A 57671-nucleotide genomic window follows, 5' to 3' on the forward strand; every position below is an offset into this window, starting at 1 on the left:
CTGAACACATTCTCCAAGGGCACCGGCTTAGGGTTGTCCATCTGTCGGAGTATTGTGGAGCACCTTGGTGGCACGATTGGCGCCGAATCGGAAGTAGGAGTCGGGAGTCGTTTCTGGTTTACGCATCCTTGCGCGGAATCGGCCTGATTATGGAGTAGTCTATTATTTATAAACTAAATTTATAAGCTAATGAGAAACAAAACGTGGAAGTATCTGGTTGTTACATCTGCAATATTCGTGTTATCAGCTTGTGGCGGAGGCACAAAAAAGCAAGTAAATGAGGATGTAAGTATGGATAGTGTAAATGGGGTGTGCGATGGCCTGAAGACATTGCAACTGGATGAAGTGAAAGTTACCTGGATACAGGATAATGCGAAAGAGCGCCTGATGGAAAGAATGCTTTTTGCGGATGCTGACGATAGTCTGATAGAGAGTTTGAAACTACAAGGCGGAATACTTTCGTCCATGAGTGCTTTTCTGGTAGAAACGGGTGGAATCCGAATCCTGTTTGATACGGGCATGGGAGCACCGGATAGCCGTTTGCTATCAGGCTTGGCTTCTTTGGGAATTACCCCTTCCGATATTAAATATTTGTATCTTACCCATTTTCATGGCGATCACATCGGTGGAATGATGAAAGGGGATAGTGTTGTGTTTCCTGATGCTGAAGTGTATGCATCAAAAGTGGAATATGATGCCTGGCTCAAGATGCCTGCCGACAGGAATGCGCAAGTGTTGAAAACGATGAATGCTTATAAAGACCGTTTGCATTTGTTTGAGTTCGGAGAAACATTGCCGGGTAATGTCGTTGCGATGAATGCTGAGGGACATACTCCCGGGCATACCGTGTTCCAGGCGAACAAATTGTTGGTGATTGCCGATCTTATCCATGGAGCCGCCCTTCAGTTGGAGCATCCCGAAATATGCGCTACGTATGATATGGATAAGGAGAAAGCGGTGAAATCACGTAAGTATTTCCTTCAATATGCCAAAGACAATGGTTTGACGATGGCAGGCATGCATTTGCCGGCTCCGGCATTCAAATAGTATTTTCCAAATTGGTATTAACAGGGGGGATTTCTTCACCCTCTTTTGATTTTTCCAAAGTTTTCGGACGCTTCATAGGCGAGGGCTTCTTTCCGTATTTACGTTCTTTTTCCCAAGCGGCTTTCCGGGCTTGGTATGCTTCATATTGTTTTTCTAAATAATTGTCGGCCATGGTGTAATCGTTTAAAATAAAAATGTTTATCGTTGGGTAGGCAATGAGAACTCTTGCCAGTCGTACTCCTGTCCGTTTTCATCGGCTACGGCAACGCGTATGATGACTTCTCCCGTCTTTATCCGTTCTCCGGCATTGATGCTGGCGGTATATTTCACACCTTCATGAGGCTTAATCTGCTCTATCATGACCGAGGGTGAAATATAGATACGCTTCATGCCCGTGATTTCGGCCACTACCGGTACTACGTTGAAAGCTGTTCTGTTTCCTTCGTTTATGATTTCGAAGATCACTTTACAATTTTCGCCTGAGTTGATTGTGTGGTCGCGATTGGCGTCAATGAAACGTATATTATGTATTCTCAGATTTTCGATAGCTGATGAATATTGGGGTTGGGGTCTGGAAGGTTGAGTCCTTTCTACCCGGTAACTATATTCTTCTGTCTGCTTGGGGGCGGTAGCGGCATTTGCGATGGCTGCTCCGGCGATAGTTCCGACGATGGTACCAATGGCAGAACCCCGGTAGCCACCTCTCCATCCTCTGTTGCTTTCGCCAATGAGGCCTCCGATGGCGCCTCCCACATTTCCTCCGATGGATGCTCCGGCCAACACCGCGCCCGGGTCACCTGCCGCCATACGATTGGTACTACATCCGCTACATAGCATGGCTAATGCTAATATTCCTATGAAATACGTAGTAATTTGTTTCTTCATATCTGAATCCTTTAACACCTGCTTGATAACCGTTGATTTGCCTATCTGACGAGTACCCATTACGACTTGAATGAACTTTCGCTGTTCTTTAAGCCGATTCATAATTACTTGATATTCTGATCTTTTATACATAGGGTTACATTTTACTCAGTGCACTGAGTATTTTTATTCAATACAAAGATAACAAATATATTAAATTAATAATCATGTGTTTACGAAGAAAATCCGATTTTTGCAATTAGACAAGTGTTCTGTAATACCTATGTGATCAGCACAACTTGTGAGAACCAGATAGTTGGAAAGGTGAGTTTATTGAACAAAAGTTCCTTAGAATATTGTGGGTTTGGAGTATATAGTCTATTTTTACGGGAAATAAAATGTAAGATTGACTATGAGTACTTTTCGTTCCATAGAAGAATTAGTGAAGAGTCTTGAACGCGAGAAAGAACTACTGAAAGAAATGTTTGCCAAACGGAAGTCGCTTTCGTTTCGTTATGATTATGCGCTTGAGATGACAGAGTATAAAGAAGAGCGTGTTCGTTATCTGATTGATTACGGTGTAATACGTGACACGGGTGACTTTCTTGAAATGGAAGATCTTTATCTGAAGTTCTTTGAAGACGTGTTGGAAGTGAATGAGGAAATCAATGTATCTTTTGTACAGGATTATCTTACACGCCTCAATGAAAATATAGATTATTATCTGAAAGAGAATAATGAAAAGCGCAAGTACAATTATCAGCGTGAAGTGAAACGCTGTCTGAAAAACATTGCTCTTACCACTGTCCGTAATGTAATGGACCTGAAAAGGAACATGGATAATACTTACAAGAATGAACCCAACTACCAAATAAAAAAAGCGAAGTTGATGAGATTAAGCGAAAAGCTCAAGAACATCTCTTTGCTAATAACTAAAAGTGAGGAGCTGATTGATAACCAGCAACCGGTCTTTTTCCGCATAGCCATGGATGTGCAAATGCGGAATGTGGTGAGCGATGTCAAACTGCAATTGAACGATTCTTATCATAACCTGCTCGAAATTCACCGGCAGATTGTCCATTACCTGAACTTGATAGACTATCAGAACCGTATCTTTGAGAAAATAAGGAAGCTGAAGTATCTGAAAGACCAGTTCCTATTGGAAGAGAACACGACTATTCGACAAGTGGTTTCGCAACGTCATCCGTTATGGATGGAACCTCAGACAAACTACCGCATAAAGTTATCAATAGATTATCTGCGAACTTCGGATGAGGCTTTCCAAGCCGTCAGGAAGTTGGTGGCACAGCAAAAGAACAGGAAGCACGGTCCGAAAAATCTGGCTGAGGCTATCCCGGAAGGATATCTGGATAATCAGTCGCAACGGATTGACGCGATAAACTTGCGGGAAGTGTACAATGCTTTTACGGCATCCGGGATGCATCTGTTTGGTTTCGTGATGAACTATCGTTTTCGCAAAGAAGTATCCCGGGGAGATAAACTGATTTATTTTTGTCAGTTGGCTTCCCAATATGCTGATGAACTCAATTTTATGGAAAGCTATGAGTGCTCGGGCGATGTGGAATATCCTTTGATTTACGTCAAATAAAACTTTTTGAACATGAAATATACCGAAGAGATTTTCAATATACTTAGTAAAGGAGGGTTTATTTCCTCGAACAGTATTTCCACTCAGGTGAAGCGTTACTATGATGCTATTGAAGAAGAATTGCCCGATTATTATGAATATTATCGGGGAATCGGACTTTATCTGGAAGGGGGAGACGGCTACTATCATTTTACGCGTAAAGAGGCGAAAGTAGATTTGGAGCGTAAATTGGAAGCTACCTTGAAATGGATTGATTATATGAGTTTCTTGAAAACCTATCATTCGGCTTTCGGTCCCGGATTCCTGTTTCGCGCTGCTGATATTGAAATTCAGATCGGTTGTGATATGGAGCTGAAGGAGAAAGCTTCTAAACTGTTCTCCGACAAAAAGAAACATGAGGAAGTAGTGGCTAAATTGATTAATGAACTGGAAAAGATGGGATTCATAGAAAAGGAAAATGAAGTGGACGGGACATATAAAGTGTTGACTGCTTTCCATTATATGGAAGAATTGATTGATTGTATCACTATATCGGAGGAGGTGCAAGATGAGATACCTGAATAAGATTGTTTTTCTGAACAGTGCCCATATTCCTTATGCAGAGGTGAAACTGGATGGCAATGTACATTTCATTGGTACGCAGGGAGTGGGGAAGAGTACATTGCTCCGTGCTTTGCTATTTTTCTACAATGCCGATAAACTTAAGCTCGGCATCCCCAAGGAGAAGAAGAGTTTTGACACGTTCTACTTCCCATATTCTAATTCTTACATCGTCTATGAGGTGATGCGTGAGAATGGAGCCTACTGTGTAGTGGCTGCCAAGTCGCAAGGAAGAGTGGCTTTCCGTTTTGTAGATGCTTCGTTTGAGAGGGATTGGTTTATCAATGAACATAATGAGGTGTATCCGGAGTGGGGGCGTATCCGTGAACGCATCGGTGGAAAACGCCAGATTACCTCGCAAATCACCGTTTACGAAATGTATCGTGATATTATCTTCGGCAACAACCGTAAGCAGGACATGACTCCTTACCGGAAATTCGCCATCGTGGAAAGTGCCAAGTACCAGAATATTCCGCGTACCATACAGAATGTCTTCCTCAACTCTAAGCTGGATGCCGATTTTATAAAAGATACCATTATCCGTTCCATGACTGATGAAGAGGTTTTTGTTGACTTGAGTTTTTATCGAAGCCAGATAAAAGAGTTTGAGCAGGAATATAATGACGTGATGCTCTGGTTTACTAGAAACAAGAATGGTGAGATTCCTGTGCGGAAGATAGCGGATAAGGTGATAAATTCGTATCGTAACTTGATTTATTCCCATAAACAGATAGATGAGGAACGTGCCGAGTTGAACTATGCAGAGAAACGGGCGTTGCAGGAAATCCCTCATATCAGAGAGAAGATAAACAAAACGGAGACTGAACGTGAACGGGCTATTCGGCTGATTGATGAATTGAGAGAGAAATATAATAAGGAAAGAGATACTCTCATTAGTGTTATGGGCGGTATTGAAACGCAGTTGAAACAGGTGCGTGAGAAACGGCTGTATTATGAACAAATCAATATAGAGGAAATCATAAAACGGGTGGCACAGGAGGAATTGCAAAACGGAGAACTGGCACGCATTTCGACTATGAAGGAAGAACTGACACGGGCCTATCAGGATGTGTTGTCTAAATACGGCTCGTTGTTTAAGAATTTGGATGCTGATTTGAGTTTGTTCGAAAACAGCAGACAGGCTCAGATTCTTGAAAAAAGATCATCTGTTGCCGGACGTCAGGAGAAAGCTATGGCGCAGTCTCGTTCCGAAGAGGATAAAGTGCGAACGGCATCTGAGGAAAAGCTGCAAATGGTGGAGCAACGATTGGCACAACTGCGTGGCGAGGAGATGCAGATGAAATTGAGGCAGCAGAAAGCGCTTCATGAAGAACACTATAAGAAAGAAATTTCAGATTGTGAAGCTGGCATTGATGAATTGCGCAGAAGGGATAAGGAACTGGATTTGCAGATACGCCGGCAGCAAATGGATATTGGTCAACAGAGGAATGAATGTGAGCTAAAACGCAAAGAACTGGAGATGGCGGCTCAGAGGAGTATGGATGTAATACGTAGGGAAAAGGCGGATGTTGAAGAACAGTTGCGGGTACTAGATGCATTGATAGAGAAGCGGAAAGGTTCTTTTTGCGATTGGTTGGAACAGCATAATCCCGGCTGGCAAGAAACGATAGGTAAAGTGGCGGATGAGGAGTCAGTGCTATACAATCATGAATTGAATCCCCGTTTGGCGGATGATGCTGGAACTCTGTTCGGTGTTTCATTGAACTTGTCGGCCATTGACCGGAGCATACGTACTCCCGAAGAGATAAAACAGGAACGGGCAGCGAAGCAGGTAGTTTATCAGGATTATTGCAATCAACTGACACGGTTGGCGGAGGAATTGAGTGAAAATATAAGTCGCCTGGAGAAGAAGTATTCCAAACAAATTAGGGAGATGGTAGAGCAACAGCATCTGCTGGAAGCTGAGCGAGGACAAATTCCTTATAAGCTAAAGAATCTGCGAGCGGATCATGCCACTTGGAAAACGAAGGAAGAAGAGTGGAAAAAAGTACGGATGGAAGAATTTCAGGCTGGTCTGAATGAAATAGCCCATCGGTTCTATCTGGTGGATGAAGAGAAAAAGAAATATCTGCTGGAGCGTGAGAAACAGTTGAAGGCTTGTCAGAAGAGCTATAAAGATACCAAAATAGAGCTTCAGCTTGAACTGGACCGTTATGTTGACGAGGTTCAGCGGGAGATTGATCGTCATAAGCAATTGATTGAAGAACAGAAGAGAGAACTCCGGCAGGCACAGGATGCTGAACTGAATGGCAAGGGAGCTGATATGGCAACCATTCGTAAATATGATGAGAGATTGGCGGAGATCAGGGAAGAGCTGAAGTATATCAGCGAGCATCGCAATCAGGTAGCTTATTATGAAAAGGATAAGCAAGAACTCTTTGATAAAGAATCTGCCATGCGTAGTCGAAAGAAAGAATATGAGGCCAAACTTTCGGCTTTGGATGAGCGGTTTGCACTGCGACGGGAGAAACTGCAAAATGGACTGAAAGAAATAAATAGTGCTTTGGAAAAGCTAAGGCTGGAATTGCAGATATTAGAAAGCGGATTAACGGAAGCAGATGCTTTTTTGAATGATGAAACTTTTTGTCCGGCCGGAGCGATGGAAGTAGGAGAGAAATCTACCAGAAAAAACTGTGATACTCTTGTGAAGGAACTTAAGTCGCTCATAGTTTCTTTTATCAGAAAGACGGAAGATTTCAAGAAAGCCGTGATGCAATTCAAAGGTTATTTTTCTGCGAAGAATACATTTCATTTCCGTACAGAACTGATTGGCGAACAGGATTACTATGACTTTGCTTCGAACTTATGCGAGTTTGTAGATAATGATAAAATTTCTGATTATCAGAAGCATATCAGTGGACGATACACTGATATTATCCGGCGTATATCGAAGGAGGTGGGAGACTTGACCCGAAATGAGAGTGAGATTCGTAAAACCATTGGTGATATCAACGATGATTTTATAGAGCGGAACTTTGCCGGGGTGATAAAGGAAATATCCCTCCGTCCCTTGCCGAGCAGTGACAAATTGATGCAGCTGCTATTGGAGATAAAGAAATTCAGCGATGAGAACCAGCATAATATGGGAGAAGCGGATTTATTTTCGCAGGCTTCCCGTGAAGATGTTAATGCGACGGCGGTGCGTTATTTGTTGTCTTTCATGAAGCATTTATTGGACGATCCGGGCAGAAAACAATTAGTTTTGGCGGACACTTTTAAACTGGAGTTTCGGGTTAAGGAGAATGATAATGATACGGGATGGGTGGAAAAGATTGCCAACGTAGGTTCTGATGGGACGGATATTCTGGTGAAGGCTATGGTAAATATTATGCTTATCAATGTGTTCAAAGAAAAGGCATCCCGTAAATTCGGTGACTTCAAGATACACTGCATGATGGATGAGATAGGCAAATTGCATCCCAACAATGTGAAAGGAATTCTGGACTTTGCCAATTGCCGAAATATCCTGTTAGTGAACAGTTCGCCTACTACATATAATGTGGAGGATTATAAATATACTTATTTATTGAATAAAGATGGGCATTCTAATACGCAGGTGGTGCCTTTGCTAAAATATAGTAAGGCATGAGAAATGGAAAAGGATATATTATGACTGTGGCTGCGGCACGTAAAGTTGCACGGATGTTGAACGGTGAATCTGTGGGTTATTCTTCGTTTCCTGTATCATTGGCAGAAGAACTATTGGCAGAAGGTGTTTTGGTGCAAAGTTCTTATGGAAGGCGTGGCAGTTATCGGATATGTGATGTGGAAGGATGTCGCACTTTTTTAGCCCAGCGTTATTCCATAAGCGGGAGTTTGGAGGAGTGGATTGAGATGATGTCTCGTCAGGAAGCAGTGTCGCGTGCGGAGCAGGTGGCTATGGCAGGCAATTCTAAAGTTCGGAAAACTCGTGGGTTTAAGGGGTTTCTTGTTAATAGTTATATCCCGATAGAAGCAACTTTGCATGAAGAGCCTTTTGTGATTTATCCGGCGGAAGGTACTTCTGTATTTATAGAAGATTATGAGCACTTTCGAATTCCCGATGATGTGGTTGTGATAGGAATGGAAAATGGAGAGAATTTTCAACGGATTCGTGGGCAACAATACTTATTTGGGGGCTTGAAAGTTCTTTTTGTATCCCGTTACCCTCAATCAACGGATTTGCGTACTTGGTTGCAGATGATTCCTAATCGTTATATCCATTTTGGTGACTTTGACTTGGCGGGGATTGAGATCTATCAAAGAGAGTTTTACGTTTTTCTGAGAGAACGCTCTGAGTTTTTTATTCCGGCAGATGTAGAGGAACGGCTGAAGAATGGTAACCGTAGGCTTTATGACATGCAGTATGCCCGTTATAAATTTATGGATATTATGGATGAACGCTTGTTGCCTCTTGTTGAGATGATCCATAGATATGGGAAGGGGTATGAACAAGAGGGATATATAATTTAGATTTTAAGAAACGGGCTGAGTTAAATACAATGAATAACGAAAATAAAAACTGTATTTTATGGTAACAATATCTAACTTTGAACGCTATGTTCTTCCTAAGATTCTGGCGCGTGGTGAAGATTATTACGACTCTGGTGCTGTGCTGGAAATTGAAGAAGAGTCTCCGGGGGAATGGTTTGCAACAGTTTGTGGAACGGAGCACTATGAGGTAACCGTATCGCTGGTAGGGGATGAAATTGCTGACTGGGAATGTGATTGTCCTTACGATGGAAATATTTGTAAGCATGTAGTGGCTACGCTTCTGGCAATTCGTGACAATAGAAGCAAAGCCAGCTGTTTTTTGTCTGCTAAAGAAGTGGATGCTCGAATGGATATACCGGGAAAGAGTGTGTCAGAAATTGTGAAGGATAAAGAAGTGGAGCAAGTCCTTCGGTTTGCGGAATCGGATAAGTTATCCGGTTTTGTTCTGAAATATGCTTCTTTACATTCTGATTTTAAGTCAGCTTTGATTGAGGCCTTTTTGCCTAAGAAACCGACGAAAAAGGTGGACTATCGAAGTGAGATAGAGAGTTGCTTTAATTCTTTATATAGAAAAAACTTCAAGAAGGGAAGATATTATGAACCTGAGATTGATTGGGATGAGTTATCTGATAAAATAGAGAAATATTTGACTAAAGCAACTTTGTTGTTTCAACGGCAGGCTTTGGAAGAGGCGGCGACAATTGCTCTTCAGATACTTCATTCTATAGGAGGTCATTATATTGAGGAGGATTTTTTGTATAATGATGGTTATATTGATTTTGGAATTAGTTGTGAAGACGCCGGGGATTTATTGCTTAAGGTAGTTCAACATTCGGATACGTCACAGGCATTGAAGGAGAATATATTGAGTGAAATTATCCAAATAGGCAAAATGGCAACATATCGTGAGTATGATATTTTTGATATGGATGATTTGGTACAACAAATTATGCTTTCAGTGCAATCTAAAGAGGAGGCGTTGGCAACTGTAAACCAGCTTATAATGGAGAAGAAAGAACATTGGGACCTCTATAAGCTGGTGATTCGGAAAATAGAAATATTAAAGGAATTGGGTAAGACTGCCGAAGTTGAAACTACGATATCTGAATTTCTTTATTTGCCTGAAATAAGGCGGCAGGAAATTGCAAAGCTATTGGAAGGGAAATGTTATGAGAAGGCTATCGGTATGCTGAATGAAGGGATAGTGATAGCTGAAAGAGCGGGAGAGCTTGGTATAGTAGGAGAATGGCAGGAACAATTACTTTCCATTTATGAGGAAATGCATGATGTCGCCAAAATTATTGAGATGTGTCGATTGCTATTTATTCATACGGATGGAAGTCTGGGTTATTATCATAAACTAAAATCATTGGTGCCTTCCATGGATTGGAAAGAGTACTTAAACGCATTGATGCAGGAAACCACTTTCTATGATTACTGGGGGACTGGAAATAATAAAGCAGAGATTTATATAGAAGAAAAGGATTATGATAAATTATTTGGTTATCTTTCCGCCTTGGAATACAGGCGTTTGGATGCTCTTCTGCAGTATGCCTCTTATCTGAATGCTACTCATTCCTCCCAAATTCTTCCTTTATTTACAGATGATCTTCGTACGTATGTGGAGAAAAATCTGGGGCGGAACCATTATGAATATATAGCCCGGGTGCTGCGGGGTATGCGGAAATTGAATGGTGGGAAGGAGGTCGTGAAACAATTGGTGGAAGAATTCAGGGTCTTGTATAAACGTCGTCCGGCGATGATGCAGGAATTGGGGGAATTCTAAAGATTATCCAATTCACTAGTGTCTCTTTATTCATGGGACACTAGTGAATCGCTCTATTACAGAAAATAAGACTTTTATAAACTATAGTAGTACGATTTTATCTTTTGAGCCATTAGCCTACGGCGTTCATTCAAAAAGGAATCATAGTCAGTGTGTTCCATCTCAATTATGTTGGCTGGGATGCAATTCTGTTCTATATTCTTATGGAGGATGTCTAAATCGGTTATATTACCATATATTAGTTGCTTCGTTTCACATTGTTTAAGTGCTTTGCTGAAATAGATATAAGGTGCATCATCGGAAACTGCTTTATTTACTTGTGTATCAAGATATGTGTAATTTGCAATTTGATTATATTTGGATTTCTCTGTCCACCCATTTCTAATTAGATATTTTTTGGGAAATATATGATGTACATCTCCAATAACTGTGATCAAGTCACCTATTTTGCTTCCATTAGTAAATAAAGCACTATCACCACTATAAATCTGGGCCGCTAAATAAATATTAAAATACGGGCTATTGATAGCTGAGGTTTCCAGATTTTGAACTAATCCCACATTCCAAAAGGTGTCAGATAAATCGGCTGCTTCAACTTCTTCAAAATATGTAAGAAAACCTCTTTCCTTAATTCTTCGTATATCTGCATCCATAACCGTTTCAGGTGATGTAATATATCTGCTGGTTAAAGTTGTCATTACATACCATTTTGCAACATAATGCTTGATTTTAGCCTTATCAATATTGGGATCAGCATTAAGTATAAGATAAAGGGTGTAGGCAAAATCAAGGGTCATTTGAGAATTGATAAGTTTGTTGGTCACAAATCCGGCAGATTTAATGGTTAATACGAAATTACGGAATGTATATTCATTCATAAATCCCAGAACTCCTTCTGTCAGTTTCTGGAATGATGTTTCTGCTATTTCTTCTTTATATTCGCGGGTCTCAAAATCACGCCCACCCAATAAACTTACCAAATCTCTCATTTTTGCGCGGCCAAACTTATACATAAAAGCTATACGGAGAATGTCGTTATAATCTGGATCAAATATTTCTTCCCGATCATCCTTCAGCCATTTCAGTTTCTCTGCAAAGGGAGTAGCCATGAACTCGGTATCTTTACACATATCTGTATACCAATCTGGTTGTACAGCCAGATGGGAGAAATAATCTATGGCTTTTCTTAGCATATTGCCACCATAGTTTGTATTGGCTGCGATTTTTGACATAGCAAAATCTGCCTGGTTTAGTTTGGCGCCTTGGCTGTTGATGCGGATAAATATTTCAGTAACTTCGTCAATAGTGAGTTCTTTGTCTAATGTAATGACTCCTATCTGTCGGTTCTTAATATCCATGAGTCGCATGAGTATTTTGTTTAATTCGCTACCATTTATTTCACTATTTGCAGTGCAATAGTCATTCACGAATTGCCATAAATCAAAAGTAGGTTTAAACACTTCTGCGATATCTGCAATCCATCGTCTATCTCTTAAAATTGCATTATCTTGTACTTTGAATAACTCTTCATCATTCTCTGGATTAGCTAAAGGGTTGAATGCTATTTTTATTCTTTTTTTCTCGAAATTTGCATTGATAACTTCCAAACCCATGATAGCCGTCATTAATGCTGTTACTCGCTGTTGTCCATCTATCATTATCTTTTTTCCTTCCGAAAGACTTCCATTTTTCAATTTCATGTTAGGGCTTTGCGAAATGATGAGATATCCGGTTGGATATCCGGTATAAAGTGAATCTATCAAGTCGCGTACTTGTTTAGGTTTCCATACGAAAGGGCGTTGTATTTCCGGAATGGCAATTTCTCCGGACTTAATGAAATTTAGTATCTGTTCCAATGCAATATTGGATGCGTTGTATTTTTCGGCCATATATCCATTTATTTTACTAAGTTCAACAATGTATCAAATTAGAAGTTTTGCGTATACTACTATTTCGTTCGCAGTATCAAGGTTTTCTACAAAGATTTTGGTTTCATTGCTTCGGAAGATTTTTGATCATTTTGTCAAAGTCGCTTTCCAACTGTTCCATCTCACGTTTGCGATAAATAGCAAATTCATGTTCTGCTTTCTCTATTGCTTGCTTGTGAGAGATAGAACCTTTTCCTTCCAAAAGTTTCCGTTGTAGATTGATAATCTGTCGAAGTAGCATAAATATCTGTTACTTGTTGATAAAAGTTTCTTTCTGATGCCCGAATGTCACGTATACGTTGAAGTAATTCACGGAAATAGCGGTTCCCACCTTGTTTCAAACGATCATCATCCATCGTAAAACCTTTCTGAATGTATTCGTGCAGACGTTCAGTAGCCCATCTGCGGAAACGAGTAGCTATTTGGCTTTGTACTCGGTAGCCCAAAGCTATGATTACATCGAGGTTGTAATGGTCGATGTTACGTTTTACTTGCCGTGCACCTTCTTGACGAACTAATAAGAATTTCTTATAAGTTCGATTTTCATCCAATTCTTTATCAGCGTAGATGTTTTTGATATGCATAGAGATATTCTCCTGCGTAGTATCATAAATTTCGGCTAACTGATTTTGAGTCAACCAAACATCTTCATTAGAAAAGCGTACATTGACTTTTGTTACGCCGTCTTCATCTTGATAGATGATGATTCCATTATTTTCTTTCATAAGTAGATATTCATAATTATTTCAGTTGCTTTCCTTCTATTCCTCTTCCTACACCATTGGAACCTATCAACACGTTCAGGCTGTTCAGCCTAATCTTTGCGTTGCGGATCGATTTATAGTTTTCTATGAAGATTTGTTCTATCATACTCAATGTTTTTATTTCACAAAGTTAGAAAAAGAAATTGTATAAGTAGTATGAGTGATGATGTTTTCTGCTGTATAAAGAAAATACAATTCTATTTTCTTTCCACCTTCTTCACCCACAAAAAATAACTCTTCAGCAACGTCTCTTCCGGTATAAGTTCCATCATTCCGTGCTTTTCCAGATACAACTCCGTAGCCCTTGTAAACATCATCCCGTTCTTGAACTTGTTCCTGCGCAGGAAGCGGTAATAATCCATTCTCATTTCATAGTTGATTTCCTGTTCCAAGATTTTCACAGCCTCTTCTCCTAAATAATTGTAGGTTCGTGGATCTTTCCCTACACTGGGGCAGGGTAGGGAAAAGGTGATATTTCCCTGATCCCGCCATGACACACCTTTGGGGCGGGGAGTGGTGAGCTGTAGTAGGCAACTGTAAAGATTCTGATTTTTTGTGAAACGGATGGCACCCTCTATGGTACAATGCGCGTATGCGCTTTGCAGGTAAGCCGCGAGATAGGGCTTTACCTGAATGGTAACTGTAATCATTTTGTATATTGTTTTGAAGTGAAAAATATTTCCATACGTTTGTGTTCCTGTGGCGGGGAGCGTTCCTCGGAGCAGTGGAAGAAGGCAGATGTGTTACTCCGGCAAACGATGGAAAATCAAATGATTACGGTATGTCGATGTTGCTCTACGACCAATAGGTCGTTTCTCTACGAGGAAGGGTGCTTTGCCCGTAGAGGAACGCATGGCTCTTCTACGGGACTAAATCACCCGCCTCTGACCTTTGGTGCAAATATCTGTCAAATTAACATCTCTGGCAAAACTTAAAGGCGGTGGTTAAAGATAGTATTGTAATGAAACATTTGTCTTTAATGCCTGTTTGTGACGTAGTATATGCGCGTGCAATAACGTGCGAAAAAATGAATGAATATGAAGATAGTCTATTTAAACAATTTTATGAGTTCGGTGGTCACTGAACTTGAAAGAAACGGGCAGTACAGTACCGCCCATGTATGTGGTAGCGTGTTACGGTCAGTGATGGCCTTTGATGGCGACGGGTTGCTCCTGTCCGGCATTACGCCCCTGTGGTTGAAGGCGTATGAGTATTACCTCCTCCATAAGGGCGAAAAAGGCTTGGAGTGGAATACCATCTCTACCTATATGCGTATGCTTCGGGCAGTTTATAACCGGGCGGTAGTGCGTAAACTGGTGCCTTTCGTTCCTCATTTGTTCAGGGAAGTGTTCACAGGGCGCAAGGCAGACCATCGGAGGGTACTGGAACGGGATGATATGCGGCAATTACTGGCAGAAAAGGATTTGGATATTATCTCTCCCGGTATGGAGTGGGCACGTGCATGCTTGGAGCTTATGTTTCGCTTTCATGGGATGCCTTTTGTTGATCTTGCCCATCTTCGGAAGTCTGATTTGAAGGATGGCTATCTGACCTTGCGCCGCAGAAAGACGGGGATGCCGCTTTCTGCGCGCGTGGATAGTCGAGCTATGCAGTTGTTGGAGCGCTACCGGAACCGGGACGAGACTTCGCCTTATCTACTTTGTTTTTTGGATGGAAGTCTGGAAGGAATGGCTGCTTACAGGGATTACTTGCGGATATTACGCTTGCTTAACAGTAAACTGCGTGCGCTTGCTCTGTGGAGGAAAGTACAGGGTAAAGTGACATCGTACACGGCCAGACATACGTGGGCCACTGTGGGCAAGTACTGTCACATTCCCATTGAAATCATTTCCGAAGGGCTGGGACACGCTTCCGTAACTACTACCGAGGGGTACATGAAGGGGTTTGGAAATAATCGGATGGATCGGGCGAATAAGGTTATAATGAATTACATATTTGAGAGGTAGTCTAATGTGCTGTTTGAAGGTTAAATGTTTGATTTATAGCTTTATGTGAAGGAGTTATCTTGTAGGTAACGTAGATGTTGTTATGGCGCAAAAGTAGATAATATATTTCTAAATCCCAAGAGAAAGACATTTTATTTGCTTGTTTACATGCATTTATCAACCGGTGATTTATATTAGAAAACAAATACTACAGATTTTACAAGTTTCTCTTCCTGTATACAGGTCTGGCGAATGATTATTTTCTCCTGCACTGTGCAAATTTGTATACTATTTCCCTTACCCGTTTCCGGAAGCTGAAGACGGGAAAAGGATTATTGTACACCGTGAACAGTATGTACATATAAATTCTTGTATATATTGGGCTTGTATGAGTCTTGTGTCTTGCTGTATATGTGTGTATCCGTTACCTACAAGGTAATGCCAGTGCATATAATGGATAAAACAGAACAATTATCATGATAACATCCAAAACACAAGCTGCCATCGCAGTACTTAACGACATCTATGCGGGAGGAGACATAATCCGTGCGGATGCTTGCCAGCTTACAGAGCAAGATATGGATATCCTGCTTTCAAAGCTTTTAAGTGCCGGACTCATAAAACTGTCTGACAAGGGAGATTCCCGTGATATACAGGTGTACACCCCTACACGTGACTCTTCTGATGTTTCCCTTCTTGATATCCTTGAAGCTACTGGCGAACATCTGGATTGCAATCACCCCACTACTGAGGAATTCCACATGCGATATGGGAAAGCTGCGCAGAAGCTCGGTATAGTGAACTATATCACAAGGGAATATCTGAAAGAGATAAAGCTGTTTGAGTTGTAAACGTAATCCGCAAAACCTTTTGAAAAGAAATACTTTCATATTGTCCCTGATTATGCTGCTGTTCTGTCTTGCAGACTTGCATTCTCAGATCCTTGCAGTGAAGAGTGATCTGCTGACGGGAGCACTTTCTTCGCCCAATTTTGGGGTGGAAGTGAAGCTTTCCAATCGGCTCACATTAGAAGCTGGTTTTCATTACAATCCTTTTCCGGCAGGCGGAGACAAGCGTTGGAAACATTGGTTTGTGCAGCCTGAACTGCGCTACTGGATGTGCCAGCCCTTTGGCGGTCACTTCTTCGGTGCGCATTTGTTGTACGGAGTATACAATGTGGGAGGAATGAAACTCCCTCTGGGGCTCTTTAAGGGAGTACGTTCTTCAAGATATGAAGGGGACTTTATGGGGCTGGGAGTATCATATGGCTACCACTTTATTCTCGCCCCCCGGTGGAGTATCGAGGCAAGCGTCGGCGTAGGATTTCTGCATACCGGATACGAACGCTACCGTTGTTTGCATTGCGGTGAACAGACCGGCGGCGAACATAAAAACTTTATTGCGCCAACCCGGGTTGCGGTATCACTAGTGTATTTGATAAATTGAGAGTTGTTTATAATTTAGTAATTTGTAATTAAACATAGAGCATGAAAAACTTAATCCGTATTCCTTTGACATTGACACTCCTGTTCGCTACATACTGTCTCTGTCTCGGGCAGGAGTTTTACCGGGGAGAACTATTTGTTACCGGACAACATTTTTCGCTGACGAATGGAGACCTGAATGTGGAGCTGTCTGTTGACTTCGAAGGCCTGAAAATGCCTTCGGATGAGTCGCTGACTGTGACCCCCGTACTTAAAAACGGTGAATACGAGCAGGAGCTTCCTGCCGTACTGATTAACGGGGTGGAGAAACAAAAAGTATATCAGAGGATACAGGCTTTGGCGGCTGGTAAACGCAATAGCGCTAAGGTACGCACTTCGCCAATTCCGGCAGTGGTGATACGCAACGATCATGCGGTCTCCCGCGCGTTTACCTATAAAGTGTTGGTGCCCTATGAGCAGTGGATGGAGCGGGCTATACTCTTGTTGCGTTCGCAGGAATGTGCTTGTCATGGTAAGAAAGGAAATGTTTATGAAGATAAGATAGCGGATGGAATCCGCCTGCCGAAGATGAAGGTATCCCGGTTGGGTGCGGATATCGATGCCGATTTTCTTTCATTGGTGAACTTTATTCAGCCTACACCGGACAAGGACACGTTGCATTGCATAACGGGATCTATCCCATACTTCAAACGGAAGGAAGAACAGAAAGACGGGAAGCAGCTTGGTAAACTCTCCGAGGAAAAGCAGAACTTCGAGATATACTGCCGTCTTCGCGACGTACTGCATGATGTACGTCAGGAGATGGGTACAAAATTGGCGAAAATCAGTGTAACCGGTTACGGTGTCCCTGTGGGAAACCTGAAGAAAAACGAGACAAATGCCCTGATACGTGCTCTTAAGCTAAAGGAGTATTTACGTGAAAACCGCCTGGCGGGAAGAGCCTTGCTGGATGTGAGTTGGATTTCCGAAGATTGGGACTCCATCACCAGCCTGGTGAGAAAAAGTGATATGCTGTTGAAAGAGGCTACTCTCGACCTTATTAATAATATAGAGATTGTTAAAGGTCGCGAACGTATGTTGATGTCGTTTGCAGACGGCAAGCCTTACAAGTATCTTATGGAGAAGATATTTCCTGAAGTAATGCGTGTGGACTATCGGATAGAATACACCCGCAAGCCTCTGGGCGCTGCTGAAAGTCTTGAGTTGCTACGTAGTGGAAAACAGCGCGCTCTTCATCTGAACGAGTTCTTTGCTGTGGCAGGTAGCTATCCGATGGGTTCCACTGAATATAATGATATACTGGACCTTGCTGCAAGGATTTTCCCGGAGAGTCCGGAAGCCAACATCAATGCGGCGGCAGTGGCTTTGAGCAAAAAGGAACTGTCTAAGGCACGTGGGTATCTGGAACCTTTTGCCACCCTTCCGATAGCCTATAATAACATGGGGATTCTCTGTCTGCTTGAAGGTAACCGGGATAAGGCGGAGGTGTATCTTACGATGGCGGCCGCCACTGGAGTGGAACAGGCGATTAAGGCGTTGGAACAATTGAAAATTAAAGATTAAGCAATAAATAATAACCATAAACGGTATAATATATGAAAACGAGTAATTATTTGTGGGCTGTGCTGGCAACAGCAACCCTTTCGCTGTCTGCATGCAGCAGTGATGAAAACGAGAATGGAATGCAGCCGAAAGAAAAGACTGCAAAACTTGAACTTACATTAGTGGGAGCACCAGCGGACAGCCGTGCTACGGGGACTCTACCCACCACCGATGAATCCCAGATCAACCGCCTGACGGTGGCTGTCTTCACCGGAGCAACGGGTAACCCTGTCAATGCCTTGCGGGAATTCACAGGCAAGGATATCAAAGATGCAGAGACTGGCAGTGGAAAGACGATTTCGATATTTTGCGAACCCGGTGACGGGCAAACGATTTATGTGGTAGCCAATGCTTCCCCGGCGCTTTTTGCGGGAGTAACCAACCTTGCCGGGTTCAAAGATAAGCTGATGCTTCTTTCGGAAACGACCAAGGCTGCGGGAGCGGGTGATGCGACGGATGCACAAAAGGCCAGTAACCTCCCGATGTTGGGAATTGTGAACAAACAGAATCTCACGGCGGGCGCAGAAGCCACGGCTACTGCGGCACTGACCCGTCTTGTGGCGAGGACATCCGTCAGCAGCATCAAGACCGCTTTCGACAAGGCGGGACAATTCAAGGATGCGACGTTCAAGGTGACCGGTATCTATCTGAAGAATGCAAATAGTTCCGTCAATGCGGAAAAAACTGGCAGTGTCCCTATTAGTGGGAGTGACAAGGCCAATAAATACCTATATGAAGCGGTGTCTTCACATACAGCCAATACTGAACTCACTACTCCGTATTACTTCTATACATTTCCGAATGCTTCGGCTACGCCGACCAAACTTATAATTAAAGGAACGTTTGATGCGGATGGAACCGGTTCAACCACTGCTCCCGTGACCCGGTATTATCCCATCACTATTAATAAGAAACAGGCGAACACTACTATTACAGAAGGAGAGGGTACGGACAAAGGCAGCATAGCAGCTAACACCCGATACGTGCTTACCGCCGTTATCAAGGGAGAGGGGGTGGATGATGATAGTAAGGAAATAGACCCTGCTACTTTGAAACTGACGGTTACTGTTGCTGATTGGGCGCTTACCATCAATCAGAATGTGACTTTTGAGTGATATTTTTATGAGACAGATATGACATTATAAACCAATCCGTACCAGCTATGCGAGTTTTCGGAACATTCCCCATCTTTCTGCTAATTCTTTTTCTTCTCTGTTGCGTTTCGTGCGTGCGTGAGGATATGGAAGGTTGTGCCCGGTATGAACTGCATGTTCGTGCGGTGGATGCGGACGGGAACGACCTTACCGGAAATGGAGTTTTGCAGAAATCGGATATCTATCTTTTTAATGAACAAGGTTTCGTCAGAATGATTCCCTCTGAGGGCTTCTCGGACTTTTCATTTGGAGAGGACAAGGACGAACGGCTCACGCTCGTAGCTTGGGGTAATCTGAAAGAAGATACTCTGATTACTACGGAGATAGCACCGGGAACATCCCTGAAAGATGCGAAACTCCAGCTTCGGCAATATACCCATGGTACGCACATTCCACTAACAGACCTGTTCTACTGTCGCAGAGAAATAAGGGAGATAAACACGCGGGGCGTGGAAGGAACGGATATTACACTCGTAATGGAACGTATGGTGGCGGGCCTCAGTATACGCACACGTTATCTTGCCGAACGTTATCCTTATAACGGTGAAGCATATCGTTTCATCGTACACTGCATCGGTACGGAAATGGATTTTATGGGTGAGGCTTCGGGGGACGGAGCCGGATACGAACCGGTTTCCGTTACCGATGCCAAGGGGGATGTCTATGCACCGCTTTTCCATATATTCCCTACCGGGGAGGGAAAACCGTTGGAAATAGACGTCTACCGGAAAGATGAGAAATTATTTACTATCACTAAAGATAATGAACTTCGTCCTTTGTATGCCCCTGTGGGGCAACAGACCAACATCGATATAGACTTTCGTTATGCGCAGGTTCAGGTTTTTGTGAGTGTGGTTCCCTGGGGAACGGTCGGTCAGGATGTAGAAATGTAAGTAAAAAGTGTATGATTAGGTTATTTGAATACAGGGTATACCCGAAAACGGAAGAACCTATACCGTTTTGCTGGAAGGTACTTTTTGTGCTGTTCATGCTGGGCACACTGTTAGCAATGGTGGCTGTGTGTAGTTCTTGCCAATCGGAAGAAGAGGATATGGAGGATGTGGAGGATGTGGGCATGGAGGAAGGTCTGCCCGCTACCATTCGGGTGGAAGTACAGGGTGAAGAACAGGTGAATTTCGTTACCCGGACAGTCAATGAGAGTGTGATCAGTGACCTGCACATTTTGGTCTACAACAGTGCGGGTGAGCTGATCGGACAGAAATACCAGATGGGTAGTTCTACGGTTACCATTAATACGCGCAGTGCTACCGGATGTACCATATATGCCGTTGCCAATACGGGTAAAGCTGACTTGTTCAAGGGATATGTCATACATAAAGAATCTTATCTGAAAAGTATGGTATATAGCCTGACCAATTGGGATGACTTGAATAAAGGTATCAACCTGCCAATGACGGGAAGTATGAAAAGTGTGAATATCAAGGCGGGGGCAAACACATTGTCGGGAACACTGGTATTAACCCGTATGGTCGCAAAAGTTGAGTTAAAGATTAAAGTGAAAGAAAGTAGTGGGATTAACATTACTAATTTGAAAATTTACAATCTTCCTAAAAGCTCCTACTATGTATTCGGTACAACAGATGCGGCAAATACCACTTGGCTGAACTGTGGCGATATAAGTCCAAGTAGTGCAACCATTGCCGGTACAATATTCTATATGTTTGAAAACCGTAGAGGAACCAAAACGATTTCTGCTCAAAAGGATAAAACGACTGCAAATGCGCCTGCACATGCTACGTATGTAGAAATTAACGGCACAATAGGCACTGTTACTGCAAAGTGGACAGTGTATCTTGGAGAAAATAATACGAGTGATTTCAATATCAAGCGGAATGGCAATTATACGTATAACATTACTCTGAATGACGTTGCGGCAACAGATACAAGGGTTGTTGTAGATTTTACGGGAACAGAAGATTTGAGTAGTGCAGGTACGGCAAATTGTTATCTTGCCAAGAAGGTAAATACATGGTATAAGTTTAAAGCTACAGTGAGAGGAAATGGAGCTGCCACTGCTGCATTGATTTCTCCGACCGGAAGTGCTTTGACTGCTAACGCTACTATCAATCCTGCAAGTGCAGAACTCGTTTGGGAAACTAATGGTCATGAGCAAATAATACAAGGTGTGATTCTGAAAGATGGATATGTTTATTTCAAGACTGGCCCGGTAGCTGAAGGGAATGCGGTGGTTGCGGTAAAAGACAGAAGTGGTAATGTGTTGTGGAGCTGGCATATTTGGAAAACATCCTTTGATTTAGCAGAGTTTAATTCTAATCATACACAAACGTATAAAACTAATCCGAGAAAAATGAGCACAACTATTTATGCAAACACTCTTTCTTCTCGTGATTTAATAATGATGGACCGTAATTTGGGGGCGGCCGATAATATACCTTCCAATACAGATAACGTAGCTAAGACTTTTGGTTTATATTATCAATTCGGGCGTAAAGATCCATTTCCCAACGCTAAAAAAAGAGAAAGGCGTACTACTGCGGTTGCAGAAGTAATAGATATTGTTGATAAGGATAATAATCCGCTAACCATTAATGAGTTAATGAAATATCCTTATCAAACTCTTAATTCTGATATATCTAAAGATGTGAAGGATCTTATTCTTTATTCTATAAAAAATCCTTTAACCTTTATTCTTCGAGATGATAAAGATGGCCTTACAGATGATACATTTTCGGGAAATTGGATTTATGGAGCATATAAAGGAACATCTGCTTTAGATGCTTCCAATAAATTATGGGGTAGTGATTTTGTGGATAAATCAGGCAATTTAGCTCTTAATGCAACATTTAGTGGAAAAACGATTTATGATCCCTGCCCAGTTGGGTGGTGCATACCTCCTCAGGATACTTGGACTAACTTCACTAAAAATACCCCCGAACAATGGAATAATTATAATATAGCAGGAACTACTGGAAGCGGTACATTTATCAAATATTACAATTGTCCGGTTGAAGACCAAAAGAATTGGACTGACGGGGATGGAATGGGCTTTATGAAAGCTCCTGTTTTTGGACGTCGTTTTTACATCAGAGGAGAGGGAGGTGATGTTGCTTTTTACCCGGCAGAAGGTTGTCGTTTTGGGAAAGATGGAACTACAGGCGCTGTTGGAAATGGTTGTTACTCTTGGTCATCGACACCTACTTATGCAACGTCACCGGATGGTGGATATTTTATTACAAATCTTTCTTGGGTGTATCCGGTGGGATATACAACCCGATCATACGCAATACCTGTCCGTTGTGTTAAAGAAACATCTCTGTAAATAAATATCTAGTTCAAGCAGATGATGATAAGGATATGAATGGAAGGATGGTTTCTGCTCCAATGAAGAAAGTATTCACTGACACTCAATGAAATTAGCAAACAGTGCGGTTTCAAGGAGCTACTCACTTATCATGTAACCCAATATATGAATGTCGCCACTATTACTAAGTAATAATAGGACATTTTCTCCTCTATTAAAAAGTACATAATGCGATTTGAGCAGGTTAAGTCCAAAGGAAAAATTGCGTAATAAAGTACTATAGTCCTTTTTCTTTCATACTAAAATAAACTAACTGATTAGCCAATTATTCAATGGTTTCTGTTTATTCATACACAGAAGCTTCATACTACGGGTATTTTAAGAATAGACGGAAAAATCTTTATTTGAATGAATTGTTCATAAGTATAAGATGCTAAAAAAGAATATGATAACGTTTTGGTGTACTTCCTATGTAGAAAATAGAAAGTATAGTTAAATGATATTGTATAATGTGGCAAAATATCAGCGAATAGATAAAAAGATATGTTTTGTATATATTTTTTTTGTTTTAAATCGTCTATGAAAAAAATGTCTTTTTAAGTCTATCTATGGAACTCTCGGTTTTCAATATAGATAGAAGACATAAAAATAGTCTTTGAATTCTCCGGATATACTACCGCGTTTTCTTCCTTTTTTGGTGCGTAAGTATGTGATATGTATATGGGAGTAAATAATGATTTATTTCTACAAGGCGTGTAGGCTTCTATGTGGGATAGATTTATGGATTGGAAATACCATAGTAAGTGTTCATTTGAGCTTTGTTGAAGTTGCCGCATCTTTGCAACGTTAACGTTAGCGAAGAGATTTTGAACATGATTTATTTAATTTAAAAAGAAAGAACTATGAGTATTTTGTATAAGAAGGTTTGGAGATTATTAAATCCCCTTGATAAGAAATCGGCAAAGAAGGTATATCCGGTTATCACCTATAAGTATGGTGTGGCGATGGATCTGAAGCAGATTGCGAAAAAGATCAGTCGACTTTCCGGTGTGAGTGAAGGTGTGGTGAACTCTGTACTGAAGGATTTCCGTACGGAGTTGAAAGAAGAGTTGCTTTTGGGGCGGTCGGTGAATATTGACGGACTGGGATTTTTTTATCTTGCCGCTCGTAGCAAAGGGGCGGATACGGCAGAGGCGTTTACGGCGAATGATATCACTGGCTTGCGCGTTTGTTTCCGTGCCAACAAGGAAATTCGTATTACGGCTAACGGAAGCACCCGCTCCGAAGGACTTAGCCTCAAAGATGTGGATCGCATCAATGACGAACTTCCTACAGAAGGTGGCGGTTCGTCGTCACCTGACGGAGGAATAGTGGAAAACCCGCTTGGATAAAGTCTAAAGCTGAGGAGCTTAGAAATTAAAAAATGAAGAATTAAAAATTAAACGATTGTATTTATGAAGAAGTCTGTTTTGAAAAAAATACTGAAAGTAGTGATGGCTATTGTTTCGGCTGCGCTGGGAGCACTGGGGAACAATGCAATGAAGTGATGACGAGGAGATATAAGATCTGAGTTAATATAGATAGGGGAGTGTCGGAATTCAGGCACTTCCCTATATTTTTAATGAACCATTCCGTAAAGTAAAGATCGTAAAAAAGCTATTCTGTGGAGTCAGTACTGTGCTTGTTGTATTGATGAGCAAAAGAACTATGTGTAAATAACGAATGAAAATGCGTAAGAAAAAACTCGTTACTTAATTGTGTTTTCGCTTGAATAACTTTACCTTTGTTTTCATAAACCTAAAAACCCGGTAAGTCATGAAATACAAACTATTAGTTCTTGATGTAGACGGAACTCTGCTCGATAGTGAGAAGAAAATCAGCAAGCGCACACTGGCCGCCTTGTTGAAAGTGCAACAGATGGGCGTACGCATCGTATTAGCTTCCGGCAGGCCCACCTATGGCCTTATGCCCATTGCCAAGGCTTTGGAACTGGGCAATTACGGAGGCTTCATTCTCTCCTACAATGGCGGGCAAATTATCAATGCGCAAAGTGGCGAACTACTCTTTGAGCGTAGGATAAACCCCGAAATGCTGCCCTATCTTGAAAAGAAATCCCGTAAGAACGGGTTCGCCATTTTTACGTATCACGAAGATACCATCATCACCGACTCGCCCGAAAACGAGCACATACGCCACGAAGCCGAGCTGAATGGCCTGAAGATAATTGCCGAAACCGAATTCTCGATAGCGGTGGACTTTGCCCCTTGCAAGTGTATGCTGGTAAGCGATGACGAAGAAGCCCTCGTGGGACTGGAAGACCACTGGCGCCGGAGGTTGAACGGAGCGCTGGATGTATTTCGTTCGGAACCCTATTTTCTGGAAGTGGTGCCCTGCTCCATTGATAAATCCAATACGCTGGGCGCCTTGCTTGAGAAGTTGGGCATCAACTCCGAAGAAGTCATCGCCATTGGCGACGGAGTTTGCGATGTCTCCATGATACAATCCGCCGGACTGGGCATCGCCATGGGAAACGCCCAAGACTCGGTGAAGGTCTGTGCCGACCGCATCACCGCCTCCAACGATGAAGACGGCGTGGCCGAAGCCGTGGAGAAGGCGATACTTGCCGAAATCCGCCCCGCCGACGTGCCCCTGGAACAACTCAACCAGCGTGCCCGCCATGCATTGATGGGAAATCTGGGCATACAATACACTTATGCCTCCGAAGATAGGGTAGAGGCCACCATGCCCGTGGACGAACGTACCCGCCAACCTTTCGGCATCCTGCACGGAGGTGCCAGCCTGGCATTGGCCGAAACCGTGGCCGGACTGGGTTCCATGATACTTTGCAAGCCGGACGAAATAGTGGTCGGCATGCAAGTCAGCGGAAACCATATCTCCTCCGCCCATGAGGGGGATACGGTAAGGGCGGTGGCGACCATCGTGCATAAAGGCCGCTCCTCGCATGTGTGGAATGTGGATGTGTTTACTTCCACGGCCAAGCTGGTGTCTTCGGTACGTGTAGTCAATAGCATACTGAAAAAGGGATGATCGAAAATGAATTGGACAACGGGCCACAAGAACCACCCGTTGAATCCGCTAAGAAGAACAATACCCGGACCCTCGTAAAAAGAACACTTGCGATTGCCGGTTTAGCCTTGGTTGTATATTTTTTGTACTCCATCGTTCACCTGTTTGTTTCGCCCGACCGCAACATTCAGCAAATCTACCTGGTGCCCGAAGACGCGGCATTTATCATCCAGTCCTCGGCGCCCATCGACGATTGGGCAAAGTTCAGCGGAAGCGCAACCTGGCAATGCCTGAAGCGGGCGAAAGCCTTCGAGGACGTCACCCGGAATGTGGAAACGCTCGACACCGTGGTTCGAAGCAATAAAATGTTGTTATCGCTTGTTGGCAAACGGGATATGCTCATCTCGATCCATAAAGTCCGTGCTCGCGATTGGGATTTCCTGATTGTGCTGGACATGCAAAAGGCCTCCAAGATGGACTTGTTGAAGGATCAGCTTGAAACGGTGCTCACCATGGCGGGCAGTTCCGTAACCAACCGGATGCACAACGGGATTAACATCCTCGAAATGCGCGATCCGGATACACGCGATATTTTTTATTGCGCCTTCGTGGACAACCATTTTGTAGGTTCCTATACCTCCAAACTTGTAGAATCGGCCATCGACTCACGCAACAAGCCCAAAATCGGTCTCGATCATTCTTTTATCGAAGCCGAAAAACGGGTGTCCGGCAAAGGACTTGTCCGCGTTTTTATCAATTATGCACGCCTGCCTCAATTCCTGAATATTTATCTGGGAACCGGAAACGAGTACATCGATATGTTCAGCAATTCCATGGATTTTGCCGGACTCTATTTCAATACCGACCACAAACGGATGGAGGTGAAAGGATATACCTTGCGTAAAGACACCGCCGATCCGTACATCATGGCCTTGCTGAACTCGGGCAAGCACCGGATGAAAGCCCACGAAATCCTGTCCGGACGGACGGCACTCTATACCAATATCGGTTTTAGCAATCCGGTGACATTTGTAAAGGAACTGGAGAATGCACTCGCGGTCCACGATCCGCAATGGTGCGAATCTTATAGGAGTTCCCGGAAGAAAATTGAAAGCCTGTTCGACATCTCTCTGGAAGAAAACTTCCTGAGCTGGATGTCGGGAGAATTTGCCATCACCCAATCCGAGCCGGGGCTGTTGGGGCACGATCCGGAACTGATTCTGGCCATCGGCGCCAAAAGCATCAAGGACGCCCGTAAGAATATGGAGTTTATAGAAAAGAAGATCAGGCGACGCACCCCGCTCCGGATAAAGACGGTTGATTATAAGGGATTTGAAATCAACTATGTGGAAATGAAAGGCTTCTTCCGTTTGTTCTTCGGAGGGCTGTTCGACAAGTTCGAAAAACCCTATTACACGTACGTGGACGATTATGTGGTGTTTAGTAACAAAGCCTCGTCCCTGCTTTCATTTGTAGAAGATTACGATCAGAAGAACCTGTTGAAGGATAATCCGGGCTTTAAAAATGCCTTCTCGTACCTGAATTCGAGCTCTACCGTTTTCTTATATACGGATGTACATAAGTTTTATTACCAGTTGAAGCCTATGATGAATGCCGTTACGTGGGGAGAGATACAATCGGACAAGGAGATTGTCTACTCATTTCCGTATTGGACCATGCAGATTACGGGAGACGGCCAGTCCGCCTCGTTGCAATGCGTGATGGACTATAAACCTTATCAACCGGAAGAAGCGAGCGTAGCGGTGGTAGTGGACGATGAAGCTGACGAAGTAATGAACGAAGACGCCGAAACGGAGAAGGAGCAAATGAGTGAATTGCAACGTTTCTATGTTGAGAAATTTGAGGGCAACGTCTTGCGGGAGTTTTATCCCGAAGGAGCGCTGAAGAGTGAAGCGGAAGTGAAAGAGGGAAAGCGCCACGGACGCTATCGCGAATATTATGAGAACGGCAAACTGAAACTCCGCGGAAAATACGGAAATAACATACCCAAAGGCACATGGAAGTACTATACGGAGGAGGGAGAGTTTGAACGGAAAGAGAAGTATTAAAAAAGAGAAAAACAATGCTTGCATATACCTATATTGAACACGGAAAATTTGAACTTATAGAAAAACCGAAACCTAGGTTGAAAGACCCCCGCGACGCCATTGTCCGCGTGACGCTCGGTAGCATCTGCACCAGCGATTTGCACATCAAGCACGGTAGCGTGCCGCGTGCCTTGCCCGAAACCACGGTGGGGCACGAAATGGTAGGCATCGTGGAGCAAGTGGGCGCGGACGTCACTTCCATCAGGCCCGGCGACAGGGTTACGGTGAACGTAGAAACCTTTTGTGGCGAATGCTTCTTTTGCCGACACGGATATGTGAACAATTGCACCGATGCCAATGGCGGTTGGGCACTGGGTTGCCGCATTGACGGAGGTCAGGCCGAGTACGTCCGCGTGCCTTATGCCGACCAGGGATTGAACCGCATTCCGGATGCGGTGAGCGACGAACAAGCGCTCTTTGTGGGCGACGTGCTTGCCACGGGCTTTTGGGCGGCTCGCATATCGGAGATTACCGAAAAGGATACGGTGCTCATCATCGGCGCCGGCCCTACCGGAATCTGCACCCTGCTTTGCGTGATGCTCAAGCACCCCCGCCGCATCATTGTTTGCGAGAAATCTCCTGAAAGAATACGCCTTGTGCGTGAACATTATCCGGACGTACAGGTGGTGGAACCGAAGGATTGCCGGGAATTTGTGTTGCGGAGTAGCGATCATGGCGGAGCCGACGTCGTGCTCGAGGTGGCAGGAACCGACGACACCTTCCGTCTGGCGTGGGAGTGTGCACGCCCCAATGCCATCGTCACCGTGGTGGCCCTCTACGACCGCCCCCAGGTGCTTCCCCTGCCCGATATGTACGGAAAAAACCTGACCTTCAAGACCGGTGGCGTGGACGGGTGCGATTGCGCCGAGATACTTCGCCTGATCGAAGAAGGCAAGATAGACACCACGCCACTTATCACACACCGCTTCCCGTTGAATGAGATTGAGGAGGCTTACCGGATTTTTGAAAATAAACTGGACGGGGTGATGAAAGTTGCGGTGTCCGAAAGAGAAAAGAAAGAATTCGGAACGAAAAAGTAATGAGCCAAATGATTAAGTAATACTATCTTAATTCTCCTCCTCCTGGGAGGAGGAGTACCCGTAGGGGGAGGTGGTAGGTGAGAAAAGAATTCCTTATTTATATGATTCATAGGTATTTCTTGCTTTACCTACCACCCTGCCCTCTGGGCACCCCTCCTCCGTTGGAGGAGGGGAATTGAGATACTCTATTTACTCAATATTGAAATACTCATTTACTTCATAACCTTATTAAAAAGAATACAGCCTTATGCCCATTATTGAAATATCCTCCTTGTCGCACCCCGGAATCGAGGTGTTCTCCACCCTCACCGAGGCCCAGTTGCGCAACCGCATTGAGCCCGATAAAGGCCTGTTCATAGCCGAAAGCCCGAAGGTGATCCGTGTAGCATTGGATGCCGGATATGAACCTCTGGCCCTCTTGTGCGAGCAAAAACACATCACCGGTGATGCCGCCGACATCATCAGTCGTTGTGGCGATGTGCCCGTCTATACGGGCGGGCGGGAGTTACTCGCCACACTGACGGGCTATGTCCTGACGCGCGGAGTGTTGTGCGCCATGCGTCGCCCTGCGCCCCGCACGGTGGAAGACACATGTCGGGATGCCCGGCGTATCGTCGTCATCGACGGTGTGGTGGACACCACGAACATTGGTGCCATTTTTCGTTCGGCGGCCGCTCTCGGGATGGATGCCGTGTTGCTGACGCGTAACTCTTGCGATCCGTTGAATCGTCGTGCGGTCAGGGTGTCCATGGGTTCGGTTTTTTTGGTCCCCTGGACGTGGCTGGACGGTACTCTCAGTGATCTGGCTCGCCACGGCTTCCGCACCGCCGCCATGGCACTTACGGACGATTCTATCTCCATTACCGATCCTGTCTTGACGTCCGAACCCCGGCTGGCAATTGTGATGGGAACGGAGGGAGAGGGGCTTCCACCCGATACGATTGCCGCGGCGGACTATGTAGTCCGTATCCCGATGGCGCATGGGGTCGATTCGCTCAATGTGGCGGCGGCGGCCGCCGTGGCGTTTTGGCAACTTCGTATTACGGATTGAAACTACTATTGTTTTAATTTCGATGAGTATCATTAGGTAGCTAATAATTTGCAATCTGAAGATTTTTCGCATGACACTTTCTTTTTTGCTATTTTCGGTAGCTTAAGAGTGAATCAAAGAACGGGTAGTCTGTCACGGAAGTGCGAGAAAGGAATGAGTGTGAGGTGATAAAGTGATAAAACTTCTTTCAACCCATTATATAATAAACAAAAATATATTCTTTTGCATATTATATGATGGGTTGCTACACTACAATTAATATTTTTTCTTTTCGTCTTTATTTAACTCTTCGTGTATATTCATCCTTGATGGCGGTGAAATTTTCTTTTACCTGATTGTACTCGGCTTCTTGCTTCTCTTCCAATTCAAGATCTAATGCATATATTTCGCTCGTTATTTTATTGTCTAATTTTGTCTTTTCAGCTTGGGTCAATATATTGTTGAATCGGGAAAATAATTTCACTTTCAGATCCAATAGTCTTTTTTCGAACCGTTCAAGGTCATATTTCAGGTTGTAATCAAGATAGGTATTGGAAATATGTTTCTTTTCACCTTCTTCATTATACTCAATTACTTTCACCTTTTTCTTCACCGCATTGAAAAGGGATGAAACGGATTCATCAAAATCCTGAAGGATAAAATCTATCCATTTATTATATATATTAATTTTGAAGCGCGAAACATTGACATTCTCGGGCAAAGGATAGAATAATAATATGAAATTCATCTGCGTTTGGGGTAAAAGTTGCTGTCCCTCACCTGTGTAGTTTACGGGTAGATTTTCATAGCACATAAACTCGCCCTCATGGATAAAACCCTCTCCATCCACCAATAAAACTTCATTAGAGGCGAATGTCCAATTCTCATGTCCTCCGATGTTTTTTATGTTTAGGACCAATTTATCAGCAGTAAATTTGGATTTAGTTTTGCCATTTCCCATCGTTAACTGGGCTGGACAATCTTGATAGTATTTTTTATCTTTAATATAACGACAGTTCTTGTTACATTTTATCTCGACGTTTCTCTCGAATGAGAGGATGGTATAGATAAAGCCTTCATTTTCTTTTGGAATATTAATCTCGCTCATAAATAATGTATTTTAGTGTTTTAATTTGTAGATTATTGGTGATTAGCTGGCATGTCTATTTTCCGATGCAGCATATTTACACTCTTGAGTTTTAGCGTTTTCGCCTTTTAAACGGTACAAACCTCATTTTTACAATTACATTGAAAGTACCGGGAAATTCAATGTGTTGGTTTTCAATTGTTTCGATATACGTGTTGTACCGCATTTTTTCAGCCCATTTGCGGAAGTCACAAATCAATTTTAGAAAGTTGATTTGGTGGATCTTACCGCATTGGGGTTACAAATGGTTTGCAGAGGCAAAGATAAAAAATATTCTTTATCACTTCAATACTTATTGAAAATTATCTTTAATATGTATCCTACTTTTAACGTGGTATGGTATATACCTAATAGTTGTTGCATATCATTTTGTTGAATTAAAAATAGTCAATCCCTTTACCGTCAGCAGATACTTTTGTCGAGGATGTTTGGAATTATTAGGGTAGAGAGGAGCAACAAAACCATTTTGAATAGCTGGTGTCAAATAGTTGGTAATAAAAGTGGGGCGATGCTTTAACTCTATTCTCTCCATTATCATTTTCAGTGAACATTGTTCTATCCCAATAGCTTTTACAATTGCTAAAAGTGGGGCGGTGAGTTGTTCGGTTAGCATGTTCGGTACTTGTTCGGTACTTGATCGGTCAGCTTGTTCGGTTGACTGTTGTGGAGTATTGATAATCATATATCTATTCTTTAACTCATGATTTTCTCCCATCATCAGATTTCTGAAAAACAAAATCAAAAAACTCATATCCGGTTCAACTTCTTTTCGCACATTTCTATAATTCGCACGAACCAGCGCATTGCGAAAGTACCAAGAATTGTCGGCAAACAAATCATTGTTCACGTCAAAACCAATGCTGCGTAAATACTTTATAGTAAAGACAGCCGTAGTTCGGGTGTTGCCCTCACCGAATGGGTGAATCTGCCAAATGCCTGATACGAACTTGGCAATATGCGCCACTACATCATCCATAGATAAGCCCTTGTATGAGAAGTTCTTTTCCTGTTCCAAGTCGTATTCTAAAGCCCTACGTAAATCTTCGGAATTTACATAAAGCACGGTATCACCACGAAGTACCCACTCCTTTTTCGTTATATCATAGCTACGAATCTTTCCGGCAAATTTAAAAATTCCTTCAAATAATCTGCGGTGAACGGATGTAAAGCCTGCCACTGAAAAAGCAAATGATTGTTCATTTAAGATTCTGGCAATATTGGCAGACACTTTATCCGCTTCTTCTGTCTCTTCATCTTTCGGTGTTCGTGCAATCTTTGATTGATAATACCCATTGATGAGTTTCTTTACTTCATCAATGCTAATATCACCTTCAATATGCTTTATAGCCGTATCTTTCAGATAATCGGATGTCTGCAAGCCGTCTACTGCTTGTAAGCCGATAGCTGTTTTCCAAGCTGAAGCCTTTTCTTTTTTGTCAGGCTCTCCTTGTCGGATATATTCGTCAAAATTTACCATTCTTTTTGATGCTGATTTAACGGATTCAAGACATTTTGGATTTCTTTACTTATCCCTTTTGACAGTATTCTGCTCAATTTCACTTGTACTTCTATTGAGTTTTTAAAAGCAATTTGATGGGTAATTATAAATGATGCTATTGAAGTTAATGCTTTATATCCCAATGACTCACATGAAATTGTGTTATTATTTACTTCGTTATCAAAAATATCTAATGTGCTACTTAATGATTTGTTCAAGTGATTATCTCGTTCTTCCACAAGATGATTGATGGATGACTCAAGTTTGTTTTTCTTATCAATCAGATTGAATCGTAAATTGTTAATGATATACGTATTCAGTGCATTGTCTATTTTTTGCAATTCATCAGATTCATTTACTATCTGGACTTGAATATTTTGCGCAATTGATAAATCATCAAATGGATGCTTGTATAGTTCATTATTATTCATGTTTCTTATCCTTTCTATTCTAATTGTTTTCTGTAATATTCCACTTCTGGTTCTGCTGCAATAGAGTATGAACTTACTGGTAAGTCATACTTTACTACATTCTCATGCCCTGAAAAAAAATCAGGTTCATTATCAGTCCATTTTTCACATTGGCGAATAACGGTTTCCAATGCATTGGATGCTTCTTCTGGTGGATACTTATATTTCTTTAGGAGGCGTTTAATCATTTTGCGCATACCAGCTCTCGCGGATTCTTTCTTTTGCCAATCGATGGTACGGTTTTTGCGAAGTGCTTCTGTGAGTTCTTTTGTCATAGCCACCAATTGTTCATTTGAGTAAACATCATGAACAGCTTGTGGCTTTGTTAACGCATCATAGAATGACTTTTCTTCCGCAGTAAGGCCCAACTCGTTTATTGCAGATTCTGATGTAGAGATTTCTATTGCTAATTTTAATAATTCTTGAATAACCTCTTCATTGGTAAGAAGCCCTTTCAAATAATTGGAAAGTGAGCGATTTAGTAAATCTGAAAACTTTTCAGCTTGTACTATATTCGTTTTTTGATAAAGCGAAACTCTTTCAGCTAGTAATCTTTTGAGCAATTCTATCGCAATATTCTTTTCTTTCATTTTCGATATTTCCTCCAAGAATGCAGTATCAAATAAAGAAAACTCAGCTTTCACATCAGAAAACAAATTGATAATTCCATCACTTTTCACACTCTGTTTTAACAATTCACTAATACGTATATTAATCTCTCTCTTAGAGACCTTTCCCTTACCAGTCATTCTTGAAAGCAATGTGCGGACTGTTTCAAAGAAAGCAGATTCAAATCTCTGCTGTTCGTTGAGTAAACTGCGACAGAGTGTGATTGAGTTATGAAGTAAAGTTGCCTCTTTCATAAAAAGAGGTTGTATTTCTTGCTTTTCGGGAGACATAATAAAGTTTACGCCTCCTTTAATAATTTGCGCACGTTCTGCATCTGTACTCGTTTGGAATTTACTGTGATCAAAACCATGAAACATATCGCGACAAATCTCCAGTTTCTCTTTAAATTTAAGCAATGCTGTTTCCTTTATATCAGGATTCCCAAACTTTTGCTTATCTCTTCCTGTATAGTCTCGCATCGCTTCTTTCAGAGCTTTGGCAATCCCGATATAATCTACCACCAAGCCTCCTGCTTTGTTATTAAATACGCGATTGACACGAGCTATAGCTTGCATTAAATTATGTCCACTCATAGGTTTATAAACATACATGGTAGCCAATGAAGGAACGTCGAAACCTGTTAACCACATATCCACAACAATAGCAATTTTCATGGAATCGTTATTGTCTTTAAAGCGTTTCGCGAGTTCTTTTTTATGTTGTTTGTTACCAATAATGTCATGCCACTCTTCCGGATCTTTGTTATTGCCGGTCATTACGACTTTTATTTTCTCTTCCCAGTCTGGACGTAACTCCAACAACCTTTGATAAATACGAATAGCAATGGAACGAGAGTAGGCGACAATCATGGCTTTTCCAGTCAACTCATATTGTCTGTTTTCCTCGTAATGTTTAAGTATATCCTGGCAAAGAGAATCAATAGTTTCCGGTGCTCCTAATATTTCTTCTAAGTGCGACATTTCTTTTTTGCTCTTTTCTATCTGTTCATCTGTCGCTCCTTCCGAAGATAATAGATCATATTCATTATCAATAGCTTTTAATGTAGCCTCATCCAAATTAAGATTAATTACCCTTGATTCGTAATATACCGGGCAAGTTGCTCCATCGGCAACTGCCTGGGTCATATCATAAACATCAATGTAATTGCCGAAAACCTCTACTGTATCTCTGTCCTTAGTTGAAATTGGGGTGCCGGTAAATCCAATATATGAAGCATTAGGCAGAGAATTATGTATAATTCTGGCAGTCCCGATAGAAATCTTTCCTGTTTTGACATCAACTTTTTCTTCAAAACCATATTGACCACGATGTGCTTCATCAGTCATTACTATGATATTTTTACGTTCAGATAGTGGTTCGTCTGATTCCTCAAACTTTTGCATAGTTGTAAAGATGATACCATTTGCTTCTCTTCCTGCCAATAGCTTTTTTAAATCCTCACGACTTTTTGCTTGTACAGGGACTTGTCGTAAAAACTGTTTACATTTAGAAAATTGAGTATAAAGTTGGTCATCCAAGTCATTACGGTCGGTAATCACAATTATGGTTGGTTGTGAAAGTTCGTCTTGCAAAAGATGGGCATAGAATACCATTGATAATGACTTTCCACTACCTTGTGTATGCCAGAAAACACCAATTTTACCGTCTCCTAATGTAGAAACTTTAGTCCTTTCTACCGCCTTTTTAACGGCAAAATATTGATGATAACCTGCAAGGATTTTAGCTGCTCCCGTTTCATCTTTAGAAAAGCAAGTAAAGTTCTTTATAATATCTAGTAGACGTTCTTTTATGAAAATTCCTTCAAAAAACACATCGTAGTTCACGTATTCATTATCTTCATACTGACCGTCTTTTGTCTTCCATTGCATATAACGGTCTTCTTTGCTTGTGATGGTTCCTGCTTTTGAACAGCCCATATCACTCATCACACAAAATACATTATAGATGAAAAGCGATGGAATTTCTCTCATATAGTTGCGTAGTTGAAGATAAGCTTCTGAAGCATCGGTTTCTTCACGTGAAGGAGATTTTAGTTCTATAACCACAAGTGGTAATCCATTTATAAAGATGATAATGTCTGCCCTTTTTTCTGAGTGTTCAACAAATGTCCATTGATTGATAACTTGGAAATTATTACGGTTAATGTGTGTGTAGTCTATTAAATAAATGATTTCATGTCGTTGCTCTTTTCCGTTATGATAAGACACTTCAATACCGTGTTGCAAATAGTCCATGAAAAGTTCATTCTTCTGTATAAGACTGCCTGTGTCGATATCTTTCAGTTTCGTAACGGCTTCATTGATAGCAATTTCTGGTTTATTGGAATTAATAGTATGCAAACTGTCTACTAACTGTTCCCTATAAAATGGAGTATAATAATCTCTTTCTACGTTGGGACCATATAGATACTGATAGCCTAAATTATCAAAGAGGGCAATCAGAGCTTTTTCGTAACTATCTTCAGTAAATGACATGATTATTGTATTTTATTTATCAATTCATTAACAACAGCATTAGCAACATTCTTTGCATTAGTACATCCAGAAGATTTGAGTTGTCTTTTTATCTTCATAACTAAAATGTTGCGAATATTCTCTTTTGTATCCCAGTCCGGAAACGTTATAATATCTAATATGATATTCTTAATTTCGGGCTTTGCTTTTTTTACTACAATATTTTTGTTTAATATGGTTTGAATCATTTCCTCTGAAACTTCTTTCTTGGGATTCACTTTAGAAATATCGTCAACTTTTGATTGATGTTCATACTTAACAAAAAAATCACTATCAGATGTAACCCATTTGGAACCAACTCTTTTTATGTGGGACATCTGATGCTCTAACTCTGGGAATAATGTGCTTTCGTTTATGTTGACAAAGTCAAGTTCGTCTAATATGCTATATTTTGCATCTCCAGAAATTAAGATATGATTTTTATCAATTTCATCATTTAAATTCCGTATGCTTTTTGATACTTTACTATTCCAAATATCATTTTCATCAATAATAATCTTGATTGCTCCAGTAATTAGAAATGCACCACTTTGACGTATTAAACGGGTATTACTATAACTAGGCATTACAAAGATTGAATCTTGAATTAAATCAATAAAAGATTCAGGGGCATAGTTTTCTTTTATGTCCAGCCTATCTTTCAAATTTCTTAATGTAGTACCACTTGTTATGTTCATTTTTGCTAGAGATGATAGAATTTTTGCTTTGAGAGATTTCTCATGTTCTTCATAACCTTGGCATATATATACAATTCCATCGCAACATACATCATTACTATCTTTATCTTTTGTTATTTCAGAGGAAGAACAAGCAAAATATAGAGCAACCAAAGGATTCATAGTGACATCTAATAGTCGAGTGGGAAGGCCATAATGCTGCAATTTTGTGAGTTCTTCAAAAGAGGAACTACATTCTTTAAACTCATGGGGAACACGAGCCATTGCTGTTTGGATAATCTTAGATTCAGCAGATACGAGTGAATTTCTAAAGATGCTTGGCCTGATATCCCATGAAGAATCACTTTGTCCCCGAAAATAAAGAGTCTCAGATTTCCCCTCATTTAGAATGCGTTCTCGAAAATCTGTAATCTCATTTATATATTCAGACAAGGAGCTTATTTTATGAAAATTGTCTTGTATATCTAGGACTATCTGAGTATTATCCATTGTGATATCCTCCTAATTTAAAATTATCATTTATCCGGCGGTTGAGCTCTATTTTGGAGTCGAGGGAGGAAAGGATAGAAGCTATTTGTTGTTGTATTACTAAATCAGGTAATAAAATATTTTCCTTTTTCACCATTGGCACAGTTATTTGAGGAATAGCTGACCCATCTCCCGATAATCTTCTATTTTTAAGATAGTAATAAATGAATTTGGTGTCTGCCAATTTGTTAGTTATCAACGTAATTAATCTTACAATTGGCACGAATGGCTTTTCTCTGAATGCAACAAATCCAACACCTGCGCCTCTTGCTGCTATAGTTACAGCCGGTACTGACACAGCCGCTTTGTCGCAATAGCCATACAATCCTTCATTTTCAGTTGAATTAGCATATATAGGGATATTATGCACGGGGGTTTGATGTTTTGATGTGTTATATTTGGCAGCATCACCTCCAGCAAATATCTGTTCACATATATCTTCAATTTTATATTGTTTCCACTGTTCCATAAATGAGAATTTAGCTGTGTAAATCGTTAATTTTTAACTCACCAGACATAAGTTTGGAAAGCAAAGTATTCCGAACTTCTTCTAATTTTCTATTTTCTATTTTCTTTGATGTTGACTCCTCAAATATGGGCTTAAATATTTTATCTAAATTTTCCAATGTAGTTTTATTTGGAATTATTACCTCTGAACTAACTAATTCAGAGCGTTTTATATGTCCCATTGTTACGGCTTTATCTTTTGCTACTCGAATAAATTTGTCTAAATGATGATTAGTCCAGAAATAAATGAACCATTGAGGATATAATTCAGAATTAACTTTAAACAAATGTTGATTAAGTCCGCATGTTCCTCCACACCAAGTGTCAATCATTAATGTGCCAGACCAAGAGAAAATTATATCTCCATCGTTAACAATATATTCGGAACGAATAGAGGGAGAACACAAATCGCTACTAATATCGCAAAATCCTTGTCCCAGTTCTTTTATTTTTAGAACCGGAATCCCTATTTCTCCATAGGATGGACGATATTTTTGCATTGCTAATCCATTCAGGTAAGTTGCTATCTGAGTAAGATTGCTTTCCGTATAATCACCTAATTTATTACGGTTGTCAATGAAATAGTAATTGAACAACGCTTGTGCCTGCTGCTCTAAATTATCATTTATCCGGCGGTTTAGTTCGATTTTGTCATCAAGAGAGAAAAGAATATCTGCAATACGTTTCTGTTCTCTGAGAGAGGGAAAAGGTATCTCAAATTCTTTTATTTGTTTTGCATTTAGATTTTGCTGTGCTCCACCATTGGCAAGCGATGCGAGGTAGGAATAATTATTGCATAAAGCATAATAAACAAATCTATAATCCGCTTTGGTAGAATCTATAGTTAGATTACAACACGCTTGATTAGTTGTTAGCGGAATCTGAGTGATAGCTGTTTTTCCTGCTGTTGCTCCATACATTGCGACAATTACAGAATTTGAAGGAATCCATTTGGCAGATGAATTATTAAATCCTTCATCTGTTATTGTTTTTTCTGTTTTATAAATGCGGTTGAAATTTATTTCTTTGGTGTTAAGCCAAGGAATATTACCGCCATAGTATTCTGCAATGGTACTCTTGGGAGTGCCACCACTACATATATTTGAGCAAATATGCTGTATTTCTATTTTATTACATTCTTCCATAAATGAGAATTTAGCGGTTCAAATTGTTAATTTCAAGCTCGCCGGACATCAGTTTCGGCAGCAATGTGTCTCTTAATTGCTCTAAATTGCGAATTTCATGCAGGTTTCTTCTTTGCATTGTTCTTAGAAATTGGTCCAATCTTAGGAATTTGTTCCATACCTCATGAGTTGGAATATAGATAACCTTGTTATTTAGGGCTCCCTTATCTAATGCTTGGCCTTCTCTTGCAGCTGTTCCTATTAAATCATTGAAAGAGCTGATATGAGATTCCATATAATATTTCAAATACAAAGGATTGATAATTAATGGATTGACATCATATATGTTGTATGCGGAACTCACACTACCGATTTCATCCATCATTATGCCCCAATTAAGTATTTCACGGCTCATACCAAATACAAGATTATTTTTACGAAGAACTTTGTTTTGGGAGTTAGAATTACTTAATTGCTTTTTATACTTCTCAGAACGTGGAATAATTCCATTATTTGTAACTGAATACTCAGGAAGATTACCAACAAGTACTTTTTCATTAATTGGACTAATAAATGAACTGAAGGACACTATTCTCCACCCTTCCGGTATCATCCCCAGTTCTGATTCCACAAATTTTCCATTCTTGAACGGTTCGAAATCCACGAACCAAGCCTTGAATAACGCCTGTGCCTGCTGCTCTAAATTATCATTTCTGTATCTATTTTGCGGTACAGAATGATAATTAGTATAATATGTACTATTCCTATTTAGCATACTAATTTATAAATTTACGATGAGATAGTTTTACATTGTTTTGATTCACCATAGCATAGTGCATTGTGGTGTCAATCTTTACATGACCAAGTAGTCGTTGTACTTGTTCTACAGGCATCCCCTTATCTATAGCCATTGTAGCCAATGTCCTTCGGAATTTGTGTGGATGTACACGTACAATCTTACATTGTTTACCAATTTTACGTAACCTTGTTTCTACTCCTGATATTTCAAGCCGGTTATGTGGCTTTGCTAAAGAGACGAACAAAGCCTTGTTACGGTCTTTTCGAGCTGCGAGATACTGCTCAAGATGAATTTTAGCACGCGCATTGAAATAGACAATTCTTTCTTTGTTCCCCTTACCAAATACGATACACTCTCGTTCGTTAAAATTGATATCCTCACGATTAAGTTTAACTAATTCACCAACACGCATTCCTGTAGATGCTAATAGGTCAATGATTGCAAGATCACGTGGCTCTTTACAGTTGTCACGCAAATGCTCTATATTTTCATCTGTTAAAACCGCTTTGATTTGTGTACCTGTTTTTACTTTATGTATTCTTCGAATAGGGCTTTTCAGAATATAGTCCTCTTCTTCGAGCCAAGCAAAGAATGATGAAAAGATGCGGCGAATATTGTCAATAGTTACTTTGCTTGATTTATTCTTGCGTTGAAATACTGCAAGGTAGGCACGAATATCCTCAGTCGTATAATTCACAACCTTTTTAGGCATCTTCTTGAAAAGCTGTTTGATGGTAGAACTATAATACTTAATGGTAGGAGTTGTGCATCCTTCCACTTGCTTGGCGGACAGAAAAACTTCCAGTAGACGGTCGTTTGTCGCAATATCTTCATGCGTCTTCTCCCCATCTTCTGCAATAGTGTATTTACTTATTATTTGAAGTAATATACCATTAAGTTGAGCTTGTTGTTCTATATCTAAAACATCTGCCATAGCGTTGCTAATCTCTTGAATTAATTTTTCTTTCATATTTCTTATTTGTTAGTAATGTACTAAACCAAGAATACGAAAGACAATTTATTTAATCCTAAATCCGATGCTACCCAATTGTTTACGTATTTCTTCTTCCAAATCATGTGATTGAGCAAACAAGCCTGATAGCTCGGTAGTAAGTCGTTCCATCTTCTCTTCAAATGGTTCACCATCGTCTTCCGTATCAGCTATACCGACATATCTACCGGGAGTAAGAATATAATCTTGTTTAGATACTTCATCTAAACTTACTGCGGCACAGAATCCTTTTTCATTTTCTAATGTACCGTTATTAAACTGATTGAAAGTATCTGCTATTTTTAGAATATCATCTTCAGTCAGTTCCCGTAGTTTACGAGATACCATAGTGCCCATATTACGAGCATCAACAAACAATATCTTTCCTGTCTGCTTTTTTGCACGGTTTAAGAACCATAGCGATACCGGTATTCCTGTCGTATAAAATAACTGTGAAGGCATAGCTACTATACCTTCTACAAGGTCGGCTTTTATGATATTTTCCCTAATGGTACCTTCACCTCCGGTTTGTGATGATAAGGAACCGTTTGCAAGGACCATACCTATTTGTCCGTTTGGAGAAAGGTGGTAAATCATGTGTTGAAGCCATGCAAAGTTGGCATTACCTGCCGGAGGGATACCATATTTCCAACGTGCATCATCTTGCAATTTATCAGCACCCCAATCACTCATATTAAAAGGAGGGTTAGCTAAGACAAAGTCTGCCTTTAGAGTAGGATGCTGGTCATCAAAGAATGTGTCGGCATTGAATTTGCCTAAATCAGCTTCTATACCACGAATAGCAAGATTCATTTGTGCCATTTTCCATGTTGTGGGATTGCTATCTTGCCCAAACACAGATATATTGTTAATATTACCCTGATGTCGTTCGATGAATTTTGCAGATTGCACAAACATACCACCAGAGCCACAAGCTGGATCATAAACTCTACCTTTATAAGGTTGTAATACCTCTACAAGTGTACGGACAATGCAAGCAGGGGTGTAAAATTCTCCAGCTAACTTACCTTCGGCTTCTGCAAATTTAGAAAGACAGTATTCATAAGCACGACCAAGAATGTCTTTGCTATCCCCATGTTCCTTCATGGAAATATTAGTAAATAGATCAACGACATCTCCTAATCTTCGTTTATCTAGTTCTGGGCGAGCAAAGTTCTTAGGTAGAATACCTTTCAAGCGGGTGTTCTCTTTCTCTATAAGGCGCATAGCTTCATCTATTACAGTACCAATTTCCGGGGTATGAGCAGATTTGGAGATAGTCTCCCACCTTGCTTCTTTGGGAACAAAGAAAATATTTTCTGATGTATATTCGTCTTTGTCCTCTTCAAAACCATCGCCCTCATCAATCAAAGAATGATACTTTGCTTCAAATCTATCTGATATATATTTTAAAAATATTAAACCTAACACAACTGATTTATATTCAGAAGCATCCATGTTGCCTCTTAACAAATCCGCTGCTTTCCAAATATCTCTTTCAAATCCTATTTCTGCTGAATTAGCCATATTATACTATTGTTTCTTATTACTTTCGATTAAATCCTTTACATCAACGTTTAATACCTTTGCTATTTCGAAGAGTTGTTCCAAGCTAGGTTGGCGGCGGTTGCAAACGTAGGCATTGGTTTGACTGAAGCTTTTGCCTATTTTTTCTGCGAGCCATGTTTGCTTAATTCCTTTTTCTTCGAGGACTTCTTTTATTCGGTTCATATCAATTAAATATTGATGTTTTCTTTTATTTGGCTATAAAGATATGAAATATTCCGCTATATAATAACGAAAAGATGAAGACTTTTTATTTTCTCCATCTTTTCAACTCATTGACTATCTACTTTTTTTGTTTAATTTTGTCTGCTTCCTGTCGCAGTTGTTCGGCTTGTGCCTCTTTGAGCCGGGCTTGTTCAAGGTCTCGGGCTCGCTGCTCTACACGTTGTTCATGCTCTTCGACCATCCGACGTAGCGAGTGTTGCTTCTGTTTATCAGGCTTATACTCAAAGATGGTTTCGAGCTTCAGCAGGTTTTTAGGGGTGATTTCGCCAAATGCTTTGATGTAACGGAACTTAATATCGTTATTACTCAAACGGCTGTTTGCTGAGAACTGATAGATGTTGCAACTCATAGAACAGAGTAGTGCTACGCCAAGCGAGACCAATGTAATGACTACCTTTGACGATTTTAACTCTATGGAATGAAGATGCTTCTGAACGGGTAGGGGCTTATCCTTCTGTTTCTCTAACTTCTGCTGAAATTCATGTAATTGTTCTTGTTGTTTCTGGAATCCTTCTTTGATAAGTTCATTAGTTTCAGTCACATGGTTTTCTAATTCTGATAGGTTCGCCTGCGGTATAATTGGCAGTACAGACTGATCGGATTTGACATTAGCCAGAGATTCAACCAATTTCGAAAGGCTACTAAACTGTTCTGAGGTTAACTTTTTCAAGTCCTCGAACATGGAAATGATAATTTTTATATCCATATTTTTTTGTTTTTAGATTGTTATCTTCTTATTCCTTTTTTCTTTTTCTTCCGTTGCATTTGGCGACGGAAAGCTTCTTCTTCGGGATCGTAAGCAGGACTAGGTGTAAGTATCCCATCAAATAATCCACCTATGCCACTTAGCAAACTATCAGAGTCAGGAGAGGTAAATCCCTGTTGAGATTTCTGTGAAGGTGGCTGGATGTTTGTCTCTTGCTTCTGATCTGCATGAATATTTCGTTGTAATGCAAAGTCTATCTTTGAAAAGCTGAACTGTTGGTCTACCTTTGAGCCGTTGAAATGGTAGCCGTTCTTGCTGAACTTGATGCCTTGTGGCTCATTGGTTCCACTCTTCATCTTAAATTCAACAGTGATGTCTTCACTATTCAATCGTTCCAATAACTCTCTCCAGTTTCTACATTGAGGAACAGTTGTTTTCAGAGCATCGTAAATCTCATACTTGGTTTTATCAGGTTCTTTTAGACGATGCAATTTTACTTGCTCCTTACCGCTTGCGAAGTATAGTTTGTACTTGGCGGTTAGCTCTTTGCATATCTTTTCACTACGAAAACGATCGTTTTGGTCGGAGATGGTGCGTCCGTTGTTATCCACACGATTAAAGGCTATATGTAGATGTGGGTGCTCCTTATCGTGATGTCTGCCAATGATGTACTGTGTGCTTACTATACCCATACGGTTCATATAGTTGTGTGCAATCTGTGTCATCACTTCATCGGTTAGCTTGGCTCGGTCTTGTGCTGAGAAGTCCAACGAGATGTGTCCCACAGGCTTGCTTACTCGTGGGTTTAGTTCTCGTTGAGCCTCGAAGCTTTGAACAATAGAGTCCAAGTTCTTTAGGCGTACACCATCGGAATTCAATAAATTAGTCTGTTTCGCCGGGTCGAGAATGTATTTTACTACACCGCCAAAGGTTGTTCCTTTTACTATTTTTGCCATCATTGTTGTATCAGGTTTAACAGGTGATCAATCTTGTCGGCTAAGTACAGGTATTCCATTCGAGCATCCGGATAACTTGCCGCATTTGCTTTGTGTGCAATCTGATTCAGGTTGTTTGCCATGCCTGATAGTTTGCGAATATGTTCCATCCATTCGGGTGAAAGCCGTTGCCGTATTTCAGCCTTTAGGATCACAACTCTGATAAAATCGCATGGTGAAATTCCTGCTTCCGATGCACGTGTCTTGAGTGTGTAATACTCCTCAGTATTCATCTTAAGGTTCACCCGATAGGTGCGTTTCTCTATCAATGATTTGGTGGGTCTTCCACCTTTATTGTATACTTTCATACGTTGATTTTTTTATTCAATTTTGTAGACCAACGGGATTAAGACAAGGTTTTGGGACACCCAAAACATAAACTTGCTATCTCAAAATCTACGATTTTACTTAAAGCTTGAATCCTTTTCTCTTTGCGGTGGAAATAGGTCGTACAGATTCTTCGATGAGCTTCAAATTCAACTCTTTTATCAGCAAATTGAGAGCTGGATTCTTTGCGATCATACCTTGTAAAATAGCTTGCGGTCGTTTCATCTCCAATAAGAAATCGGCGATGTCGAATCCATTTTCCCGTTGTTCCGGGGTGGCATTCTTCTCCAAATAGTCGAAGAGTTTGACGGTAATTCCTATTCGCTGCATTGTGGTAATTCGGGCCACCCAGTCATCGGTGGCTCCCAAGTCTGGAAAGAGTACGACGTTTCTGCCTTTAAGAACACTGAGATTCTCCTCACGGAAACAGCCATTCTTGCCACCCGAAGCGATCCATAAATATTGTGGCAGATAAGAACTGGCGATAAGGGCACTCTTCTCACTTTCTACAATGGCCACGGACTTTGTACTCTCTTTAGACAATAGGTGCTCGCCAAAGAAACATTGTTTCAGATTAAAGCCATCCTTATGAAGAATGGAGTGTACCCATGTGATATGATTGTGAGGCTCTTTAATACGCCTACCTGTTGCTGGGTTATATAGAATAATTTTTCCTGTGCGCACTTTGCCGTGTGTGTCTGTCTGCCAAAATACGGTTGAACCCTGCCAATGGTTGGCCGTTCCTACTTGATAAAGCTTCATTAGTCGCAATGATTCATCCTCACCAAACTGAGTAGATAGGAATTGGAACAGTTTGTTTTCTTTGTAATGGCTCATTGACCGTTCTACTAGAGTTCCGTCTATATAGCTTGTTGGTGATGGAGGTGGAGTCGGGCGGAACAAACGTTCACGCACTTGTGACTGTTCGCTTTGTTCAGGATTCTGTTCAAAGTATGTTTTGGGTGTGAGGTGGTAACCACATTTCTGTTCACGGTTGCACCGCCCGACGTATTCGGGAAAGGAGATTACTCCCTCCGTATCAACATATCGGGAAAAACATCTTTTGTGCTTGCACTCTGGACAGGTGTGTCGGGAGGCAATACTTTTGTATGGTTCTAATATAAATCTGTGTGTCATTGATTCTTTTTTTAGTGCATTTTCGACATTTTCTGCATTTTGGTTTCTCAAAATGTGAATAGTGTGGATAATGCGGTTATACTTTTCTGTATTCTCCGTGACGGTCTTTTTGGAAAAGACTTCCAGTGTGTTTACTCAGAAATTCTTTGAAAGCTCGCTCTTTCATTCCTTGACAGCCTGCTACCTCTATGCCTTGCGCAGTGGTGAAAAGTTCCGGGAGTTGAAATAGAATGGATTGCTGTTGAACCGTAAGAGCCGTTTCGTTCATTAGGTTTTGCACCCTGGTAGCCGTTTGTTTGAAATATTCTGTTAGCAGAATCGCTCGTTGAACGGTTTCCGTGTCTACCTGATCTTTGCCACATTCCCCGCAGAGCCAACGGGTTATCTGTATCACCAAGCAAAAGCGAATGATATAGATTTCCAGTTTACAATATATTCCTAAAAGCATTTCATTGCTGAGATTATCGCATAGGTCTGCGTGGTTATGCTGCCATTTATACAATAGTCTGCGAGCTTCTTCGCTGAAGGTAACGATTGAAGGATGAATCTCATTGTTCTCATCAAATGAGCACTCTATGTTGATAAGTCCATTTAGTAGTGTATGCCATTGAACTTCTAAATCGGGAGAAATATCTTTCTCGTTCCATCGAGCCTTTTGCTGAATGGCGGGCATGATGAACAGGATACGGTCGATAAATCCGTTGCTTGACCGGTCGCCATGAGCTAAATCGCTGAGAATCTTTTTCTGGATGGTGCCGATCACCGGAATGAATGGACGGGTGATGAAAACGGAACTTTTAGCATTCTTTCTATCGGAAATAACAGTCTTGGCACTGAATACCGACAGCCAGAACTGTTCTTCCGAACCATTATTATAACGGTTGAAGTTTTTAAACCATGCCGAAAGTTCGTCCGACCAGAGGCAAAGCCCACGTTTATTCTGTGCATGGATATAACTCAATCCTTCGGGTGTAATGTCCGAAACCAGAAAGCGTTTGCGGATTGGTTCTTGTGGAAACTCCTCCGCACCAGCATCCTGACGCTCTTTTTTACTCATAGATATATCTTGCTCATACTTAGCATACAGCTTCCCAAATTCCAGATTTTGCTGATAGTCGAAGTTAATAAAGGGCTTCATGGCAAAGCTGAGGGGATGGCTTTTGTTTGCACCCGGTCGGCCGACCAATGCTACAAACAAAATGGCACTCTCTACCCAACCTTGTTTCATTTGGACAAGGTGGGTATTGCCTATTCCTGCTGCAATGGCAGTCAGGATAGAGGCGGCCGTATAATCAATAGGATAACTTTGACACTCATACACCTCGTGTATAATTTGCTGAATCTTAGATGGAAATATCTCAACTGGGAATTCTGCGCCTGCAAAAGACATATTCATTCCCATTGCTTGATTGATAATTCCTTCGGGAGTTATTGATTTCTTTTCCATAACTCTGACGGATTAAAGGTTAAAGCCTGATTTGGGTTTGCGACGTATTCCGTTTTGCATCGAAGCCAGCATTTGCTCGTAGTTCTGTTGTGAAGTATTCTTCCGACCGTTTTCTATCCATGCCAGTAATTCATCCTCATAAAAATAGAGCTGCTTCCCTTTTTTATAAGAAGGTAGCAATCCTTTACGCACAAGGGCATAGACGGTAGGTTTGGCTTTTTGGATAATACGGCAAGCATCGTCAATGCCAACTAGTAGATGCTTTTCTGATTGCGGTGGCTGAAGCTCTGACACCAACTGTTTTAACTCTGCGACCTGTTCGGTCAGATAAGTTATCGCTTGCGGTAACTTATCAAAAGTGATTTCTTGTTTACACATAAACTCTTGATTTTAATAGTTCGTGTGCAAAGAAAACTGGTGATTTTATGGTGAAATTAGTCACCAAGATATAACTGATCAATAACTTATCAGTGGTAATTGTTATTGTTTATCAACGGGTTAAATCTAAAAAAAAGGCGACCACGTGCGGTGATCACCTGAATGTTGTGTAGAAAGTATAATTTATAGTTCCTCTTTGATTTTGATAATGCAAGTTCCCTCTGCTCTGAGTTTTCGCTTGATAGTTGAAATTTCGCTATCTTTCAACTCTTTGGCGAAAATGTACTTGATGAAAGTAGCCGTCTCAATGCCCGATTTCTTGAATTGGTTACCAATATTCCAACCGAAGTGCATCAGGTCAATGGATTTTAGTTTGGCATCAACGGTAACGGGCGTTTTTATCTGTTCACACTCTTGTTCTGTTGCGAATTGAAAAGCACGGATATGCTCGCAAATCTGTTGCAAATCTTTCTCGGTCATATACAATGCCATCTCTTGTCCCGTATAGGATAGAACCTTTTCCAAAGTTTGTACCTGCTCTTGCGCAAATTTATATTGTGCGGCTTGTTTATATTCTCCATAGTTAAGCACGGCAGGCTCCTCCTGCTCTTGTTCTTGTGGTGTTTCTACAAGCGGTTCTACTACAATTTCGGGCTCTAAGTGTGGGTATTTCTTTCTGAAAATCCGCTCTACCACAGGCAAAAGAGAATCATTCAATATGGATTGGAAACTAAAATAGAAACCACCAAGTAATAGGCAAGTCACGAAAAAGATCATAAGACCTGAGAACTCATCCATTTTGAGTTCTGTTACTGCAAACATACGGGCTATCACAGCAATACTCAATATTGATGCACATAAGAAAGAATCTATAATAATGTAGTCGATTCTCTTAGCTGTCATATTAATCAATAGTTATCATTTGTGCGCAAATATATGCTAATAACTTATTGATTCCAAAATGTTTGTGCAATTGTCCGCATTTGGCGTTGATATGGTAGCGTTTGTCCACATTGTGGGATAAATAACTATTCGTTTTGCCAAAGAATTAGATGTACTCTTTAATTCTATAACTAAAGGTACTTCCAAATAATTCCATTTCGCTGTTCACTATCCCTAGTTTGGTAGCCAATATTTTCCAATCTCTTACGGCTGTTACAACTTCAGTGATAATTTTTGTGGCTACGTCTTGAGGTAGCATATAGTCTTCACAAGCATCTAATAGAATTTCTAAGTCTGCTTTGTTGGAAGACTTAGAAATAAGTAGACTCTGATATTCATTCAGCGTTGGATTCATATCGTAAGCAGGGGATAGTGTCCAACCTTTAGATGTGAGCAGAAAACCGTGATTGCGGAAGTGATCATCGGAGTTACCGATGCAAATGTTAAAAGCTACACGACGGTATAGCTCTTGAAGGTTCTTGTTTACCTCAGTGCAATGTTGAAGTATGAAGTCCACCATATCTAAGTAACCGTTTCCGGTGCTTGCGTTAGCACCGTCCGCAAGTCCAAGTAATGTCATAGCAGAGGCAAAATGTATTCGCTTTCCGTCATCGGTTCTATCAAAACGACGTGATAAGAGTGTGTGGTACTTGTCGCTTGTGGAAATTACTTGTGTAGATGCTGCATTGATCTCTGCTTTCTTAGCCAATAGATGGCAGAAGTGTTCCCAAAGCCCTGCGTTGTAATCATCTTTGCGAGAGGGAAATTTGGCAACATATAACACTTTATCCGTATCGACTACGCTGGCTTTCGGTCTGGCTCCACCTAATGACGAGCCGGGTTGTACTAAGTGAGTGAGCCACTTCTTATCAGGTAGTTTGTTTTCCTCTTCGCTTTTTTCAACCTCCCCACTGGCATGAATCAATTCACGGATGCTGGTTAATGGTGGTATGCGTAGCGTATTGCTTGAGTTGATAAAATCGCCATTGGGTGTTTCTTTAAACCGAAATCCTCCCATGCGAGATGAATCATCAATTCCCAGTAGATAATCAAATGAGGATAAGCGGCGGATAGGACGTTTCTCTTCGGAAGCCAAGATCTGCTCTCTACGATTGAGTAGAGTACGTCCCCAGCGGTCGGGCAAGGCATCGGAGAAGCATCCGAAAATATCTTTCTCAGGTTGTGTGTATTGCAGTCCTTTGTAGTTATTCAGGTCTGCACTAATAAATAGGTTGCCATATCGCTTCAGCCATTCATCATCGAATTTGAAAGCGTAACTATCTGAACCACGAAGGGATTCATAGCTTAGCTCTCCGATAAGTTCAATATCTTTCAGCCAATCAAAGTCGGCATATACCAGCAGCTTTTTCATTGTTTATTCCTTTTTAGATGCACGCTCACGATTCTTTAAGGTCAAATCTTGTAGTGATTTTCCTAATTTGTCCTCTTTGGCAAGCCAGAGAATATCTTCATCCAGTTGCAGAGCGTAAAGCACACGAAGATAGATACCTATGGCAACGGTAGGCACACCCTTTTCGATGCGTGATACCGTGAGAGGTGAGCAGGTAGCTCGTTCAGCCACCTGTGCTACACTCAAATTACGACGTAGGCGTGCTAATTTGATTTGCTCACCTACAATTTCCATTTTTTGCTCTAATTTCCGAGGTAACTTAGTACCCATTGTGTTCTTTGCCATAACTGCAACATATCATATAATATGCAAATATAATGCTATTTATTTATTATATGATATGTTGATGACTTATATTTTATTTCAGTGAGATTTTATTTGCCGACTCACGTTTCTTTTCACTCACCAGCTCTGCGTATATTTGTGTAGTTGACACATTGCGGTGAGTGAGCATCTTGCTGACGGTATAAATATCTGTCCCTGCGGCAATTTGGAGGGTGGCATACGAGTGTCGAAAACAATGAAATGTGATATGTTTCAATATCTTAGCTTGCTTTAGCCAGTTTTTCAATGGATAATTTATCATGCTTCGACTAAGTCCCTTAAAGACTTTACCCGTTCCGACCTCTCCGCATAGTTCAAAAGCCTCGTGGCTGATGGGGAGTGTGGCTTCGGTTTTAGTCTTTTGAGTACGGATGCGAATGCAGTAGCCTTGATCGGGGGCAATACCGAAGTCTGACCATTGCAGGTTCATAATGTCACTGATACGAAGTCCTGTTAGACAGGAGAACAGAGCGGCCGCTTTTAGAACAGGGATGTCGCAGGGGTGGCTGCTAATTGTTTCACTTCGTCTAATGTGAGATACTCTTTCTTTACGTCCTCATACTCAATCTTCTCTAAAAAGTCATTGATGTTCTCACGGAGCAACTTATCACGATAAGCGATTTTTAACAAACCTCTGAATGTGGAATAGTAGCCTGCTGCGGAGTTGAGCGATACTTTATGTTCGGTGTGTTTTAGCTGTTTGGCATTTAATAGGTAAGTCCGAAAGCGTTTACAGAGATCCACATTCACTTCACCAAAGGTGCATTTGCCCTGTACGAAGTTATGGAAGTGGGCATAGACTACTTTCCATTTTTGATCTTTACTCTTCATCATCTTGGCAAAGTAAGCGAGGAAGTCGGCTTTCATTTTGTGTTTGTCTAAGAAACCGAACTCTTCGTTGATTAGTGACTGCACATGGATACAGCGGATGGCTTCGGCTTTGTTCAGCATATCGTTGTTGAACTCACGCTCCATCTCATTTTTGGGATGGGCGTAGATGTAAATGCCAAGGTACTCCCGACGGCTCATAATCATGGTTTCGGGATGGCGAATTGCTGGATAATAATCAAGGTAGAGAGAAATTTTGTCGTTACGGATAGCTCTTTGGCGTACTGTGACTTTGGTACATGTGTGTGTCATACGATTGTTCTTTAAATGTTTATACTTGTTTTTTGATTGCAAAGAAAAGCGGTGATAGTATGGTGACTACCGTCACCGCTGAATAACTTATTTTATATTCGGATCACCCAACAATTTATCAAGTTCAGGTCGGGAGATCTTGACGTATTTGCCGACTTTCACTCTGGGAATATTGTGATATTTGGCGTAATGATAAAGCTGGTCTCGGGTGAGATTGAATTTTGCCATCGCTTCTGCTACCGTGTAGTATTGCGGTTCTTCGGGCTGGGCTGTACCTTTGGCTATATCAAAATGCTTTTTAGAGTACCAAACCATGATGCCCTCTTTCTTTTTGGGAATGGCATTCTTTGAGGCAAGCGTATAGATAGCTGCTAATGTCATATCGAATTTATCTTGAATCTCCTGCACGGTGTACCATTCGGTTATTTCCGGATTAGCAGCTTTCTTCGAGAAATAGTTATCGATGTGTTTTTTACTCCAATAGGTCTTGCCACGATTGAAGGTTCTGGGTATATTGTGCTTCTTGGCTACAACAAAGATCCATGAATCGACTACATTGTATTTCTCTTTGACTTCGGCTGTGGTGTAGAACTCGGTGATAGGAGCACGTTCCTTTGATTGGATACGAAATTCTGTCGGGCGGTTGAATAGCCCGTCAATATAGTCTTTTCGCAGTAGATATTTACAGCCCAAACGAGAGGCTTTTAATTCACCATTCTTTAGATAGCTGTATAAAGTTGGGCGAGTGACTCCCAGATAAACAGCAGCTTCTGTGATAGTGAGAAAAGGCTTATCCTTTATCTTTTCAATGGGCTTTTCGATAACTATTTTCTCAGTAAACTGATTGTTAGTCTTGATTACCTCATCTCTCTTTCTCTTTTTGTACAGTGCATTAGCACACCTGTGCGAACAGCATGTAGTTGTAGTCTTGTGGGCGATAAATTCAGCACCGCACCAGCTACAGATTTTTTTAATGTCAATGTTGCTACTCATTTTAATTCGTATTATTTCTCTGTTATTTCTGTAAATTCCCGTAAAACCGTGTAAAATGGCGTAAAGTTTCTCTATCACCTTTCCAATACGTTTTCGGTTGCATCCCTCCGAGGCCCAAATACGGTACAAAAATGAGCTGAAAATGCACTATCAATGACTAATATCAATGATAGGTGCAAAAAGAAAGGCGTTGAACCTCAACGCCTTATTAATCAATAGTAATGTATGCTAATCGTTGGTAATCACTACCTACTTGCCGATGCAGTCGTTGATGACGATTTCATGACGCTGACAATCAGTCTGTTATGAATAGTAAGGTACAAATAAGGTACAAGAAATATACGATATAAAATACTGGTAATCAATAATTTATCACTTTCTACAACTTCTGGACAATTCCCAAAAATCCGTAATTACATAGATACCACTTTTCTTAAATAGCTATAAATCTGCTTGTTACATTTTTGGAGAAAATCAGTTTCCGTATCTCGATAATTTTATCTTTTTCTCTAAGGTACAAATTTAGTTTTTAAAAAGGTTATATGCAAATTTGTCAATATGTATTTTTATAGCTGAAGCACTGTTTTTATGGTTAGCATTCTTCTGTATTTATTGGGGTTACAACATTGTTTGCAGATAGATGTGATCGTCGTTTTATTTTGGTGGAGGAAGAATAATCTTACTTTGTGATTTATTTAACAAATTGAAGTTTTGATCGAATCGGGAATAGTATAAATTAGCAGCATCGAAACTTGGAAAAAATAACATCAGAGAATAGTAGGTTGGCATAATCAGTTTTTTACTTGCGAATCTTGCGAAGTTGGCGAAACTGGCGATTTAGGATATCTTTTTTTATATGCGATTTTATTGTGTGGTAGGGATAATATCTGTGATAATGACCTTTTTGTATGTGCTCGTATTCATGTTCGATTTTTAAGTACAATTATAATGTAACTTTGAATAAGTCATAAAAATAGGCGTTTTTTATGTTTTTTTGTATCCCTTCTCTTGGGATCTGTTTGTTTTTCTGCTTTCAGGATTGCACACTATTTGAACAAGATTTATCAAGGGAAAAACACGTGTGTTCCTTGGTGAAAAATAGTATCTAATGCAATCAAATTTGCAGAGAAAAACAGTAGAGCCAAGAGTAACGGATGCGACAGGGGGGGACAGTAGGATATAAGAGGTGAAAAAACAATATTTATCAGAGAGACAGAAAGGTAGTTGTATAACGGGGAGAAACCGCTCTTTTTTTTAAGTTCCTGTTCTGTTGATAGCTGCTAAAGCCATCCATGATGTTATCTCACAGGTTAAAGAACTTCTGGTAGCAATCATTGGAAATTTCTTTAATCAATGTGAAGTAATAGATGCTTTTCATGGGAAATAGAAGTAAATTTGCTACTTTTATTGTTTATATAGAAGTGATAATTATAAACTTATGAAGTTAAATAAGATAGAAATAGAGAACTTCCGTTGCTTTCAACATTTCGCATTGGAGTTTGCTCCCGGTGCGACAGTGCTGATTGGCCGTAATGGTACGGGTAAAACCTCCTTGATTAGATCGATAACCAATGCTCTTAGCTTTATCTTTGCAACGAGTAAAGATCCTAAAATAAATGAGGTCTTGGTAGCTGGTAATCCTGATTTGAAGATAGCCAATATTTCGCCCAGCGAAGTTTGGTGGGATGAGACAGAACGTACATCTGCGGGATTTGTCAGTATCAAGTCCGAAGCTAATTTCGAAGGTGAAGAACTATCGTGGGAATTAATGAAGCCGTCTACTTCAAATTCTGGACTTCGTACTGGTTTATACCAGAATGCATATAACGCATTTGTCAAGAGATATAATATAACAGGAAAGTGGCCTTTGTTGGCTTTCTATTCAGATTCGTTTCCCAACGTAGTATCAAGGATTAGTAAATTTGCCAAGGATATGTTGGCTAAAGATGGGATTTCTCTTCGTAATTTTGGTTATTATCAGTGGGACGATGAAACCTCATGCTCATCCATCTGGCAAATCAGGTATCAGAACTGCTATACAAAGTGGTTGACTAATAAACAACAGGAGGAATTGGTAGCTAATGAAATAAAAGTGCTAAAGAATCTTGATAAATATACTGTGGTCGAATTGGAGAAAAAGGAAAAAGAGTTGGCGGCACTACGCACAGAAACTGAGGGGAATTTCAGGGAATGGAATACAATTCTGACCTGTTTAAAAAGATTCTCTGAAGTTACAACCGGTTATACCGATTCTACCTTTGAAGTAAAATCACTCCAATCCGAGCAACGGGGTACGGAATGGAAACTGGTTATCAAGATGGATGATAAATCAATTATATTCGATCAGCTACCTGCCGGTTACAAGCGTCTTTACTATATTGTATTTGATATAGCATACCGCTCTTTTATTCTGAATGGAAATGCGGACTCTTCTGGAGTTGTGCTGATTGATGAACTGGATTTGCACTTGCATCCTTCTTTGGAACAGGAAGTCTTGCAACGGTTTATGAATACATTCCCCAATATTCAGTTTATTGTCTCCACGCATTCGCCTCTTGTTATTTCAAACCTGAACACTCAGGAAAAGAATGCTTCAGGCGATTCTCGCAATAGAGTCTATCGAATGGTAATGGGACAAAAAAAGCCGGATATACTACCGAATATGTTTGGCGTAGATTATAGTACTTCAATGTCTGATTTTATGAATACACCATCAAGAAATTTGCAGGTCAAGGAATTGATTGACGATTACGTGATTCTAAAATACCAGAAGCTGGAAGACAAAGCCCAAAATGTCTACAATAAAATTATGAAGACAGTAGGAGAGGATAATCAGGCAGTATTAGCCGAAATTGAAGACAAGCTAAAAGAACTGGAAACTTTATGAGGTACATAAATAAGGAGTTACCTGTTTTTAAGGAAAAAGGCGAAGCTATTGTTTATAGGTTTCTTACGGAAGCCTATGTTGAAGGTTGCCATTACGAAGGACTTGATTATGCTAATTTTCGTAAACCGGAATATCGAAAAGAATTTGATTCTCTTCTGAGAAAGGAACAATATAATTTGTGTTGTTATTGTATGCGCAATGTATCAAGTAGTGCTATCACTTTAGAACATATTATTCCAAGATCATGTAATGAAGAAAACTATAAGTATTATAGAACGAACTTTCGAGTGCTACATGATCATGTTGTACTAAATGATCTTTTTAAAACTGCTCCTTTGAAGCCACAAGCAGAGTTGACGCATTATCCTCATATAGTAGCTTATGCCAATTTGGTCGTTTCATGTAACGGGATTTCAGAAGAGAACAGCAGAGAGTGTTGTATGTGCAGTGGTCCGCGTGGAAATGAAAAAAATGTTCCGTTGATGTTACTTCCTAATTGTCTTGAACAGGTGGGTTATATCAAGAATGGAAAGATGTATTCAATAAATGGAGATAATAATCGCTGATACCATTACACGATTAAACTTGAATTATGAACGTCTCATGGAGATACGAAAAATATGGTATCTGATTGGTAAGCACCAGTGCTGGAGCAAATTGTGGAAAGCTAATTCGAAACTTTTACGAGCATTGGTGTTTTGCCAGTTGTTTGAAGTAGAACGTCCTTCTGAATTGTTTGATAAAATAAGTAAACATTATGATAGTGACTTTTACTGGGAATTATTGCTTCAGTATAAGTGGTTTCATGGGTATTATATCTTATGTGGGCGGAAATAGTTGAACAATTAATGGCGTGGGCATTCTTTTCATTTGTGTTCGAGGGATTGGTAGTTCCTGTTATGATATTTGAAAATACAACGTTCCACGCTTTTTTGTGCCCTTTTGGTAACCAATCAGCGTCAATATATAATGAAAGAGTAAATGCAAAATACAGCCAAGCCCCAAATGCGGGACTTTTGCATTTTAATAGTCCTATCTACTTTTCCATTTTCAACAAAACAGCGCATACTCAAAGGTCGGTAAAATCGGGTAATGTGGAAACAGGACGGCTGAAAATTCGCAAACGTAAGAGCCATCAGGTCATTAATATTGTCCATAGACTACTAATTAATTTAAGTGATTATTTATTATTCCCTTCGATTATCCATTAATCGGAAAGACTGCTGATTTTTTCAGCTTTCCGATTGTATCCTGTTCCTGCAAGGATTCTGTGAAAAATACCTTTTCTGAAAAAAAGGAAGATTTTTCATTAAGAAAGCCAACGGCGTGCCTTGCAAGGGAACTTGAGGGGATACAATCAACTTCGCGGAAAAAATAGGTAGGCTTTACGTGAATGGTACAAGTATGGCAGGGGTAAAAAAGGCTATTTTGAAATTTCGGTATGACTTTTCTGAAGTAGATGTGTAAATTCGGTATGCGTTTTCTGGGTTTTATTTCTAAATTTGATTTGACTTTTTATTTGTTATACCTATATTTGTATTGAAAGCCAATGAATAAAAGTGTATGAAACAGTATTTTAAAAGACATATAGATAAGTACCTGGAAGAATGGAAGAGTGGTCTCAACAGAAAACCTTTATTGGTCAGAGGCGCCAGACAGGTAGGCAAGTCGTCGACAATACGCCATCTCGGAAAAGAATTTAAGTATTTTGTCGAGATAAATTTTGAACGACAGAAGGACATAAAGACATTGTTTGGGTATAATTTGAACGTGAAGAATATTTGTGCCCAATTGAGTGCCATCTATAATACGCCGATAATACCAGGCGAAACCCTGCTTTTTTTTGATGAAATACAAGAGTCTCAACGGGCCATTTCTTCCTTGCGTTATTTCTATGAAGATTATCCGGAACTCCATGTTATAGCTGCCGGTTCTTTACTGGAATTTACATTGAAAGAATTGCTGTCATTCGGTGTTGGAAGAATCCGTTCCATGTACATGTATCCTTTTTCTTTCGATGAATTTTTGGAAGCTCAGGGACTGGAATTGCAGGTCAGTTTTAAGAAAAACGACGCCGATTGCGAACATCCGCTTCCGGTTCCCCTGCATGAAGACATGGTATCCCAACTGCGTTCTTATTACTTAGTAGGCGGGATGCCCGAAGCTGTGCGAATATGGGTACAAACATGCAATTATAAGGAGTGTGGCATCGTCCACAACGATATATTGGATACTTATCAGGACGATTTCAAGAAGTATAAGACACGTATTTCGCCATTATTGCTTTCGCAGACATTGAAATCCGTAGTTCTTCAAGCAGGGGGGAAATTTGTGTATGCTCAGGTGAGTAATACAGCAGATGGGACAAGTGTAAAAGAAGCATTGTCGCTGCTTGCGTTAGCCGGGCTAGTAACTCCTGTTGTCCATACGGCCGCTAACGGGCTTCCGCTCGGAGCGGAAGTAAATGAGAAATTCAGGAAATTCCTCTTTCTCGATATTGGTTTGATGCAGTCGTTGCTGGGGATTCAGGCTAAAGATGTACTTATTGCAAATGACATGGATTTTGTAAACAAAGGTGGCCT

The 57671-nt window shown here is 40.8% G+C and carries 50 protein-coding genes and 2 pseudogenes (2 of these 52 running past the window's edge); 24 read left to right on the forward strand and 28 right to left on the reverse strand.

Annotation, left to right across the window (positions count from 1 at the left end):
* Positions 1-147: the 3' portion of a sensor histidine kinase gene (locus DWW10_RS03895; protein ID WP_118420862.1), read on the forward strand. 1455 nt of this gene lie to the left of the window's left edge; the window shows 147 of its 1602 coding nt (coding positions 1456-1602); the start codon falls outside the window, past its left edge; its stop codon occupies positions 145-147.
* A gap of 42 nt (positions 148-189) precedes the next feature.
* The gene (locus DWW10_RS03900) at positions 190-1047 is read left to right on the forward strand and encodes an MBL fold metallo-hydrolase (RefSeq protein WP_118420863.1); all 858 of its coding nucleotides are present in this window, start codon (positions 190-192) and stop codon (positions 1045-1047) included.
* Here the strand turns inward: DWW10_RS03900 and DWW10_RS03905 are convergent.
* Entirely contained in the window at positions 1040-1219 is a 180-nt protein-coding gene (locus DWW10_RS03905) for a hypothetical protein (RefSeq protein ID WP_118420864.1), read from the reverse strand. The two genes, DWW10_RS03900 and DWW10_RS03905, sit on opposite strands and share 8 nt — an antisense overlap.
* Before the next feature lie 26 nt (positions 1220-1245).
* A complete protein-coding gene (locus tag DWW10_RS03910) occupies positions 1246-1932 on the reverse strand; it encodes a COG1361 family protein (RefSeq protein WP_118421010.1) in 687 nt (228 codons plus the stop codon).
* A 391-nt stretch (positions 1933-2323) separates the two neighbouring features.
* On the opposite strand from DWW10_RS03910, the gene DWW10_RS03915 reads away from it, so the two are divergent.
* From DWW10_RS03915 to DWW10_RS03935, 5 genes are read left to right on the forward strand one after another with little or no spacing between them, the layout of a single operon-like run.
* Positions 2324-3520 carry a hypothetical protein gene (locus tag DWW10_RS03915; RefSeq protein ID WP_118420865.1) on the forward strand — a complete coding sequence of 399 codons (1197 nt, stop codon included), beginning with the start codon at positions 2324-2326 and terminating at the stop codon, positions 3518-3520.
* Positions 3521-3532: 12 nt separating this feature from the next.
* Positions 3533-4084 carry a condensin complex protein MksE gene (locus DWW10_RS03920; protein WP_118420866.1) on the forward strand — a complete coding sequence of 184 codons (552 nt, stop codon included), beginning with the start codon at positions 3533-3535 and terminating at the stop codon, positions 4082-4084.
* Positions 4068-7730, forward strand: a complete 3663-nt coding sequence (locus DWW10_RS03925) for an ATP-binding protein (RefSeq protein ID WP_118420867.1) — start codon at positions 4068-4070, stop codon at positions 7728-7730. The genes DWW10_RS03920 and DWW10_RS03925 overlap by 17 nt, the downstream gene beginning before the upstream one ends.
* Positions 7727-8593, forward strand: coding sequence for a hypothetical protein (locus DWW10_RS03930; protein WP_118420868.1), 867 nt, complete (start codon positions 7727-7729; stop codon positions 8591-8593). Before DWW10_RS03925 ends, DWW10_RS03930 begins: the two co-directional genes overlap by 4 nt.
* 58 nt (positions 8594-8651) lie before the next feature.
* Positions 8652-10400, forward strand: coding sequence for an SWIM zinc finger family protein (locus DWW10_RS03935; protein ID WP_118420869.1), 1749 nt, complete (start codon positions 8652-8654; stop codon positions 10398-10400).
* Between the two features lie 74 nt (positions 10401-10474).
* Here the strand turns inward: DWW10_RS03935 and DWW10_RS03940 are convergent, their stop codons facing one another.
* From DWW10_RS03940 to DWW10_RS03955, 4 genes and pseudogenes are all read right to left on the reverse strand, one after another.
* Positions 10475-12289, reverse strand: a complete 1815-nt coding sequence (locus tag DWW10_RS03940) for a GmrSD restriction endonuclease domain-containing protein (RefSeq protein ID WP_118420870.1) — start codon at positions 12287-12289, stop codon at positions 10475-10477.
* 103 nt (positions 12290-12392) lie between these two features.
* Positions 12393-13053: pseudogene (locus tag DWW10_RS03945) on the reverse strand (virulence RhuM family protein).
* Between the two features lie 16 nt (positions 13054-13069).
* Positions 13070-13198 (reverse strand): AAA family ATPase, encoded by a 129-nt coding sequence (locus DWW10_RS03950; RefSeq protein ID WP_007215777.1) that lies wholly within the window; start codon positions 13196-13198, stop codon positions 13070-13072.
* A 91-nt stretch (positions 13199-13289) separates the two neighbouring features.
* Positions 13290-13742 carry a hypothetical protein gene (locus DWW10_RS03955; protein WP_118420871.1) on the reverse strand — a complete coding sequence of 151 codons (453 nt, stop codon included), beginning with the start codon at positions 13740-13742 and terminating at the stop codon, positions 13290-13292.
* Between the two features lie 381 nt (positions 13743-14123).
* Between DWW10_RS03955 and DWW10_RS03960 the strand changes: the two genes are divergently transcribed.
* The 13 genes from DWW10_RS03960 to DWW10_RS04020 all read left to right on the forward strand — a co-directional run bounded on the left by DWW10_RS03960 (position 14124) and on the right by DWW10_RS04020 (position 29748).
* A complete protein-coding gene (locus DWW10_RS03960) occupies positions 14124-15059 on the forward strand; it encodes a tyrosine-type recombinase/integrase (RefSeq protein ID WP_118420872.1) in 936 nt (311 codons plus the stop codon).
* A 455-nt stretch (positions 15060-15514) separates the two neighbouring features.
* Positions 15515-15889: a hypothetical protein gene (locus DWW10_RS03965; protein ID WP_118420873.1), complete on the forward strand. Its 375-nt coding sequence runs from the start codon at positions 15515-15517 to the stop codon at positions 15887-15889.
* Between the two features lie 52 nt (positions 15890-15941).
* A complete protein-coding gene (locus DWW10_RS03970) occupies positions 15942-16484 on the forward strand; it encodes a DUF3575 domain-containing protein (protein ID WP_118421011.1) in 543 nt (180 codons plus the stop codon).
* Between the two features lie 41 nt (positions 16485-16525).
* Complete coding sequence (locus DWW10_RS03975; protein ID WP_118420874.1) at positions 16526-18046, forward strand: DUF3868 domain-containing protein; 1521 nt, start codon at positions 16526-16528, stop codon at positions 18044-18046.
* Between the two features lie 32 nt (positions 18047-18078).
* The gene (locus tag DWW10_RS03980; protein ID WP_118420875.1) at positions 18079-19200 is read left to right on the forward strand and encodes a fimbrial protein; all 1122 of its coding nucleotides are present in this window, start codon (positions 18079-18081) and stop codon (positions 19198-19200) included.
* A gap of 125 nt (positions 19201-19325) precedes the next feature.
* Entirely contained in the window at positions 19326-20132 is an 807-nt protein-coding gene (locus DWW10_RS03985) for a FimB/Mfa2 family fimbrial subunit (protein WP_118421012.1), read from the forward strand.
* An 11-nt stretch (positions 20133-20143) separates the two neighbouring features.
* The gene (locus DWW10_RS03990) at positions 20144-22540 is read left to right on the forward strand and encodes a DUF4906 domain-containing protein (protein WP_118420876.1); all 2397 of its coding nucleotides are present in this window, start codon (positions 20144-20146) and stop codon (positions 22538-22540) included.
* Between the two features lie 884 nt (positions 22541-23424).
* Complete coding sequence (locus tag DWW10_RS04000; protein WP_029327855.1) at positions 23425-23913, forward strand: HU family DNA-binding protein; 489 nt, start codon at positions 23425-23427, stop codon at positions 23911-23913.
* Between the two features lie 63 nt (positions 23914-23976).
* Complete coding sequence (locus DWW10_RS25960; RefSeq protein ID WP_007215796.1) at positions 23977-24069, forward strand: smalltalk protein; 93 nt, start codon at positions 23977-23979, stop codon at positions 24067-24069.
* A gap of 268 nt (positions 24070-24337) precedes the next feature.
* A complete protein-coding gene (locus DWW10_RS04005; protein WP_007215797.1) occupies positions 24338-25570 on the forward strand; it encodes a Cof-type HAD-IIB family hydrolase in 1233 nt (410 codons plus the stop codon).
* Positions 25567-27618, forward strand: coding sequence for a toxin-antitoxin system YwqK family antitoxin (locus DWW10_RS04010; protein ID WP_118420877.1), 2052 nt, complete (start codon positions 25567-25569; stop codon positions 27616-27618). The genes DWW10_RS04005 and DWW10_RS04010 overlap by 4 nt, the downstream gene beginning before the upstream one ends.
* A gap of 14 nt (positions 27619-27632) precedes the next feature.
* The gene (locus DWW10_RS04015; protein ID WP_118420878.1) at positions 27633-28697 is read left to right on the forward strand and encodes an alcohol dehydrogenase; all 1065 of its coding nucleotides are present in this window, start codon (positions 27633-27635) and stop codon (positions 28695-28697) included.
* A gap of 247 nt (positions 28698-28944) precedes the next feature.
* Complete coding sequence (locus DWW10_RS04020; RefSeq protein ID WP_118420879.1) at positions 28945-29748, forward strand: TrmH family RNA methyltransferase; 804 nt, start codon at positions 28945-28947, stop codon at positions 29746-29748.
* 277 nt (positions 29749-30025) lie between these two features.
* On the opposite strand, the gene DWW10_RS04025 is transcribed toward DWW10_RS04020, so the two are convergent.
* The 22 genes and pseudogenes from DWW10_RS04025 to DWW10_RS04130 form a co-directional block, all read right to left on the reverse strand.
* Positions 30026-30835, reverse strand: a complete 810-nt coding sequence (locus DWW10_RS04025) for a hypothetical protein (RefSeq protein WP_118420880.1) — start codon at positions 30833-30835, stop codon at positions 30026-30028.
* A gap of 403 nt (positions 30836-31238) precedes the next feature.
* Positions 31239-32351: a Fic family protein gene (locus DWW10_RS04030; protein WP_118420881.1), complete on the reverse strand. Its 1113-nt coding sequence runs from the start codon at positions 32349-32351 to the stop codon at positions 31239-31241.
* The gene (locus DWW10_RS04035; protein ID WP_118420882.1) at positions 32345-32803 is read right to left on the reverse strand and encodes a hypothetical protein; all 459 of its coding nucleotides are present in this window, start codon (positions 32801-32803) and stop codon (positions 32345-32347) included. Before DWW10_RS04035 ends, DWW10_RS04030 begins: the two co-directional genes overlap by 7 nt.
* Positions 32804-32817: 14 nt before the next feature.
* Entirely contained in the window at positions 32818-35946 is a 3129-nt protein-coding gene (locus tag DWW10_RS04040) for a type I restriction endonuclease subunit R (RefSeq protein WP_118420883.1), read from the reverse strand.
* A 2-nt stretch (positions 35947-35948) separates the two neighbouring features.
* Positions 35949-37151 (reverse strand): FRG domain-containing protein, encoded by a 1203-nt coding sequence (locus DWW10_RS04045; protein WP_118420884.1) that lies wholly within the window; start codon positions 37149-37151, stop codon positions 35949-35951.
* On the reverse strand, positions 37144-37659 hold the full coding sequence (locus DWW10_RS04050; RefSeq protein ID WP_118420885.1) for a restriction endonuclease subunit S: 516 nt from the start codon (positions 37657-37659) through the stop codon (positions 37144-37146). The genes DWW10_RS04045 and DWW10_RS04050 overlap by 8 nt, the downstream gene beginning before the upstream one ends.
* Before the next feature lie 10 nt (positions 37660-37669).
* On the reverse strand, positions 37670-38842 hold the full coding sequence (locus DWW10_RS26320; RefSeq protein ID WP_118420886.1) for a restriction endonuclease subunit S: 1173 nt from the start codon (positions 38840-38842) through the stop codon (positions 37670-37672).
* A gap of 10 nt (positions 38843-38852) precedes the next feature.
* Positions 38853-39596, reverse strand: coding sequence for a restriction endonuclease subunit S domain-containing protein (locus DWW10_RS04060; RefSeq protein ID WP_118420887.1), 744 nt, complete (start codon positions 39594-39596; stop codon positions 38853-38855).
* Between the two features lies 1 nt (position 39597).
* Positions 39598-40590 (reverse strand): site-specific tyrosine recombinase/integron integrase, encoded by a 993-nt coding sequence (gene xerA / locus DWW10_RS04065; protein ID WP_118420888.1) that lies wholly within the window; start codon positions 40588-40590, stop codon positions 39598-39600.
* A gap of 48 nt (positions 40591-40638) precedes the next feature.
* Positions 40639-42138 carry a class I SAM-dependent DNA methyltransferase gene (locus DWW10_RS04070; protein ID WP_118420889.1) on the reverse strand — a complete coding sequence of 500 codons (1500 nt, stop codon included), beginning with the start codon at positions 42136-42138 and terminating at the stop codon, positions 40639-40641.
* Positions 42139-42144: 6 nt separating this feature from the next.
* A complete protein-coding gene (locus tag DWW10_RS04075) occupies positions 42145-42342 on the reverse strand; it encodes a helix-turn-helix transcriptional regulator (RefSeq protein WP_118420890.1) in 198 nt (65 codons plus the stop codon).
* Positions 42343-42460: 118 nt separating this feature from the next.
* Positions 42461-43108, reverse strand: coding sequence for a hypothetical protein (locus DWW10_RS04080; RefSeq protein WP_118420891.1), 648 nt, complete (start codon positions 43106-43108; stop codon positions 42461-42463).
* A 20-nt stretch (positions 43109-43128) separates the two neighbouring features.
* The gene (locus DWW10_RS04085; RefSeq protein ID WP_118420892.1) at positions 43129-44067 is read right to left on the reverse strand and encodes a relaxase/mobilization nuclease domain-containing protein; all 939 of its coding nucleotides are present in this window, start codon (positions 44065-44067) and stop codon (positions 43129-43131) included.
* Complete coding sequence (locus DWW10_RS04090; RefSeq protein WP_118420893.1) at positions 44064-44411, reverse strand: MobC family plasmid mobilization relaxosome protein; 348 nt, start codon at positions 44409-44411, stop codon at positions 44064-44066. Before DWW10_RS04090 ends, DWW10_RS04085 begins: the two co-directional genes overlap by 4 nt.
* Before the next feature lie 100 nt (positions 44412-44511).
* Positions 44512-45567, reverse strand: a complete 1056-nt coding sequence (locus DWW10_RS04095; RefSeq protein ID WP_118421013.1) for a DUF6371 domain-containing protein — start codon at positions 45565-45567, stop codon at positions 44512-44514.
* Positions 45568-45643: 76 nt separating this feature from the next.
* Positions 45644-47014 (reverse strand): DUF3987 domain-containing protein, encoded by a 1371-nt coding sequence (locus DWW10_RS04100; protein ID WP_118420894.1) that lies wholly within the window; start codon positions 47012-47014, stop codon positions 45644-45646.
* 12 nt (positions 47015-47026) lie between these two features.
* Complete coding sequence (locus DWW10_RS04105; RefSeq protein WP_118420895.1) at positions 47027-47392, reverse strand: helix-turn-helix domain-containing protein; 366 nt, start codon at positions 47390-47392, stop codon at positions 47027-47029.
* Positions 47393-47575: 183 nt separating this feature from the next.
* Positions 47576-48295, reverse strand: a complete 720-nt coding sequence (locus tag DWW10_RS04110; protein ID WP_118420896.1) for a hypothetical protein — start codon at positions 48293-48295, stop codon at positions 47576-47578.
* A gap of 145 nt (positions 48296-48440) precedes the next feature.
* Positions 48441-49706, reverse strand: coding sequence for a type II toxin-antitoxin system HipA family toxin (locus tag DWW10_RS04115; protein WP_118420897.1), 1266 nt, complete (start codon positions 49704-49706; stop codon positions 48441-48443).
* A 3-nt stretch (positions 49707-49709) separates the two neighbouring features.
* The gene (locus DWW10_RS04120) at positions 49710-50030 is read right to left on the reverse strand and encodes a helix-turn-helix domain-containing protein (protein WP_100054642.1); all 321 of its coding nucleotides are present in this window, start codon (positions 50028-50030) and stop codon (positions 49710-49712) included.
* A gap of 73 nt (positions 50031-50103) precedes the next feature.
* Positions 50104-51209: pseudogene (locus DWW10_RS04125) on the reverse strand (tyrosine-type recombinase/integrase).
* An 87-nt stretch (positions 51210-51296) separates the two neighbouring features.
* The gene (locus DWW10_RS04130; protein WP_118421014.1) at positions 51297-52202 is read right to left on the reverse strand and encodes a helix-turn-helix domain-containing protein; all 906 of its coding nucleotides are present in this window, start codon (positions 52200-52202) and stop codon (positions 51297-51299) included.
* Between the two features lie 1438 nt (positions 52203-53640).
* Between DWW10_RS04130 and DWW10_RS04135 the strand changes: the two genes are divergently transcribed.
* The 4 genes from DWW10_RS04135 to DWW10_RS04150 form a co-directional block, all read left to right on the forward strand.
* Entirely contained in the window at positions 53641-55089 is a 1449-nt protein-coding gene (locus DWW10_RS04135) for an AAA family ATPase (protein WP_118420898.1), read from the forward strand.
* A complete protein-coding gene (locus tag DWW10_RS04140; protein ID WP_118420899.1) occupies positions 55086-55655 on the forward strand; it encodes an HNH endonuclease family protein in 570 nt (189 codons plus the stop codon). Before DWW10_RS04135 ends, DWW10_RS04140 begins: the two co-directional genes overlap by 4 nt.
* Positions 55636-55926: a hypothetical protein gene (locus tag DWW10_RS25880; RefSeq protein ID WP_118420900.1), complete on the forward strand. Its 291-nt coding sequence runs from the start codon at positions 55636-55638 to the stop codon at positions 55924-55926. The genes DWW10_RS04140 and DWW10_RS25880 overlap by 20 nt, the downstream gene beginning before the upstream one ends.
* A 726-nt stretch (positions 55927-56652) precedes the next feature.
* On the forward strand, positions 56653-57671 hold the 5' portion of the coding sequence (locus tag DWW10_RS04150; protein WP_118420902.1) for an ATP-binding protein. It continues 310 nt past the right edge of the window; only the first 1019 of its 1329 coding nucleotides appear in the window; the start codon lies at positions 56653-56655; the stop codon falls past the right edge of the window.

Source organism: Bacteroides intestinalis (genome assembly GCF_003464595.1).
Classification (GTDB): domain Bacteria; phylum Bacteroidota; class Bacteroidia; order Bacteroidales; family Bacteroidaceae; genus Bacteroides; species Bacteroides intestinalis_A.

Bases quoted from the DNA above. Each gene is read 5' to 3' on its own strand.
- DWW10_RS03905 (WP_118420864.1), bottom strand. From the start codon at position 1,219: ATGGCCGACAATTATTTAGAAAAACAATATGAAGCATACCAAGCCCGG.
- DWW10_RS04115 (WP_118420897.1), bottom strand. From the start codon at position 49,706: ATGAAAAAGCTGCTGGTATATGCCGACTTTGATTGGCTGAAAGATATT.
- DWW10_RS04140 (WP_118420899.1), top strand. From the start codon at position 55,086: ATGAGGTACATAAATAAGGAGTTACCTGTTTTTAAGGAAAAAGGCGAA.
- DWW10_RS03950 (WP_007215777.1), bottom strand. From the start codon at position 13,198: ATGATAGAACAAATCTTCATAGAAAACTATAAATCGATCCGCAACGCA.
- DWW10_RS04120 (WP_100054642.1), bottom strand. From the start codon at position 50,030: ATGGCAAAGAACACAATGGGTACTAAGTTACCTCGGAAATTAGAGCAA.
- DWW10_RS04040 (WP_118420883.1), bottom strand. From the start codon at position 35,946: ATGTCATTTACTGAAGATAGTTACGAAAAAGCTCTGATTGCCCTCTTT.
- DWW10_RS03900 (WP_118420863.1), top strand. From the start codon at position 190: ATGAGAAACAAAACGTGGAAGTATCTGGTTGTTACATCTGCAATATTC.
- DWW10_RS04035 (WP_118420882.1), bottom strand. From the start codon at position 32,803: ATGAATAATAATGAACTATACAAGCATCCATTTGATGATTTATCAATT.
- DWW10_RS04000 (WP_029327855.1), top strand. From the start codon at position 23,425: ATGAGTATTTTGTATAAGAAGGTTTGGAGATTATTAAATCCCCTTGAT.
- DWW10_RS03980 (WP_118420875.1), top strand. From the start codon at position 18,079: ATGAAAACGAGTAATTATTTGTGGGCTGTGCTGGCAACAGCAACCCTT.
- DWW10_RS03920 (WP_118420866.1), top strand. From the start codon at position 3,533: ATGAAATATACCGAAGAGATTTTCAATATACTTAGTAAAGGAGGGTTT.
- DWW10_RS03990 (WP_118420876.1), top strand. From the start codon at position 20,144: ATGATTAGGTTATTTGAATACAGGGTATACCCGAAAACGGAAGAACCT.
- DWW10_RS04015 (WP_118420878.1), top strand. From the start codon at position 27,633: ATGCTTGCATATACCTATATTGAACACGGAAAATTTGAACTTATAGAA.
- DWW10_RS04060 (WP_118420887.1), bottom strand. From the start codon at position 39,596: ATGCTAAATAGGAATAGTACATATTATACTAATTATCATTCTGTACCG.
- DWW10_RS03955 (WP_118420871.1), bottom strand. From the start codon at position 13,742: ATGATTACAGTTACCATTCAGGTAAAGCCCTATCTCGCGGCTTACCTG.
- DWW10_RS03930 (WP_118420868.1), top strand. From the start codon at position 7,727: ATGAGAAATGGAAAAGGATATATTATGACTGTGGCTGCGGCACGTAAA.
- DWW10_RS03915 (WP_118420865.1), top strand. From the start codon at position 2,324: ATGAGTACTTTTCGTTCCATAGAAGAATTAGTGAAGAGTCTTGAACGC.
- DWW10_RS04110 (WP_118420896.1), bottom strand. From the start codon at position 48,295: ATGACAGCTAAGAGAATCGACTACATTATTATAGATTCTTTCTTATGT.
- DWW10_RS04130 (WP_118421014.1), bottom strand. From the start codon at position 52,202: ATGAGTAGCAACATTGACATTAAAAAAATCTGTAGCTGGTGCGGTGCT.
- DWW10_RS04095 (WP_118421013.1), bottom strand. From the start codon at position 45,567: ATGACACACAGATTTATATTAGAACCATACAAAAGTATTGCCTCCCGA.
- DWW10_RS04085 (WP_118420892.1), bottom strand. From the start codon at position 44,067: ATGATGGCAAAAATAGTAAAAGGAACAACCTTTGGCGGTGTAGTAAAA.
- DWW10_RS04080 (WP_118420891.1), bottom strand. From the start codon at position 43,108: ATGGATATAAAAATTATCATTTCCATGTTCGAGGACTTGAAAAAGTTA.
- DWW10_RS03970 (WP_118421011.1), top strand. From the start codon at position 15,942: ATGCTGCTGTTCTGTCTTGCAGACTTGCATTCTCAGATCCTTGCAGTG.
- DWW10_RS03975 (WP_118420874.1), top strand. From the start codon at position 16,526: ATGAAAAACTTAATCCGTATTCCTTTGACATTGACACTCCTGTTCGCT.
- DWW10_RS25880 (WP_118420900.1), top strand. From the start codon at position 55,636: ATGGAGATAATAATCGCTGATACCATTACACGATTAAACTTGAATTAT.
- DWW10_RS04030 (WP_118420881.1), bottom strand. From the start codon at position 32,351: ATGGTAAATTTTGACGAATATATCCGACAAGGAGAGCCTGACAAAAAA.
- DWW10_RS03910 (WP_118421010.1), bottom strand. From the start codon at position 1,932: ATGAAGAAACAAATTACTACGTATTTCATAGGAATATTAGCATTAGCC.
- DWW10_RS25960 (WP_007215796.1), top strand. From the start codon at position 23,977: ATGAAGAAGTCTGTTTTGAAAAAAATACTGAAAGTAGTGATGGCTATT.
- DWW10_RS03935 (WP_118420869.1), top strand. From the start codon at position 8,652: ATGGTAACAATATCTAACTTTGAACGCTATGTTCTTCCTAAGATTCTG.
- DWW10_RS03960 (WP_118420872.1), top strand. From the start codon at position 14,124: ATGAATATGAAGATAGTCTATTTAAACAATTTTATGAGTTCGGTGGTC.
- DWW10_RS04075 (WP_118420890.1), bottom strand. From the start codon at position 42,342: ATGAACCGAATAAAAGAAGTCCTCGAAGAAAAAGGAATTAAGCAAACA.
- DWW10_RS04010 (WP_118420877.1), top strand. From the start codon at position 25,567: ATGATCGAAAATGAATTGGACAACGGGCCACAAGAACCACCCGTTGAA.
- DWW10_RS03985 (WP_118421012.1), top strand. From the start codon at position 19,326: ATGGAAGGTTGTGCCCGGTATGAACTGCATGTTCGTGCGGTGGATGCG.
- DWW10_RS04090 (WP_118420893.1), bottom strand. From the start codon at position 44,411: ATGAAAGTATACAATAAAGGTGGAAGACCCACCAAATCATTGATAGAG.
- xerA (WP_118420888.1), bottom strand. From the start codon at position 40,590: ATGAAAGAAAAATTAATTCAAGAGATTAGCAACGCTATGGCAGATGTT.
- DWW10_RS03965 (WP_118420873.1), top strand. From the start codon at position 15,515: ATGATAACATCCAAAACACAAGCTGCCATCGCAGTACTTAACGACATC.
- DWW10_RS04050 (WP_118420885.1), bottom strand. From the start codon at position 37,659: ATGGAACAGTGGAAACAATATAAAATTGAAGATATATGTGAACAGATA.
- DWW10_RS04020 (WP_118420879.1), top strand. From the start codon at position 28,945: ATGCCCATTATTGAAATATCCTCCTTGTCGCACCCCGGAATCGAGGTG.
- DWW10_RS04100 (WP_118420894.1), bottom strand. From the start codon at position 47,014: ATGGAAAAGAAATCAATAACTCCCGAAGGAATTATCAATCAAGCAATG.
- DWW10_RS26320 (WP_118420886.1), bottom strand. From the start codon at position 38,842: ATGGAAGAATGTAATAAAATAGAAATACAGCATATTTGCTCAAATATA.
- DWW10_RS04025 (WP_118420880.1), bottom strand. From the start codon at position 30,835: ATGAGCGAGATTAATATTCCAAAAGAAAATGAAGGCTTTATCTATACC.
- DWW10_RS04045 (WP_118420884.1), bottom strand. From the start codon at position 37,151: ATGGATAATACTCAGATAGTCCTAGATATACAAGACAATTTTCATAAA.
- DWW10_RS03925 (WP_118420867.1), top strand. From the start codon at position 4,068: ATGAGATACCTGAATAAGATTGTTTTTCTGAACAGTGCCCATATTCCT.
- DWW10_RS04105 (WP_118420895.1), bottom strand. From the start codon at position 47,392: ATGTGTAAACAAGAAATCACTTTTGATAAGTTACCGCAAGCGATAACT.
- DWW10_RS04005 (WP_007215797.1), top strand. From the start codon at position 24,338: ATGAAATACAAACTATTAGTTCTTGATGTAGACGGAACTCTGCTCGAT.
- DWW10_RS04135 (WP_118420898.1), top strand. From the start codon at position 53,641: ATGAAGTTAAATAAGATAGAAATAGAGAACTTCCGTTGCTTTCAACAT.
- DWW10_RS04070 (WP_118420889.1), bottom strand. From the start codon at position 42,138: ATGGCTAATTCAGCAGAAATAGGATTTGAAAGAGATATTTGGAAAGCA.
- DWW10_RS03940 (WP_118420870.1), bottom strand. From the start codon at position 12,289: ATGGCCGAAAAATACAACGCATCCAATATTGCATTGGAACAGATACTA.